At 59.7% G+C, this 55,044-nt stretch carries 55 protein-coding genes, 1 tRNA gene and 1 riboswitch (2 of these 57 cut by a window edge); of the genes, 19 read left to right on the top strand and 37 right to left on the bottom strand.

Annotated elements, in window-relative coordinates:
- Positions 1-404, top strand: partial view of a hypothetical protein gene (locus tag G5229_RS07905; protein WP_216954488.1) — the 3' portion only. Its footprint begins 298 nt before the window's first position; only the last 404 of its 702 coding nucleotides appear in the window; its start codon lies off the left edge, out of view; its stop codon occupies positions 402-404.
- A 44-nt stretch (positions 405-448) separates the two neighbouring features.
- Here the strand turns inward: G5229_RS07905 and G5229_RS07900 are convergent, their stop codons facing one another.
- The 3 genes from G5229_RS07900 to tyrS all read right to left on the bottom strand — a co-directional run bounded on the left by G5229_RS07900 (position 449) and on the right by tyrS (position 3,531).
- Positions 449-1,189: a lipase secretion chaperone gene (locus G5229_RS07900; protein WP_421208922.1), complete on the bottom strand. Its 741-nt coding sequence runs from the start codon at positions 1,187-1,189 to the stop codon at positions 449-451.
- Positions 1,186-2,097: a lipase family alpha/beta hydrolase gene (locus tag G5229_RS07895; RefSeq protein WP_216954489.1), complete on the bottom strand. Its 912-nt coding sequence runs from the start codon at positions 2,095-2,097 to the stop codon at positions 1,186-1,188. The genes G5229_RS07900 and G5229_RS07895 overlap by 4 nt, the downstream gene beginning before the upstream one ends.
- A gap of 168 nt (positions 2,098-2,265) precedes the next feature.
- Positions 2,266-3,531 (bottom strand): tyrosine--tRNA ligase, encoded by a 1,266-nt coding sequence (tyrS, locus tag G5229_RS07890; RefSeq protein ID WP_421208921.1) that lies wholly within the window; start codon positions 3,529-3,531, stop codon positions 2,266-2,268.
- A gap of 146 nt (positions 3,532-3,677) precedes the next feature.
- Here tyrS and G5229_RS07885 point away from each other — a divergent pair, with 146 nt between their 5' ends.
- On the top strand, positions 3,678-4,487 hold the full coding sequence (locus tag G5229_RS07885) for a helix-turn-helix transcriptional regulator (RefSeq protein WP_421208920.1): 810 nt from the start codon (positions 3,678-3,680) through the stop codon (positions 4,485-4,487).
- 7 nt (positions 4,488-4,494) lie between these two features.
- On the opposite strand, the gene G5229_RS07880 is transcribed toward G5229_RS07885, so the two are convergent.
- Both G5229_RS07880 and G5229_RS07875 read right to left on the bottom strand, forming a co-directional pair.
- On the bottom strand, positions 4,495-5,274 hold the full coding sequence (locus tag G5229_RS07880; RefSeq protein WP_421208919.1) for a substrate-binding periplasmic protein: 780 nt from the start codon (positions 5,272-5,274) through the stop codon (positions 4,495-4,497).
- 109 nt (positions 5,275-5,383) lie between these two features.
- Positions 5,384-6,616 carry a hypothetical protein gene (locus G5229_RS07875; RefSeq protein WP_421208918.1) on the bottom strand — a complete coding sequence of 411 codons (1,233 nt, stop codon included), beginning with the start codon at positions 6,614-6,616 and terminating at the stop codon, positions 5,384-5,386.
- A 644-nt stretch (positions 6,617-7,260) separates the two neighbouring features.
- Between G5229_RS07875 and G5229_RS07870 the strand changes: the two genes are divergently transcribed.
- Both G5229_RS07870 and G5229_RS07865 read left to right on the top strand, forming a co-directional pair.
- On the top strand, positions 7,261-7,758 hold the full coding sequence (locus G5229_RS07870; protein ID WP_421208917.1) for a GNAT family N-acetyltransferase: 498 nt from the start codon (positions 7,261-7,263) through the stop codon (positions 7,756-7,758).
- A gap of 4 nt (positions 7,759-7,762) precedes the next feature.
- A complete protein-coding gene (locus G5229_RS07865) occupies positions 7,763-8,617 on the top strand; it encodes an AraC family transcriptional regulator (RefSeq protein WP_421208916.1) in 855 nt (284 codons plus the stop codon).
- 96 nt (positions 8,618-8,713) lie between these two features.
- Here the strand turns inward: G5229_RS07865 and G5229_RS07860 are convergent, their stop codons facing one another.
- A complete protein-coding gene (locus G5229_RS07860) occupies positions 8,714-9,301 on the bottom strand; it encodes a superinfection exclusion B family protein (RefSeq protein WP_216952701.1) in 588 nt (195 codons plus the stop codon).
- A 169-nt stretch (positions 9,302-9,470) separates the two neighbouring features.
- Positions 9,471-9,577: riboswitch (yybP-ykoY riboswitch) on the top strand.
- Positions 9,578-9,665: 88 nt separating this feature from the next.
- On the opposite strand from G5229_RS07860, the gene G5229_RS07855 reads away from it, so the two are divergent.
- Positions 9,666-10,652, top strand: a complete 987-nt coding sequence (locus G5229_RS07855; protein WP_227341555.1) for a sodium:calcium antiporter — start codon at positions 9,666-9,668, stop codon at positions 10,650-10,652.
- Positions 10,653-10,719: 67 nt separating this feature from the next.
- Here G5229_RS07855 and G5229_RS07850 read toward each other — a convergent pair whose 3' ends face one another.
- From G5229_RS07850 to pepA, 3 genes are all read right to left on the bottom strand, one after another.
- The gene (locus G5229_RS07850) at positions 10,720-13,572 is read right to left on the bottom strand and encodes a valine--tRNA ligase (protein ID WP_421208915.1); all 2,853 of its coding nucleotides are present in this window, start codon (positions 13,570-13,572) and stop codon (positions 10,720-10,722) included.
- Between the two features lie 64 nt (positions 13,573-13,636).
- Positions 13,637-14,092 carry a DNA polymerase III subunit chi gene (locus tag G5229_RS07845; protein ID WP_100644885.1) on the bottom strand — a complete coding sequence of 152 codons (456 nt, stop codon included), beginning with the start codon at positions 14,090-14,092 and terminating at the stop codon, positions 13,637-13,639.
- A gap of 174 nt (positions 14,093-14,266) precedes the next feature.
- Positions 14,267-15,775 (bottom strand): leucyl aminopeptidase, encoded by a 1,509-nt coding sequence (gene pepA / locus G5229_RS07840; protein WP_005336423.1) that lies wholly within the window; start codon positions 15,773-15,775, stop codon positions 14,267-14,269.
- Positions 15,776-15,947: 172 nt separating this feature from the next.
- On the opposite strand from pepA, the gene lptF reads away from it, so the two are divergent.
- Both lptF and lptG read left to right on the top strand, forming a co-directional pair.
- The gene (gene lptF, locus G5229_RS07835) at positions 15,948-17,060 is read left to right on the top strand and encodes an LPS export ABC transporter permease LptF (RefSeq protein WP_005342794.1); all 1,113 of its coding nucleotides are present in this window, start codon (positions 15,948-15,950) and stop codon (positions 17,058-17,060) included.
- A 26-nt stretch (positions 17,061-17,086) separates the two neighbouring features.
- Positions 17,087-18,157 (top strand): LPS export ABC transporter permease LptG, encoded by a 1,071-nt coding sequence (gene lptG / locus G5229_RS07830; protein ID WP_216952705.1) that lies wholly within the window; start codon positions 17,087-17,089, stop codon positions 18,155-18,157.
- A gap of 66 nt (positions 18,158-18,223) precedes the next feature.
- Here the strand turns inward: lptG and G5229_RS07825 are convergent, their stop codons facing one another.
- Positions 18,224-18,757 (bottom strand): RDD family protein, encoded by a 534-nt coding sequence (locus G5229_RS07825; RefSeq protein WP_421172973.1) that lies wholly within the window; start codon positions 18,755-18,757, stop codon positions 18,224-18,226.
- Positions 18,758-18,900: 143 nt separating this feature from the next.
- Between G5229_RS07825 and G5229_RS07820 the strand changes: the two genes are divergently transcribed.
- A tRNA-Leu gene (locus tag G5229_RS07820) sits at positions 18,901-18,986 on the top strand.
- A 237-nt stretch (positions 18,987-19,223) separates the two neighbouring features.
- On the opposite strand, the gene G5229_RS07815 is transcribed toward G5229_RS07820, so the two are convergent.
- The 8 genes from G5229_RS07815 to G5229_RS07780 all read right to left on the bottom strand — a co-directional run bounded on the left by G5229_RS07815 (position 19,224) and on the right by G5229_RS07780 (position 29,593).
- Positions 19,224-19,847, bottom strand: coding sequence for a PepSY-associated TM helix domain-containing protein (locus G5229_RS07815; RefSeq protein WP_421208914.1), 624 nt, complete (start codon positions 19,845-19,847; stop codon positions 19,224-19,226).
- A 64-nt stretch (positions 19,848-19,911) separates the two neighbouring features.
- Complete coding sequence (locus tag G5229_RS07810) at positions 19,912-21,954, bottom strand: TonB-dependent receptor (RefSeq protein ID WP_421208913.1); 2,043 nt, start codon at positions 21,952-21,954, stop codon at positions 19,912-19,914.
- Between the two features lie 291 nt (positions 21,955-22,245).
- Positions 22,246-23,283 (bottom strand): acyltransferase, encoded by a 1,038-nt coding sequence (locus G5229_RS07805; RefSeq protein ID WP_227341551.1) that lies wholly within the window; start codon positions 23,281-23,283, stop codon positions 22,246-22,248.
- Positions 23,284-23,505: 222 nt separating this feature from the next.
- The gene (gene pbpG / locus G5229_RS07800; protein ID WP_042053464.1) at positions 23,506-24,417 is read right to left on the bottom strand and encodes a D-alanyl-D-alanine endopeptidase; all 912 of its coding nucleotides are present in this window, start codon (positions 24,415-24,417) and stop codon (positions 23,506-23,508) included.
- Between the two features lie 259 nt (positions 24,418-24,676).
- A complete protein-coding gene (yjeM, locus tag G5229_RS07795) occupies positions 24,677-26,143 on the bottom strand; it encodes a glutamate/gamma-aminobutyrate family transporter YjeM (RefSeq protein ID WP_421208912.1) in 1,467 nt (488 codons plus the stop codon).
- Between the two features lie 436 nt (positions 26,144-26,579).
- Positions 26,580-27,458 carry an EamA family transporter gene (locus G5229_RS07790; protein ID WP_421172968.1) on the bottom strand — a complete coding sequence of 293 codons (879 nt, stop codon included), beginning with the start codon at positions 27,456-27,458 and terminating at the stop codon, positions 26,580-26,582.
- A gap of 33 nt (positions 27,459-27,491) precedes the next feature.
- Positions 27,492-28,412, bottom strand: a complete 921-nt coding sequence (locus G5229_RS07785) for an ABC transporter substrate-binding protein (protein WP_216952722.1) — start codon at positions 28,410-28,412, stop codon at positions 27,492-27,494.
- 119 nt (positions 28,413-28,531) lie between these two features.
- Entirely contained in the window at positions 28,532-29,593 is a 1,062-nt protein-coding gene (locus G5229_RS07780; protein ID WP_216952723.1) for a porin, read from the bottom strand.
- A gap of 218 nt (positions 29,594-29,811) precedes the next feature.
- Between G5229_RS07780 and glpX the strand changes: the two genes are divergently transcribed.
- Positions 29,812-30,822 carry a class II fructose-bisphosphatase gene (glpX, locus tag G5229_RS07775; protein WP_005336386.1) on the top strand — a complete coding sequence of 337 codons (1,011 nt, stop codon included), beginning with the start codon at positions 29,812-29,814 and terminating at the stop codon, positions 30,820-30,822.
- Between the two features lie 134 nt (positions 30,823-30,956).
- The gene (locus tag G5229_RS07770) at positions 30,957-31,208 is read left to right on the top strand and encodes a YkgJ family cysteine cluster protein (protein WP_005336384.1); all 252 of its coding nucleotides are present in this window, start codon (positions 30,957-30,959) and stop codon (positions 31,206-31,208) included.
- Positions 31,209-31,278: 70 nt separating this feature from the next.
- Here the strand turns inward: G5229_RS07770 and G5229_RS07765 are convergent, their stop codons facing one another.
- The 4 genes from G5229_RS07765 to hemC are packed head-to-tail and all read right to left on the bottom strand — an operon-like array spanning position 31,279 to position 35,159.
- Positions 31,279-32,442, bottom strand: a complete 1,164-nt coding sequence (locus G5229_RS07765) for a heme biosynthesis HemY N-terminal domain-containing protein (protein WP_421208911.1) — start codon at positions 32,440-32,442, stop codon at positions 31,279-31,281.
- Positions 32,443-32,452: 10 nt separating this feature from the next.
- A complete protein-coding gene (locus G5229_RS07760) occupies positions 32,453-33,502 on the bottom strand; it encodes a uroporphyrinogen-III C-methyltransferase (RefSeq protein WP_236341209.1) in 1,050 nt (349 codons plus the stop codon).
- A complete protein-coding gene (locus tag G5229_RS07755; RefSeq protein WP_257725499.1) occupies positions 33,499-34,233 on the bottom strand; it encodes a uroporphyrinogen-III synthase in 735 nt (244 codons plus the stop codon). The genes G5229_RS07760 and G5229_RS07755 overlap by 4 nt, the downstream gene beginning before the upstream one ends.
- Entirely contained in the window at positions 34,230-35,159 is a 930-nt protein-coding gene (hemC, locus tag G5229_RS07750) for a hydroxymethylbilane synthase (protein ID WP_421208942.1), read from the bottom strand. The genes G5229_RS07755 and hemC overlap by 4 nt, the downstream gene beginning before the upstream one ends.
- 323 nt (positions 35,160-35,482) lie before the next feature.
- Here hemC and G5229_RS07745 point away from each other — a divergent pair, with 323 nt between their 5' ends.
- On the top strand, positions 35,483-38,002 hold the full coding sequence (locus G5229_RS07745; RefSeq protein WP_236295886.1) for a class I adenylate cyclase: 2,520 nt from the start codon (positions 35,483-35,485) through the stop codon (positions 38,000-38,002).
- Positions 38,003-38,067: 65 nt separating this feature from the next.
- On the opposite strand, the gene G5229_RS07740 is transcribed toward G5229_RS07745, so the two are convergent.
- Both G5229_RS07740 and cyaY read right to left on the bottom strand, forming a co-directional pair.
- Positions 38,068-38,721: an alpha/beta hydrolase gene (locus G5229_RS07740; RefSeq protein ID WP_421208910.1), complete on the bottom strand. Its 654-nt coding sequence runs from the start codon at positions 38,719-38,721 to the stop codon at positions 38,068-38,070.
- Positions 38,718-39,032, bottom strand: coding sequence for an iron donor protein CyaY (gene cyaY, locus G5229_RS07735; protein WP_069554181.1), 315 nt, complete (start codon positions 39,030-39,032; stop codon positions 38,718-38,720). Before cyaY ends, G5229_RS07740 begins: the two co-directional genes overlap by 4 nt.
- Positions 39,033-39,105: 73 nt before the next feature.
- Between cyaY and lptM the strand changes: the two genes are divergently transcribed.
- The 6 genes from lptM (at position 39,106) to G5229_RS07705 (ending at position 44,066) form a co-directional block, all read left to right on the top strand.
- On the top strand, positions 39,106-39,282 hold the full coding sequence (lptM, locus tag G5229_RS07730; protein WP_019444858.1) for an LPS translocon maturation chaperone LptM: 177 nt from the start codon (positions 39,106-39,108) through the stop codon (positions 39,280-39,282).
- Positions 39,283-39,314: 32 nt separating this feature from the next.
- Complete coding sequence (gene lysA, locus G5229_RS07725; RefSeq protein WP_064335261.1) at positions 39,315-40,565, top strand: diaminopimelate decarboxylase; 1,251 nt, start codon at positions 39,315-39,317, stop codon at positions 40,563-40,565.
- A 185-nt stretch (positions 40,566-40,750) separates the two neighbouring features.
- Entirely contained in the window at positions 40,751-41,581 is an 831-nt protein-coding gene (dapF, locus tag G5229_RS07720; RefSeq protein WP_005336371.1) for a diaminopimelate epimerase, read from the top strand.
- 91 nt (positions 41,582-41,672) lie between these two features.
- A complete protein-coding gene (locus G5229_RS07715; RefSeq protein ID WP_005336370.1) occupies positions 41,673-42,353 on the top strand; it encodes a DUF484 family protein in 681 nt (226 codons plus the stop codon).
- Positions 42,346-43,323, top strand: a complete 978-nt coding sequence (gene xerC, locus G5229_RS07710) for a tyrosine recombinase XerC (RefSeq protein ID WP_337073095.1) — start codon at positions 42,346-42,348, stop codon at positions 43,321-43,323. Before G5229_RS07715 ends, xerC begins: the two co-directional genes overlap by 8 nt.
- A gap of 32 nt (positions 43,324-43,355) precedes the next feature.
- Positions 43,356-44,066 carry an HAD-IA family hydrolase gene (locus G5229_RS07705; RefSeq protein ID WP_421208909.1) on the top strand — a complete coding sequence of 237 codons (711 nt, stop codon included), beginning with the start codon at positions 43,356-43,358 and terminating at the stop codon, positions 44,064-44,066.
- Positions 44,067-44,142: 76 nt separating this feature from the next.
- Here the strand turns inward: G5229_RS07705 and G5229_RS07700 are convergent, their stop codons facing one another.
- Both G5229_RS07700 and G5229_RS07695 read right to left on the bottom strand, forming a co-directional pair.
- On the bottom strand, positions 44,143-44,541 hold the full coding sequence (locus G5229_RS07700) for an STY0301 family protein (RefSeq protein ID WP_421208908.1): 399 nt from the start codon (positions 44,539-44,541) through the stop codon (positions 44,143-44,145).
- A gap of 45 nt (positions 44,542-44,586) precedes the next feature.
- Positions 44,587-46,113, bottom strand: a complete 1,527-nt coding sequence (locus G5229_RS07695) for a cyclic nucleotide-binding domain-containing protein (RefSeq protein WP_421208907.1) — start codon at positions 46,111-46,113, stop codon at positions 44,587-44,589.
- A gap of 145 nt (positions 46,114-46,258) precedes the next feature.
- On the opposite strand from G5229_RS07695, the gene G5229_RS07690 reads away from it, so the two are divergent.
- The gene (locus G5229_RS07690) at positions 46,259-46,642 is read left to right on the top strand and encodes a hypothetical protein (RefSeq protein WP_040069030.1); all 384 of its coding nucleotides are present in this window, start codon (positions 46,259-46,261) and stop codon (positions 46,640-46,642) included.
- Between the two features lie 12 nt (positions 46,643-46,654).
- Here G5229_RS07690 and G5229_RS07685 read toward each other — a convergent pair whose 3' ends face one another.
- Complete coding sequence (locus G5229_RS07685) at positions 46,655-47,437, bottom strand: gamma-glutamyl-gamma-aminobutyrate hydrolase family protein (protein ID WP_421208906.1); 783 nt, start codon at positions 47,435-47,437, stop codon at positions 46,655-46,657.
- Positions 47,438-47,838: 401 nt separating this feature from the next.
- Positions 47,839-48,363, bottom strand: a complete 525-nt coding sequence (yjgA, locus tag G5229_RS07680; RefSeq protein ID WP_005336359.1) for a ribosome biogenesis factor YjgA — start codon at positions 48,361-48,363, stop codon at positions 47,839-47,841.
- Between the two features lie 229 nt (positions 48,364-48,592).
- On the opposite strand from yjgA, the gene G5229_RS07675 reads away from it, so the two are divergent.
- Positions 48,593-49,891, top strand: coding sequence for a tyrosine-type recombinase/integrase (locus G5229_RS07675; protein ID WP_421208905.1), 1,299 nt, complete (start codon positions 48,593-48,595; stop codon positions 49,889-49,891).
- A 115-nt stretch (positions 49,892-50,006) separates the two neighbouring features.
- On the opposite strand, the gene G5229_RS07670 is transcribed toward G5229_RS07675, so the two are convergent.
- The 9 genes from G5229_RS07670 to G5229_RS07630 all read right to left on the bottom strand — a co-directional run.
- Positions 50,007-51,008, bottom strand: a complete 1,002-nt coding sequence (locus G5229_RS07670) for an XcyI family restriction endonuclease (protein WP_139411555.1) — start codon at positions 51,006-51,008, stop codon at positions 50,007-50,009.
- Positions 51,005-51,904: a DNA-methyltransferase gene (locus tag G5229_RS07665; RefSeq protein ID WP_139411651.1), complete on the bottom strand. Its 900-nt coding sequence runs from the start codon at positions 51,902-51,904 to the stop codon at positions 51,005-51,007. The genes G5229_RS07670 and G5229_RS07665 overlap by 4 nt, the downstream gene beginning before the upstream one ends.
- Before the next feature lie 385 nt (positions 51,905-52,289).
- Positions 52,290-52,760, bottom strand: a complete 471-nt coding sequence (locus tag G5229_RS07660; protein WP_421208904.1) for a ribonuclease H family protein — start codon at positions 52,758-52,760, stop codon at positions 52,290-52,292.
- Positions 52,757-52,957 carry a hypothetical protein gene (locus G5229_RS07655; RefSeq protein ID WP_335818746.1) on the bottom strand — a complete coding sequence of 67 codons (201 nt, stop codon included), beginning with the start codon at positions 52,955-52,957 and terminating at the stop codon, positions 52,757-52,759. The genes G5229_RS07660 and G5229_RS07655 overlap by 4 nt, the downstream gene beginning before the upstream one ends.
- Complete coding sequence (locus tag G5229_RS07650) at positions 52,957-53,169, bottom strand: hypothetical protein (RefSeq protein WP_042016711.1); 213 nt, start codon at positions 53,167-53,169, stop codon at positions 52,957-52,959. The genes G5229_RS07655 and G5229_RS07650 overlap by 1 nt, the downstream gene beginning before the upstream one ends.
- Positions 53,170-53,226: 57 nt before the next feature.
- Positions 53,227-53,730, bottom strand: coding sequence for a hypothetical protein (locus tag G5229_RS07645; RefSeq protein ID WP_421208903.1), 504 nt, complete (start codon positions 53,728-53,730; stop codon positions 53,227-53,229).
- Between the two features lie 110 nt (positions 53,731-53,840).
- Entirely contained in the window at positions 53,841-54,425 is a 585-nt protein-coding gene (locus tag G5229_RS07640) for a hypothetical protein (protein ID WP_421208902.1), read from the bottom strand.
- The gene (locus G5229_RS07635) at positions 54,425-54,649 is read right to left on the bottom strand and encodes a hypothetical protein (RefSeq protein WP_323949408.1); all 225 of its coding nucleotides are present in this window, start codon (positions 54,647-54,649) and stop codon (positions 54,425-54,427) included. The genes G5229_RS07640 and G5229_RS07635 overlap by 1 nt, the downstream gene beginning before the upstream one ends.
- Positions 54,650-54,855: 206 nt before the next feature.
- Positions 54,856-55,044: the final stretch of a capsid protein gene (locus G5229_RS07630; RefSeq protein WP_421208901.1), read on the bottom strand. The gene runs 897 nt beyond the window's last position; only the last 189 of its 1,086 coding nucleotides appear in the window; its start codon lies beyond the right edge, outside the window — the gene reads right to left on this strand; the stop codon is at positions 54,856-54,858.

Genomic DNA, 55,044 nt, shown 5'->3' with positions numbered 1-55,044 from the left:
GCAAGCTGACCCAATGGCTGGACGAGAAGGGCCAGCCCGCCGAGTTTGTCAGCAAGATGAGCATGCAGCAGCGTCAGGAGTGGCTCACCAAGCGGGCCGCCGAGCTGAGCAAGCTGTTCGCGCCGAGCGCGGCCGAGCAGAGGGCGGCCAAGGGTGGCGTCAAGCTGAAGGGGGCGGATCTCGCTCACTGGCTCTGCAACGGCAAACTGATGGATCTTGCCCATGGCGACAAGGTGATCTTCGAGCAGGATAAGCTGAAGATTGGCGAGCAGGGGATCGAGGGGGAGGTCTCCCTGCGTCAGGATAAGGGGTGGCAGGAGTTGAGCCTCAAGTGCGAGGTGCAGGGCACTCAGGTGACCCGCCTCACCTGGCAATCTTTACCGGCAACCAACAAGCCGCAATAAGTGCACCACAGCAAGGGGCCCATCGTGGGCCCCTTGTCATTGGCTCATTGTTCCCCCAGCTTGAGCCGGGTGAGCGCCTCGACCCGGCGCCACTGTCCGGGTTCGAACCAGCGGGCCAGCAGCTCCTGTTGCTGTTCGGCCCGGGCCTCGTTCGGCAGTTGCCTGAGTTCGGCCAGAAAGCCGCTGAGCTGCTCCTCGAACCCTTGCCGGTTCTGCTCCAGCTGGCGCATCCGATCCACTGCTTCCGGCCCCCCCGTCTCCAGCAGCAGGGCATCCCGTTTGGCTGGCTCCATCTGTGCCAGCCCTTGCAACTCTTCAAGCAGGCGGCTGTTGGCCTCCGCCTCGCGAAACCAGCCCGGTTGCTCCGCCAGCCAGAGATCCAGCTCGCTGGCCAGCTGCGACTTGTCGCTGTCTCTTGCTTCCGCCAGCGCCCTGCGGCGCAGGGTCAGCTGCTCCATCAGTCGATCCTCGGCAAACAGCTGGGCCTGCTCGGCCGGGGTAAAGCTCTGCTGGCGCAGCTGCTCCCGCTCGTCAAACAGGATCTGCAAGCTGGCGAGGGAGATTTCGGTGGGCACCGTCAGGCTGCTCTGGGCGGAGACAAAGGTGCGATAGCGCGCCTGCAGGGCATCGGCGGCCTCCTGCTCGGGATCGTGCGGGTGGCTCTGTGCATGCTGATTGGTTTGAGCCTGTGATGAGTCTGCCGTCGGTGCTGTGGGCCAGAGCAACACCCCGCCAAGCAGCAGGGTGATGGCGCAGGGCACGACGAGCAGGGTGGCTATCTTCATAGTCCCAGCTCCTTGAGACGGTTGGCATGCTGGCGATAGAGGGTGACCGGATCGGTCTCGAACAGATGGTGGATGCCGAATGACTGGTTCACTTCGTCCAGATGGTTCATCCGGTAGTCGGTGCCGATCACCTTGCCGAGGTGACTGCTGCAGACTCCGACCAGCCCGTCATTGGGCTCCTTGAAGAAGGCGCCGGTCAGCGCCAGCGCAGGATCCACCGGATCCAGCAGATTGGTCAGGTTGCCGCGCCCGCTCCAGGAGAAGTAGTAGACGCCGTTGCTGGCCTGCATCGGCCCCTCGCCGCAATAGCGGCTGGGCAGCCCCTCCGGGTAGCGCTGGTTGAACTGGCTGGCCCCCTTGCTAGTGAGGGCATCGAGGGCGGCGACCGGATCTTGCGGCAGCTGGCTCCCGCCCGAGAGCAGCGAAATCATGTCGGAGAGGGCGTGGGCTGCGGCGGCCGCCAGCTTCTCAGCGGCCGAGCCGGGCGCCGCATTGGCCCGCACCAGATCGGCAATCTCTGAGCCGTAGTTGACCCCGCCGACGCTGGTGGCGGAGGCGACCAGCTCGGGGGCGACCGAAGCGACATAGCGGATGGTCGGGCCGCCATGGGAGTGGCCGATCAGGTTGACCTTCTCGGCGCCGGTGGCGGCCAGCAGCAGTTCAATCTGGGCGAGCAACTGCTCCCCCCGCTGCTCGGAGCTGGCGGTAGCAGATACCTGAGCCACGTAGACCTTGGCGCCATCGCGGCTCAGGGCTTGCGGAATGCCGTAGAAGTAATCGACCCCGAGCAGCTTGTCGAAGCCGAACAGGCCGTGCACCAGCACTATGGGGTAGCGGGTCTGGGTGTATCCGCTGGCGTGTGCCAGCATGGGCAGGGTGCAGAGCAGCACCAGAAGCCATCTCTTCATCATCAGCATCCTTGTTGATTCGTGAGGAACAGATTGTGTGGTGTACTCCATGTTCGCCGGTGCCAGTATGGTGGCTGCTGACGGGAGAGGCTGTGAGGGGGATCGCAACTCGGGAGTCAAAAGGGATTCAGGGGGCGGGCAGGGAGGCTGTGCTCCCCGCCCTGCGGCTTATTGCCACGCCACCAAGTGATACTGCTTTTTGCCCCGGCGCAGCAGCAGGTAGCGGCCAAACAGCCGATCAGTGGCACTCAGCTGATCATCTTGCTTGAGCACACCATTGAGGCTGATAGCGCCCGCCGCCAGCAGCTCGCGGGCGATGCGTTTGGAGTTCGCCAGACCGCAGCTGACCAGCAGGCTGACCAGATCCGTCTCGCCGCTGACGGTGCTGCACGGCATGCCATCCTGCGCCAGCTGGGCCAGATCGCTCTCGCCGAGGCGGGCCACATCGCCGCTAAACAGTAACTCGCTGATGCGCTGCACCGCCGCCAGCGCCGCCTTGCCGTGTACCAGCTCGGTCAGCTCGTTCGCCAACACCTGCTGGGCCTGCTTTCGCCCCTGCCGCTTGGTATCTTCCGCCTCCAGTGCATCAATCTCGCTCAGCGACATAAAGCTGTAGTAGCGCAGGAAGCGGTAGACATCCTCATCCGCGGTGCCGAGCCAGAACTGGTAGAAAGCGTAAGGGGAGGTGAGCGCCGGATCGAGCCAGACCGCGCCCCCTTCGGTTTTGCCGAACTTGGTGCCGTCTGCCTTGGTGATAAGGGGCAGGGTCATGCCGTGTACCTGCGCCTGATGGAGGCGACGGGTCAGATCCATGCCGCTGGTGATATTGCCCCACTGGTCGTTGCCGCCAATCTGCAGGGTGCAGCCGAGCCGCTGGTGCAGCACTGCAAAATCGTAGGATTGCAGCAGAGCGTAGGAGAACTCGGTGAACGAGATGCCCTGATCCGGGCGGGCCAGCCGCTGGCGTACCGATTCCCGCGCCAGCATGGCATTGACCGAGAAGTGCTTGCCGATATCCCGCAGAAAATCGAGGGCGGACATCTGCCCCATCCAGTCGCCATTGTTGACCAGTTGCGGGGCCGACAGGCCCTCATCGGCGGGCAGCAGCGCCCTGATTTGGGCAGACAGGCTGGCGACCCAACCCTGCACGATATCGGCACTGTTGAGGCTGCGTTCGGTCGCCTTGAAGCTGGGATCGCCGATAAGGCCGGTTGCCCCGCCCACCAGTGCCACCGGGGTGTGGCCCGCCAACTGGAAGCGGCGCAGCATCAAGAGCGGCACCAGATGACCGATATGCAGGCTGCCGGCGGTGGGATCGAACCCGCAATAGACGGTGCGCAGGGTGGCAAGATGATCGGCCAGGGCCGCGGGGTCGGAATTCTGGGCCACAAGGCCGCGCTCGGTCAGCTCATCGAGCAGGTGGGGGTTGATCATGGGTTCTCCAACAGCAGGGGGAAAAGCCGTCATCCTCGCCGTTCTGGTTGGTGGCGGATATGTCCCCTGAGGGACGGTTTTGCCACTCTCGTGCTAGCATTCAGCCATAGCGGGGAATCGCTCCCCATCACCGGAAACGTGCCACCATGACCCAGCCACTCACCACAGATGCCTTGACCCGCAGCATGACCGAGGTGGTCGATGCCCTGCACAGCAGCGCCTTTGCGGCGGCGCTGGTGCGGCTGATCCAGCAACAGGTGGCGTTTGATTGCGCCCTGCTGCTCGGGGTGGGGCAGCGGCCCGTCTACCTCTACGACAACCTCAACCATCAGCGGGCCCTGCTGTTTGATCGCTACCTCACCAGCCACTTCAGTCAGGATCCCTTTATGCTGGCGCTGGAACAGGGCTTGCCTGCCGGCGTCTGGACCCTGGCACAGGTCTCCCAAGGGCGGCTCGATCCCGAATATCGCCACCACTTCTATCAGGCCACCGGCTGGCAGGAGGAGGTGGGGCTGATCCTGCCGGTGCGGGACGGACTGACGCTGATGCTGTTTCTGGGGCGACTCGACAAGCGCAGTACCCTCAGCCGTGACGAGCTGGCGAGGCTGGAGCAGCTGTTCCCGCTGGTGCATTCGCTCTGTCGTCAGCAGTGGCGGCAGAGTCAGCCGCTGTTGGCCCAGAGCACTGTGCTGCCAGACAGCGCCAGCCTCCGGAGTGCGGTGGAGCAGGCGATGGCGAGTGTCGGGGGCGATAGGCTTACCCGGCGCGAGCGGCAGGTGGCGGAGTTGCTGCTGCAGGGACTGGATACGGAGGCGATTGCCGCGGAGCTCGGGATTGGCAGCGGCACGGTGAAGAATCACCGCAAGCACCTCTACGGCAAGTTGCGGCTCGGCTCGCGGGCCGAGCTGTTTCATCTCTTCCTCAACCATCTGATCACCACAGAGGGAAGAGGATGAACCGGGGTTACTCGATCTTCGGTAGCTGCTTATCGCTTTGGGGAAGGTTACTGAGCCGCTGGTAGCGTTCCATCAACTGCCGGTATTCGCTACCGAGACGAACCTGATCGAGGGCTTGTTGCAACCGGGCGACCTGCTGCCGATCCGCCCGCGGGTTGAAAGCAAAGCAGTTGTCCTGTTCCTCCAGCACTGCGACAGAGATGAAATCTTCCGCGGCAAATCCCAGAGCTTTCAGTTGATGGAATAACATCACCTCGTTGCCTGCTACCAGATCTGTACGGGCCATGATGAGCTGGCGTACCACCTGCTCCATGCGCTCCACCGCCATCATGTTGCCCGGGCTGATGCCGCGGTTGAGCAGTAACTGCTCCCCCACGTCAGCCTGCATTACCCCTACCTGCAGTTTGGCCAGATCCCCCTTGCCGGTCACTCTGGGGGCATCCTGTTTTCGTCCGACCAGCGTCACTCGCGAGTGGCTGATGGGGCAAACCCATAGGAAATGGGGATCACGCTCTTTGGTTCTGGCGGTGGTAAAAAGAACGGCCTCCGGTTGCTGGGTCAGCAGATACCAACCGCGGGCCCATGGCAGAAATTGGATCGGTTGCTCCGGCTCCCCCAGCTCGCGCCACATCAGCCGCAGCAGCTCAACTGCCAGCCCGATGGGCTTGCCCTCCTTGTCCAGCCCGTTGAGGGGCATGTTCTGCTCCGAGTAATAGATAAAGGCGGACCGTGCGGGGAAGCTGGTCAGCAGGAGCAGGGCGATAAGGGCCGCGAGCAGGGATCGCATGGCGCACTCCTTGTGCAGTGAATTACCTATCAGTCTATGTGTCCTTGGCCAGAAGTTCATAGTCGGGTCGCGGATAACGCAACAGGCCACCTCGCGGTGACCTGTCGGTTTATTTTAGCAGGGCCTCCATCTCCGCCTCAGCCTTGGCACGCGCTTCGGCTTCTGCCTCTCTGGCGGTATCGGCGATGCTCTCTCCGGCCGTATGGGGGGCGGCACTGACAGCCTGTTTGGCAGGGGCGGCAATGGCCTTGGCCGCTTCTTGCGTTGCAGTCGCAGCGGCACTGCTGACAGCCTGTTTGGCTGGCGCAGCAACGGCCTTGGTTGTTTCTTGTGTCACGGTCTCGGCGGCACTGCTGACAGCCTGTTTGGCAGGTGCGGCAATGGCCTTGGTCGCATCTTGCGTCACGGTCGTGGCGGCACTGCTGACGGCCTGTTTGGCAGGCGTGGCAACGGCCTTGGTGGCTTCTTGCGTCGCGGTCGCAGCTGCGCTGCTGACGGCTTGTTTGGCAGGAACGGCAACGGCCTTGGTGGCTTCTTGCGTCACGGTTGCGGCGGCGGTGCTGACGGCTTGTTTGGCAGGAGTGGCAACGGCCTTGGTGGCTTCTTGCGTTGCGGTCGCAGCGGTGCTGCTCACCGCCTGTTTGGCGGGTGCAGTGACTGCGGTGGTTGCACTACGGGTCAGATCGGTCGCGCTTTGGCTTACCGCTTGGGTGGCCTGCCCTGTGGCGTTGGCGGCTGCGCCGCTGATGGCCTGGCTGGCGCTGTTGGTCAGCGAGCCGGTGACGCCGCGAGTCACTGTGCCCAGCGCGCTGCCAAGGGAGAAGGGGGAGGCGCCACTCTGACTGGTTGCCGTACCGGTCAGGGCATTGGCCGCCGGGGTGAGCTGGCTGGTGGGGGTCTGCCAGCCCTGCATGGCGGTTGGCCAGGTCGGTGCCGTGCCCGCCAGATTTTCGCCGAAGGTCAGGGTGGTGCCATCCCCTTTTTGCAGCAATACAGACATCTGGTTGGTTTGCGAGTTCCACACCATCCCCGCCTGCTTGGCGATATCCGGCACGGGCGCATACTCGGAGACCACATAGAAAAGCGGCCCCTCCTGCTGTAACTTGTCGGCCGTCTTGAGCAACTGCATGGTGCTGTCGTAATTGGGGCCAAGGATGGCGGTCATCCGATCCTTGATCAGGGGTTGTTCGAACAGATTGACCTCGTTCGGGTCAAAGCCGACCAGCGGCTTGAGCAGGGCCCACATCAGCTGGCTGGTGGGGCTCATCATCAGCAATGGAGCAACGCAGGCGGACAACATCAGGCTCAGGCAGGCAGCCTTGAGCAACGGCATGATACGCATTGGGATAAGATCCAAATAACGATTTGATAAATAAGGTTATATTTTGTCAGGACGTGACAAATTCACCGGGAGTTTGCGCGTGGCAGCGAGAGACTGCCCGCAGGCGCTGGCAGGCTACCATATTGGTTCCACAATGCCAGCAGGCTGTATGATTATCCGTCAAGTAAACTCGGGGCCGGGTTGATTGCTGGAGTGGGCCTGAGAGTCTGGCGTTCCCCTGCGATGGTGCTGCCAGTGGCCACATGGCAGCAAAACCAGAAGAGGATTTCAGGGGGCCAGTGAGGCTTTTCTTGATCCAGCTAAAGACATGGACGTGATCCCTGTCGCATAATGCAGCTCCTTTCTACTCTTGGCTGGAACCTAAGAAATGGCTCGTCGCTCTTCCAATGCACAACGTCGTCGCAGTAGCTGGTGGTACAAACGCCTGTTGGCAAGGGAGCGGCAAGAGCGCGAAGCGCGTTCCGTCCGGGATTGATAAAGCATTGAAAAACGGAGCGTTTGCTCCGTTTTTTTTCACCTATGAAACTGGCTGAATGGCTCAGTGTGCAGCCCTGTCTGCCGACAATAAATCACTCTGACCGTGCCGGTTGTATGGACTGATGCGATGGATGATGCATGATGGACGTTTCGAGAAGGAGCCTCATATGCAGATTACCATCCGTCATGCCGAATCCGCCGATGCCCCCGCCTTGCGGGATCTCTATGCCATGCCCAATGCCCAGGCGGGCACTTTGCACTTGCCTATGTCTCCCCTTAGCCAGTGGCAGAAGCGGTTGGAGAGTGACAGCGTGGTGGCACTGGTCGCCGATGTTGACGGCTTGCTGGTAGGCCAGCTCTCGCTGCTGGTTGAGCCCAATCCGAGACGCAAGCATGTGGCCTGTATCGGTATGGGGGTACGGGATGACTGGGCAGGCAAGGGGGTGGGCTCTGCCCTGATGGCTGCGGCGCTGGATCTGGCCGATAACTGGCTCAACCTGCACCGGATTGAGCTGACGGTTTTTGTCGATAACGAAGCGGCGCGGGCGCTCTATCACAAGTTCGGCTTTGTGGAGGAGGGTCGGGCCCGCGACTATGCCTTCCGGCAAGGGCGCTATGTGGATGTGTTCTATATGGCCAGAGTTACGGGGGGCGTCAGTCGCTAATGGCATGGTCGATTATCAGGCCAGATTGCGCCCGGTGATCCGGGCGCTGGAGCAGAATCCCGAGCTCTGCCTCAGTGAGGCGGCCAGTCTTGCGGCGCTCTCCAGCTATCACTTTCATCGGGTCTTTACCGCCGTCACCGGTGAAACCCCGGCCGAGATGCAGCGTCGCCTGCGGTTGGAGCGGGCTGCTCGCTCTCTCTGCTACAGTCGCGACCCGATCTCCGAGATTGCCTTCTCGGCCGGTTTTGCCAGCTCACAGGCCTTTGCCAAGGCGTTTCGCAAGCAGTTTGCCATGGCACCGGGGATGTTGCGCCGCCAGCCGTCACTCTTGCAACTGAGCAAGAATGGACACGCGGCTGCCCGGGTCTCTGATTATGCTGAAGGCCGTTCCAGTGAAAGGAGGCTACAGATGAAAACCGAACAGATGGCTGCGCGCACTCTGGCCTATATCCGGGTCACCGGCCCTTACGGCATAGGCTATGAGCCGGTGTGTGACCAGCTCTATCAATGGGCTGTCGGGTTGGGCTTGGCCGAAGGGGAGTGGATCTTCATCTACCACGACAACCCCGAAGTGACGGCTCCCCAGCAGTGCCGCACCGATATTTGCGTCACCGTGCCGGCGGGGACCAAAGGCCGCGGCAATGTGGAGATCCAGCAGCTGGCGGGCGGCCGCTATGGCCAGTCACGTTTTACCGTGACCGACCCGGCCCAGTACCCCGCACTCTGGCAGCAACATATCGGTGAGGTGGTAGCGGCCGGTTTCGAATTTGATGATCGACCCTGTTTCGAGCTCTATCACAGCTTCGATCCGGTGACCAAGGTTGCGGATGTGAGCTTTTGCTCCAGCCTAAAGGGTTAGGGCACAACAAGACGTAAGGGATGGTACAGAGCATCGCGCAGAAATTAGAGAGCCGGACAGTGTCCGGCTCTTTTGCATCTGGCGGTTGGGGGGCGGTTAGCGCTGGAACCCCTTCTGGGCGAACTTGGGGCGGGCGTTCATGATCTGCTCCACCTGTTCGTCGCTCATCTTGCCACGCGACAGCCCCAGCACCTTGTAGGTGAGCAGCGGTCGGGCGGGCAGGGCGATCATCAGGGCGCGGATCTGGTTCTCGTCATCCTTATCTCGGGTCGGCTTGCCGTAGGCATAGGTGAGGACGCCGGCATCCATCAGGTTTTTGACGGCGGGCTCGGTGATCGGCAAGTTTATGACGCTTTTACGCTGTAGCACGAACTCGCGCAGCACCGCCTTTTCGTTGAAGTCGAGGAAGCCGATCATCTGGGCCAGCTGGTCCTGCTGACGGCGCGCCTGCCACTCTTCGCAAGCCCACTCCCAGGCGATCAGGAAGCCCTGACTGCAGAAGTAGGAGATGGCGATCAGCATGCCGACCCCCAGCCAGGCCGCATGATCCGCAGCCCACTGGCTGACGGCCCCTTTCATCAGCCCGGCCGGAAACAGCAAAATGATGCTGCAACAGAGCAACAACCAGACCATTAGCCAATTGAGGCGGCTGAGTTGATAGAAATGTTGGATCCACCGTTTCATTGTTCATCCTTCCCAAACTGTTGTGGATAGTGAACTACCTACAGCAATCGGTGTGCCAACAGCGTAATGGCGCCGGGGAGGGGAGGCTGGCGATACATTTCCTTACAACTTATTGAATGAGTTGTCAGTAATTTGCCTTGTGAGGTGACGGTCGAGTTGGTAAAACGTCCCCTCAGTCATTGGGGAGTAGCAACCCGCCCGTATTCCGGGCCGGGCCCATGTCAACACTCTTGGATCCTCGCATCCATGGCATGGGCGGCGATAGGCACTATCGCTCTGCAAGACCTTTGGCCTCGATATGCACGCCAGCCGGGCGAGCCATGTTGGGTCCATCGGTTATTCTGCTCGCCTGGCGGTATCTATTATGTTGATTACCCTGCTGTTATTTCTCGTCTCTGCGGTCACCATCTACCTTGCCTGCGAATACTTCGTTAACGGCATCGAATGGACCGGACACCACTTCAAACTCTCGCAAAGTGCCACTGGTTCGCTGCTGGCTGCACTGGGTACGGCGCTGCCCGAATGCATCGTCACCCTGACCGCCCTGCTGATAGGCAATACAACCGCCCAGCAGGAGATCGGCATCGGCGCCGCCCTCGGCGGGCCGCTGGTGCTGGCCACCATCGGCTATGGTGCGGTCGGTCTCACTCTGCTGCTTTGCATGGGGCGTACCGAGCGCGCCATCAATGGGGAGGTACAGCGCGAGATTGGCCGGGATCAGCGCTGGTTTATGGGAATCTTTCTGGTGGCCACTGTACTGGGTCTGGTCGCCTTTACCGGCAAGAGCTGGCTGGCCCCGCTCTTCCTGCTGGTCTACCTCGTCTATGTAAGGCGCGAGCTGAAGCAGAGCGACAGCCATGAGGTCGAGTTGCCTGAGCCCCTCAAGCTGGCTCCAAATGCCGGGATCCCGCCTCTTGGCAAGGTGCTGCTGCAGACGCTGGCTGCGTTAGTGGTGGTGGCGCTGGCGGCACAGCTGTTTGTCCATCAGCTGGAGAGCATGGGCGAACTGTTTGGCCTCTCGCCGGTGCTGGCGGCCCTGCTGTTGAGTCCGGTGGCGACCGAGATGCCGGAGCTGATGAACGTGCTGATCTGGGTGCGACAGGGCAAGAATCGGCTGGCGCTGGCCAATATCTCCGGGGCCATGATGATCCAGGGCACTATCCCCAAGGCCTTCTGCTTGATCTTCACCCCCTGGTTGCTGGATGGTGCCATGATGGCCTCCTCGCTGGTGACGCTGCTGGCGGTGGGGTTGCTCTGGTGGGGGTTCAGAAAGGGAGTGATGACCGCCGGGCGGTTGGCGCTGGTGGGCTTGCTCTATCTCGGTTTTTGCGGCTGGCTGCTGGTGAGCTGAAGCGGGAAGCGCGGATATGAAAAAGCCCCCTTGGCAGGGGGCTTTGTTGTATCGGTTGGGGCGGTGCTTACAGCGCGGCGATTTCAGCCTGCTGGGCTTCCAGCTTGGTCAGCTGGAGACGGTAATCTTCCAGCTTCTCGCGCTCTTTGGCGATGACCGCTTCCGGCGCCTTGGCGACGAAGGCTTCGTTGCCGAGTTTGCCTTCGATACGGCCGCACTCGCCCACCAGACGGGCAACCTCTTTAGCCAGACGGGCCAGTTCGGCATCCTTGTCGATGAGACCGGCCATCGGGATCATCAGCTCGGTAGCGCCGATCAGCTTCTTCACTGACAGCGGGGCGGTTTCACCGTCCGCCAGAACGCGGATGGACTCCAGACGGGCCAGCGACTTGAGGAAGGCCTCGTTGTCAGCGGCGCGCTGGGCATCCTTGGCATCGCACTGGAGCAGCACGTTGAGGGGCACGCTCGGGGCCACGTTCATCTCGGCGCGGATGTTGCGGATGCTGACGATGAACTCCTTCACCCACTCCTGATCCGCCATCGCGGCTTCGTCCACCTTGGCGGCGTCGAACTCCGGGAAGGCCTGCATCATGATGGTGTCGGCGTGTACGCCGGCCAGCGGGGCGACCGATTTCCAGATGGTCTCGGTGATGAACGGGATGATCGGGTGCGCCAGACGCAGCAGGGTTTCCAGCACGGTCACCAGGGTGTGGCGGGCAGCGCGCTGCTCGGCCTCAGAGCCCTTGGTCAGTACCGGCTTGGTCAGCTCCAGATACCAGTCACAGAACTGGTTCCAGATAAACTCGTACAGCACGCCAGCCGCGATGTCGAAGCGGTAGGTATCGAGGGCGGTGCGGAAGTCACGGATGGCCACTTGCAGCTGGGACTGGATCCAGCGATCCGCCAGGCTGAACTGCATCTCGCCGCCGTTGAAGCCGCAATCCTGATCTTCGGTGTTCATCAGCACATAGCGGGAGGCGTTCCACAACTTGTTGCAGAAGTTGTTGTAGCCATCCAGGCGCTTCATGTCCCAGTTGATGTCACGACCGGTAGAGGCCAGCGCCGCCAGCGTGAAGCGCAGGGCGTCGGTGCCGTGGGCATCGATCCCTTCCGGGAATTGCTTGGCGGTACGCTTGGCGATCTTCTCGGCCATCTGCGGCTGCATCATGTTGCCGGTGCGCTTCTCCAGCAGATCTTCCAGCGAGATGCCATCGATCATGTCGAGGGGGTCCAGCACGTTGCCCTTGGACTTGGACATCTTCTGGCCCTCTTCGTCACGGATTAGGCCGGTGATGTAGACGGTCTTGAACGGGACTTGTGGCTGGCCGTTTTCGTCCTTGATGAAGTGCATGGTCATCATGATCATCCGGGCAATCCAGAAGAAGATGATGTCGAAGCCGCTCATCAGCACGTCGGTCGGGTGGAAGGTCTTGAGCGCCTCTGTGTTGTTCGGCCAGCCCAGGGTGGAGAAGGTCCACAGGGCGGAGCTGAACCAGGTGTCGAGCACATCTTCGTCCTGACGCAGGGTAGTCACGGACGGGATGCTGTGCTTTGCGCGCACTTCATCTTCGCTGCGGCCCACGTAGACGTTGCCGGCGTCGTCATACCATGCAGGGATGCGGTGACCCCACCACAGCTGACGGGAGACGCACCAGTCCTGAATGTCGCGCATCCAGGAGAAGTACATGTTTTCGTACTGCTTTGGCACGAACTGGATGCGGCCATCTTCCACCGCCTCGATGGCGGTCTTGGCCATCGGTGCCACGCGTACGTACCACTGGTCGGTCAGCATCGGCTCGATGGGCACGCCACCGCGATCGCCGTACGGCTGTTGCAGCACGTGATCCTTGATCTCGTCCAGCAGACCCAGCTCTTCCAGCTTGGCCAGAATCGCTTTACGGGCGGCGAAGCGCTCCAGACCGGCGAACTCGGCCGGCAGGGCGGCATCGTAGGCGGTGCTCGGGTTGCCGTTGGTATCGACCACTTCGGCCTCGGCACGCACGTGAGCGTCCAGGGTGAAGATGTTGATCATCGGCAGGCTGTGGCGCTTGCCCACTTCGTTATCGTTGAAGTCGTGGGCCGGGGTGATCTTCACGCAACCGGTGCCCTTCTCCATGTCGGCGTGTTCGTCGGCGACGATGGGGATCAGACGGTTCACCAGTGGCAGCAGGATGTGCTGGCCGATCAGCGCCTTGTAGCGCGGGTCTTCCGGGTTCACGGCCACGGCGGTATCGCCCAGCATGGTCTCCGGACGGGTGGTGGCGACAATCAGGTAATCCTTGCCTTCGGCAGTCTTGGCGCCGTTGGCCAGCGGATAGCGCAGGTGCCACATGTGGCCCTTGATCTCGCGGTTCTCCACTTCCAGATCGGAGATGGCGGTGTTGAGTTTCGGATCCCAGTTCACCAGACGCTTGCCGCGGTACATCAGGCCATCTTCGTAGAGACGAACGAACACTTCCTGCACGGCGGCGGAGAGCCCCTCATCCATGGTGAAGCGCTCGCGCTCCCAATCCACGGAGTCGCCCAGACGGCGCATCTGGCGGGTGATGGTGCCACCGGACTCTTCTTTCCACTGCCAAATCTTGTCGATGAAGGCATCACGGCCGTAATCGTGGCGAGTCTTGCCCTCTTCTGCCGCGATCTTGCGCTCAACCACCATCTGGGTGGCGATACCGGCATGGTCGGTACCTGCCTGCCACAGGGTGTTTTTGCCCTGCATGCGGTTGTAGCGGATCAGGGTATCCATCAGGGTTTGCTGGAAGGCGTGACCCATGTGCAGGCTGCCGGTGACGTTCGGCGGCGGGATCATGATGCAGAAGGAGTCTTTGCTGGTGTCGCCGTGGGGCTTGAAGTAACCCTGTGCTTCCCAATGCTGATAGAGCGCCTGTTCGATGGCGTTGTGATTAAAAGTCTTTTCCATGGTCTCGCCGTAATCTGGATGGATGGAGTCTGGTGTTGATTCTTTATGGATCAATTGGTTGCAGTCAGGGCTGCGCCGGATCCGGTGCGGCAAGGACGGGCTGATCCCTCATTTCGAGGGCATGGCCTGCCTGGCGATAGTGCTTGTAGCGCTCGCGAGCTTGCTGCTTTTGTGTTTCGTCAGTGGGGACAAAATCTACCACTTGAGCGAAGTGTCCTGCAAACAAAGGTGTCGCAGTGGCCAGATTGATGAGGCGGGCGTAGCGCCGTTTCGGTGGCTGATAGCCGATCTCCACCGGGGCCATGCCACTTTCGCCTTGCAGCTGGTGCGGCACGAAGCGCTCCGGTGGCAGTTGCCACAACAGCTCGTCCAGACGCAGGGCCTGGGCCTCATCGTTGCAGAACAGGTAGATATGGCCCGTGCCCCACGACTCGGCCGCAAGAGTACAGGCCAGTCGCTCGACCGCAGAGGCCTGCGTGTCATCCTGTTCGCTCATCAGGTAAAAGGTCACTTGGCTCATCAGGTTGATCCCGTTTTGCGGTGACGGACTGTTGACCGCCTCATGAGGCTGACGGGGCGTTTCCCGTCCGCAACTCACTGATTCAAGAATGAAACAAGGAAGAGGCGGGCCTCTTCCTTGTGGTTCAGGGTAACGCCAACCCTTCCGATGCAGCCATCGGCAGGGGCCGGAGAGTTACTCTTTCTCTTCGATATCCACGCCAGCCCGGTTCAGCAGGAACTGGGTCAGCAGGGGCACCGGACGACCGGTGGAGCCTTTGTCTTTGCCACTCTTCCAGGCAGTCCCGGCGATATCCAGGTGGGCCCAGTTGTACTTCTTGGTGAAGCGTGACAGGAAGGCGGCTGCGGTGATGGTGCCGGCCGGACGACCGCCGATGTTGGCCATGTCGGCGAACGGGCTGTCGATCTGCTCCTGATACTCGTCAAATAGCGGCAGACGCCAGGCGCGATCACCCGCCTGCTCGGAGGCGTTGAGCAGCTCGTGGGCCAGCGGGTTGTGGTTGGCCAGCAGACCCGAGGTGTGGTGGCCCAGCGCGATGACGCAGGCACCGGTCAGGGTCGCCACGTCGATGACGGTTTCCGGATCGAAGCGGTCCACATAGGTCAGCGCATCACACAGCACCAGACGACCTTCCGCATCGGTGTTGAGCACTTCGATGGTCTGGCCGGACATGGAGGTGAGGATGTCACCCGGACGATAGGCGTTGCCACCCGGCATGTTCTCGCAGCCTGCCAGCACGCCGATGACGTTGATCGGCAGTTGCAGCTGGGCCAGCGCATGCATGGTACCGAGCACGGAGGCGGCACCACCCATGTCGTACTTCATCTCGTCCATGCCGTCGGCCGGCTTGATGGAGATGCCGCCGGAGTCGAAGGTCAGACCCTTGCCAACCAGCACGATGGGCTTGGCATCCGGATGACCCTTGTATTCGATGATGGCCATCATGGCTTCGTTGTCGGAGCCGCGAGCCACGGCCAGATAGGAGTTCATGCCGAGTTCGGCCATCTCCTGCTCGCCCACCACCTTGGTGGTGATGTTGTCGTAGGCATCGGCCAGACGACGGGCCTGGGAGGCCAGATAGGCCGGGTTGCAGACGTTGGGCGGCATGTTCGCCACGTCGCGGCAGACCCGCACACCCTTGGCCACGGCCAGACCGTGAGCGATGGCTTTTTCACCAATGGTCAGTTCCCGACGCGTCGGCACGTTGAATACCAGCTTGCGCAGCGGGCGACGTGGCTCGGCCTTGTTGGTCTTGAACTGATCAAAGCTGTAGAGGCCCGCCTTGGTGGTTTCTACCGCCTGGCGCACCTTCCAATAGGTATCCCGACCCTTGACGTGCAGCTCGGTGAGGAAACAGACCGCTTCCATGGAGCCGGTTTCGTTCAGGGTGGTGATGGTCTTGTTGATGATCTGCTTGTACTGGCGTTCGTCGAGTTCCCGCTCCTTGCCGCATCCGACCAGCAGTACGCGCTCGCTGAGCACGCCCGGTACTTGATGCAGCAGCAGCATCTGGCCTGGTTTCCCTTCCAGGTCGCCACGGCGCAGCAGCGAACTGATATAGCCATCGCTGATCTTGTCCAGTTGTTCGGCAACCGGAGAGAGGCGACGCGGCTCAAATACGCCGACTACGACGCAGGCGCTCCGTTGCTTCTCTGGACTGCCACTCTTTACACTGAACTCCATGGAATCTCCTACATCCTAAAGACAAAAGGCACCTTTTATTGAATAATGCGGTGCTTGTTGGGGTATCAGAGGCGGAGCGAACAGCCACAGGCTCCGCAGTTCAAACTGGTAAAAATCCAATATACGGCCCTATTTTTCAGGCATTCGACTAAAAACACAAGTTTACTTGGGAATGACTGTGATCGTTTTCCGATATTTGTTCAGGGAAACCCTGAAAACCCAGCTGGCAGTGTTATTCGTATTGCTGCTTATCTTTGTCAGCCAACAATTTATCAAGATCATCGGTGATGCCGCCGATGGCGAGGTGCCGACACGTCTGGTCTCCACCCTGCTGCTGCTCAACTTGCCCAATATGGCGCTGTTGATGCTGCCTATCAGTCTCTTTTTAGCCATTTTGTTTGCCCATGGTCGCCTCTACGCCGAAAGCGAGATGACGGTGATGCATGCGGTGGGTTTCAGCCACCGTTTCGTAATGCGCAGCGCCATGTTGCTGGCCTTGCTGACCGCTGCAGTCGCAGCGTTCAACACCGGCTGGATCGCCCCGCAGGCCAAGGAGCGAGAGTATCAGGTGATCGACGAGTTCAAGTCGGATCCGGGGATCTCTTTCCTGCAGGCGGGCCGCTTTATGGAGCTCGATAAGGGGCGCCTGGTTGCCTATATCCAGGATTTGAACGACAACGGCTCGAAGCTGCAGAAGATCTTCATCTTGCAGCGGGCTGAAGGCAGCAACCCCCCTTCGGTGGTGGTGGCCAGCGAAGGGGTGGTGACGATCGATGAGAATGGTCTGCAGTGGCTGACTCTGAAGGATGGTTCCCGCTATGAAGGCAACTTCTCCGGCAAGCAGTTCCAGATCTCCGATTTTCGCGAGTATGGTCTGGTGATCCGTCAGCAGGAGATGGAGCGCTCCAACCGCAAGGCGGCGGCCAAACCCACCATGGAGCTGCTGGGTACCCAGGAAAACGACATGATGGGTGAATTGCAATGGCGTATCTCGCTGCCCCTCTCCATTCCGGTGCTCACCCTGCTGGTAGTTCCGCTGGCTCGGGTCAACCCCCGTCAGGGGCGCTACGCCAAGCTGTTGCCGGCCATCATGCTCTATCTCTCCTACTTCCTGCTGCTCAGTGCTGCCCGCTCGGCTATCGACAGTGGCCGGTTGCCCTACTGGCCGGGGATGTTCCTGGTTCCGCTCGGTTATCTGCTGTTTATTGGCCTGCCCCTCAATTTGCAGGGCACCAGCTGGTGGAACGGGGTAAAGAGCAAATATTTCATAAACAAATCAAAATGATGAAGCCCACATAGGAACTACCGCTGATGTTTGGCATTCTCGATAGATATATCGGCAGGGTCATTTTTATGTCGATCCTGCTGTGTGAGCTCACGCTCGTTGGTCTTGCTGCGCTCATCAAGTATGTGGAACAGCTCAAGTCTGTCGGAGAGGGCAACTACGACATGCTCAATGCTCTCTACTATGTGTTGCTCTCCATGCCCAAGGAGGCGGTGCTCTTCTTCCCGCTGGCGGCACTGCTGGGCGGTCTGATCGGTCTGGGCCAGCTGGCGACCAGCTCCGAGCTGGTGGTGATGCAGGCGGCGGGCCGCTCCAAGATCAGTATTGTAATGGCGGCGCTCAAAACCGCGATCCCGCTGATGATCCTGGTAGGACTGATGGGGGAGTATGTGGCCCCTGTCGCCAAACGGATGGCGGATGATATCCGTGCCGGTGCCATGTCGGAAGGGCGGCTTACCGTCTCGGCCTACGGGGTGTGGGCACGGGATGGCAACAACTTCGTTAATATCAACGGGGTGCGCAACGATGGTGCCCTGACCGGCATCACCCTCTATCGTTTCACCCCCGAGCGCAAGCTGATCGACGTGGTGCAGGCACGGGAGGGGGTATTTGAAAGGCATCACTGGCTGCTCAAGCAGACGCAGGTTACCCGCTTCGACGACCCGGCTCAGATCCGCAGTGAAGAGCACGACAAGATGGAGTGGAGCTCGGAGCTGACGCCCAAGCAGCTGGGGGTGGTGAGTATCGACCCCGAGAATCTCTCGGTCTCCGGTCTGCTCGACTACATCGGTTACCTGGACGCCAACAAGCAGGATGCCGGTCGCTACAAGCTGGAGATGTGGCGCAAACTGCTGTCACCGCTCTCGGTGGTGGCGATGATCCTGCTGGCCTCCTCCTTCATCTTCGGCCCACTACGCTCGGTGAGCATGGGCGCGCGGATGCTGATGGGGATCATGACCGGCTTTGCCGTCTATGTGAGTGATCGGGTGTTTGGCCCCATCAGTCTGGTCTATGCGGTACCGCCCATTCTGGCGGCTGTCGCGCCCAGCCTGCTGTTTGGCGGCATCTCCTTCTACATCCTCAGCCGCAAGCAGTAATTCACACGTGGTAATACAAAGAGGGCACCTGCTGGTGCCCTCTTTCGTTATTGCATTGATCCGGTATTACTTGTTCAACAATTCCAGATTTGCCTCTTTGCTCAGCACAATCACTTCGCATTCGGCCCAGATATCCTGGAACGCCCGTGGGCGCTTGCGGTTGAACAGGCACATCAGGTTGCCCAGACCAAAGGCGGCAGTGGCGAGACGGATCAGCGCCTGGGTAATACGGATATGGCTGCCATCTTCGTTCTGAATGCGCAGCCGCCAGGCGCGCATGCCGACGGTCTGGCCAGCGCGGGTCCAGAACCAGGTGTAGAAACCGCAGATGACGAAGGCGAGCCACAGGGTGTAGATCAGGCTCAGGGGGTGGCGGGTCAGCAACCAGACGGTATCTTCACCCGCCGGTACGCTGGCCATGCCGGTGACCAGCAGCAGCTTGGCGACCCCCATGCCGATAAAGCCGGCGATGATCAGCAGCGAAGTCACCACCAGCGCATCATAGATCAGGGCGCCGAGGCGACGCAGCAGACCTGCTGACGGGTATGGCTGAGTGGCGGGAGAGGGGGATTTTTGTTGGACTTTTTTAGGCTTGGCCATCGTTTTTATTCCATTAAGATGATGGCGGCATTCTATGTAACTGGCCCCGCATCGGCAAGGCGTTGAATAAATGAACAAACGGGAGTGTTCAATCGAAAAACACCTTGCATGGCATCGCGCCATTCGTATAATCCCTCGCAGTTGCCCGGGTGGCGAAATCGGTAGACGCAGCGGATTCAAAATCCGCCGGTGAATAACCGTGTCGGTTCGAGTCCGACCCCGGGCACCATAAAATTCATGACAAAAGGCCATCAGCAATGATGGCCTTTTGTTTTTTGGCGTTTCTACGCTTTTGGGGCGTTACTGTTGAGCTGGCAGTACTTCCCGTTACCTCTTGGTATCCCTTCTCTTTTCCCGCTCTCCGTTATTTCCTTTTCTTGATGTGGCCGCCGACATCACCGCCAGCGGCTTGTTTCTATCGCTGTTTTCTTTCCAAACCTTGCTGCATCAGATCATGGTTGCTGCGTTATCCCAGCAGGGCAAACAGCAGGGTACCGAGGCTGCCTGCGAGCGTCAGCGCGATGATGGCTCTGGGTGTGCCGTGCAGCTTGGTCCACATAAACAGGCTGGTGAGGGCGAGCAGCAGCAGGGCCAGGGCGGCGATATCGCCAAACAGCTGCCAGCCGAGGCCGGTGCCCATGCCGCGGTGCAGCCGGTTGAGGCTGGCGGCAAAGTTGGCTTGCTGCAGGTCGGTACGTACCAGCAGGGTACCCTCGACATAGCTGGCGGCCACGCTCTGGCTGAGGGTGACGCCGCGCATCTCCCACTTGGCGGGCAGGGTGAGCGGGCCGTTCGGGGTGGGCAGGGTCTGGGCCGGGGTGATCATGGTTCGCCCGTCGGCAAAGGTATCGGGATAGCGCTGTTGCAGCAGGCTTTTCAGCTGCTCCGGGCTGGCGAGTGGCGCCTCCAGCATTATCTCTTCACTCGATTTATCGGTGTGGGGGCCGGGGATGGGCAACACGGCACGGTGTTGCAGCCAGAGACCGGTGATGCCGTACATCAGCATCAGGGCGAGGGTAAAAAAACCGGCCCAGGCATGGAGGCGGCGTACCCATTTGTTGTTGTGAAGGGGAACTCTTCTGCGTTTCATCGTGGTTGCTTCATAAAAAAACTGGCCAGCAAGGGCTGGCCAGTCGGGGTGGTTGTCACAGAGATCAGAAGCGGTAGGTTCCGGTCAGACTCAGCTGACGGGGCGTACCCGGCATGATCTGGGTGGCACTGGTGGCGCTGACAAAGTACTCGTGATCGGTCAGGTTTTCGGCGCTCAGCTCGGCTTCCCACTGTTGCCAGCGATAACCGGCGCGCGCATCGAAGCGGGCGTAACCGGGCAGTGTGGTGGTGTTGGCGTTGTCGGCAAAGCGATCGCCCACTGCCGTCACGCCGGTTTCGCCGAACCAGCCCTGCTCGCCACTCTTGTAGCCGAGATAGAGCTGGCCATTCTGACGGGAGACGTTCATCGGGCGCTTGCCCTGCAGATCCGCATCCGCCTTGACCTGCTCCGCATCCTGAATGGCGAAGCCGCCACGCAGATAGATCTCGTCGGTCAGCTCGGCACGGGCGCTCAGCTCGATCCCTTCGGTACGTTGCAGGCCGGTAAGGATCACCTTGGTGGGATCCAGCGGGTCCTTGGTGCGCTTGTTGTACATCTCCAGTCGATAGAGGGAGAGAGTGGTCGCCAGCTTGCCGTTCAGCCAGTCACTCTTCACCCCCCCCTCGTAGAGGCGGGTGTGCTGGGGTTCCAGCCCGTTGTTCTTGTCACCCGGGGTGATGCCGATCAGCTCGCCACCCACCGGAGTGAAGGTCTTGCTGTAGGAGGTGTAGAAGGCGTGATCCTCGAGGGGATTCCACACCAGACCGAGGCGCGGGCTCAGGCTGTTGACCGAGACGCTCTCCTCCTTGTTGAGGTCGTAGCGGCGACTGGTGACGGTGAAGTCGTCACGGCGCAGCCCGCCAACCAGATGCCAGTCACCCAGGCTGAGCTGATCCTGCAGATAGAGGCCATTGCCGCGCACCTTGTGTTTGGCGTCGCTGGAGAGCTTCATGGCGCCATTGTAGGTAGGCAGTGAGCCCGGGTCGTAGAGGTTGCCGGACGGGATGGCGGTGGCGTTCTGGTAGAGCTTGGGTGTGCGCTCCTGCCAGTTCTGCTCGAAGCCGGCCAGCAGGCGATGTTCCACCGGGCCGGTCTGGAACAGACCTTCTGCCTCGGTGTTGCTGATCAGGTTCTTCGCTTTGAGATCCTGCTGCCAGCGGGAGCGGGTCACCTGATCCCCTTTGACGCTGGTGACATAGGTGTTGTCAAACTGGCTGTCGAGGGTGGAGTAACCGAGCTGCTGGCGCAACTGCCACTGATCGTTGATATCCCAGGAGAGGCGTGAGCGGGTGGATTGTGCCACGTCATCGATGAAGTCGCGGCTGGTATCGCTGTAGACATACTCTCGCGGCACATCGGCCGGACGGCCATTGACCCCGGGAATGCCGCGATCCGGGGTGCGGTCATGTTCGTTGCGCTCGTACTGCACCAGCCAGTTGAGGTTGTCGCTGATCTCCCAGTTGGCGGAGGGGGCCAGCAGGGTGCGCTTGCTCTTCACGCCGTTGCGGAAGCTATCTTTGTCCTCTTGCGCCATGTTGAGGCGCAGTTGCACCTGCTCACTCGCCTCGCCATTGAGGTCGGCGGCCAGTCGCTGACTGTCAAAGCCGCCGACCCGGGCGGTGACGCTGGACTCCTGCCCTTTTTGCGGCTTCTTGCTGACCCGGTTGACGATGCCCCCCGTGCTACCGCGGCCGTAGAGCACGGCAGCCGGGCCCTTGAGCACTTCCACCCGCTCGATGTTGCCGAGATCCCGGGTGTACTGCATGTCGTCGCGGAATCCGTCGAGATAGAAGTCGTTGCTGGCGCTGAAGCCGCGGATATTGACCCCGTCGAAGCGGGTATCACCGCTTGCGTTGACCCCGGGAATGCCGCTCAGGGCTTCACTCAGCGTAGGTTGGCCGAAGGCGGTCAGCTCGCTGACCTTGACGCTGTCGATGGTCTGGGGAACCAGCTTGGCTGGCGTATTGGTACGGGTTGCGGTGGCAACTTCCTGATGCTGGGAGCGTTTGCCAACCACAGTCATGGTTTCATCGGTGGCCTGGGCAGTGAAGCCGGTGCCCAGCAGTGCCAGCGAGACCAGCGTTCTGCGAAAGTGAGGGTGCTGCATATTCAATATTGACTCTTTGGATGTCGACCTGACGGCTCGAACATATTGATTTAATTATAATTAGCCTGACCCGCTTAAGCGGGATGCCAATGATATTGATTTTCATTTGTCTGGCAAGGTGAAAATGGAGGGGGCTTTGGGTGCGTGTTGTGTGGTCGGCAGAGCTCGGCTGAAAAGCAGAGCCATTACAGCAAACCGCGAGAACGAAGCGAGGGAAAAGGGCGTAGCGGAAGAAAAAGGTGCGAAATGTGAAGCGATATCCGGCCCGATAGGACGGGCCGGATATCGGACTCAGCGAGTGCTCAGCAGTCGGCGGGTGAGGGGGATAGTCGCCAGCAGGCGATAGACCAGCAGAGACGATCCCAGCAGCAGCGGCACCTTGGCGATCTCCCACAGGATGGATGCGGCCTGCGGGCCAAACACGAAGAGCCAGACCACCAGCATCATGTGCAGGCAGTAGATCCCGAGCACTTTGGGGGCCTGACGTTCAAGCCAGCTGCCCTTGCCCCACTCGGGGTTGGCCAGCAGCAGTCCAAACAGGCCGAGAGCCCAGGGAAGGGAGCCGAGCAGGAAGTCGTGGCGGGTGAGCGGCACTGCGGCAAAGTGCTGCAGCGCCCAGGCTTCACAGCCATAGAGCGTCACGCCCGCCAGCAGCAGTTGCCAGCCGGTGCGGGCATCGGGCTGCCACTGACGCTGGCGCAACAGGGCCCCGAGCGCCACAAACAGCAGGGAGAAGAAGGGGCCGTTACGGGTGAGCAGTGGCCACTCGGCGCCCAGCAGCGGCTTGGCATAGGAGCCCCCCAGCAGCGCCAGCAGGTAGAGGCCAAGACCCAGCCAGATGGCGAGCGATGGTCTGCCAAGCCGGTAACAGAGTGCCAGCAGGGCTACCGCCATGACCAGGGCTGGCAGGAACCAGAGGTGGATCATGCCGCCCACCAGCCAGCCATTGAGGGGGTCGCCGAGCTGGAATTGCCACTGCCCGCGCAGGGAGGCCAGATAGCCTTGCTGTACGGCATCCAGCGGATTGAACGGCACCAGCAGGTAGACCAGACTCCATACCAGCCAGAGCAGCAGCAAGGGGTGGCAGTAGCGCCAGGCCACGGTCAGCGGCGCTTCGCGGCTCAGTCTCGGCTGCAGAAAGTAACCGGCACAGAGGAAAAACAGCGGCACGGCAAAGCGGCATAACTGGTTGATGGTGCCGCTCAGCCAGAGCCAGGATCCACTTCCCCACAGGGCGGGATTGAACGGATTGGCGAAGGGGGATACGTGAATGGTCATCACGGCCAGAATGGCCAGTACCCGCCCGCACTCGATACTGGAAATACGCATGGTGGCTCGTCGTTACAGGGGTTGTGATGGCACGCTAAAATTCTCGCTGCTAGGTTACAACCAATTGATTCTATTAGTGTGAATTACGCTGTTGAGTAGTTACATTTTGTAACGGGATGGTGGAAGGTGTTACCTGTAACGGGAGCGGGCTCCCGTTTTTTGGGCGCGCTCATGCAGATAAAAAAGCGAGGCGGGCGCCTCGCTTGGTTGGGGATCTCGAGCTTACTGGTGAGTCAGCATGCTGCTCTGGTTGGCGGCCAGGGTGGTTCTGCCCGAGCTCTCCAGCCAGGTTTTGATCCGCTTGGCGTCGGCGACCCGATCGTTGGTGGTCTCGGCATTGAGCAACACCATGATCACCGGCTCACGATTGACCTTGGTGCCCAGCACCAGACAGCGGCCCGCTTCACGGATATAGCCGGTCTTGGAGAGGGTGAACTCCCATTGCCCTTCGCGGATCAGCCGGTTGGAGTTGAGGTAGTGCAGCTGACGCTTGTTGGTGCGCACATAACTCTGCTCGTCGGTGGAGTACTGGCGGATCAGCGGATAGGAGGCCGCTGCGGCGGCGAGCTTGGCGAGATCCTGCGCGGTGGAGACATTGCGCGGGTTGAGCCCGGTGCTGTCTGCATAGTGGGTATTCCACATCCCCAGCATGCGGGCTTTGGCGTTCATCGCCTCGACAAAGGCGCGCTGACCGCCGGGATAGTGGCGGGCCAGTGCCGAGGCGGCACGGTTTTCAGAGGACATCAGGGCGATATGGAGCATTTCGGCGCGGCTGAGCCTGGAACCTATGGCCAGGCGCGAGCCGGTTCCCTTGATGCGGTCGATGTCGGCATTGGTCACGGTGAGCATTTCGTTGAGGCGCAGGTTGGCATCCAGCACTACCAGCGCCGTCATCAGCTTGGTGAGTGAGGCGATGGGCATTACCCGGTTGCCGTTGCGCTCGGAGATCACCTCGCCGGTTCTGTGGTTGGCCACCACGAAGGCAGCCGAGCTGAGGTTGGGCACATCCCGTCGCTCGAGAAAGCCGCTGCTGCTTTTGCTGCTGGCGGAAAAGGGGTTGGCATGGGCACTGTCCATAGTGGCCGGCAGCATTACTGCGCCAAGCAACAGGGGAAGGAGGGAACGCATCATCATGATCAGCTCTACCGGACGAAATACAGGGATATCTCGCTAAGTTATATGTCGTGAACTGGCGCTTCACAATCATTCTCACCTTGATATTGATAATTTACGGCGTTGAGCGCGCTCTGGCGGCGAGGAGAACGTAAAAAGGGTCTCCATGGAGTCTTTTCTGCATTAACAATATGGGCTGGTCGTGATGGCGAGCGGAAGCCGGCGCTAAAAAAAATCGGGACCAGAACAGTCCCGATTGGCATGGAGCATTGCTTACCGTTTAGTGGGCATCTTCCTGCTTGATCTTGAAGCGCATGGCGATCACCACGAACAGCAGCGGGCCAATGATGGTCCAGACGCCGGTGGAGATATCGCCGGAGATAAAGGGGGCGACCACGGTAAAGACGTTGCCGAAGGCGACCAGGATCAGGCTGATGATGGTGGCAAACAGTACCGAGCCCGCGCTCTTGAAGAAGATCAGGTCCTTGCCCAGCGCCGGGTTGTTGCGATAGCGATACCAGGCGTAGATGAGGAACATGTAGGGCAGGGTCATGCCGACGTTGGTCATGGTGATGATCAGCTCATAGAGGGCGGCGGCCCCTTCCGGGTTGATCAGGGTAAAGATGGACTTGGCGGCAATGAACAGACAGACCACCCAGGCTTGCACCTTGAGGGCTTCAATCCGCACGCCATTCTCGTTCTCGCGCTGGAAACGCTCCGGCCAGAAGTAGCTCGGGGTGCCGGTGATGAACTGGCGCAGCGGCGCGTAGGAGAGGGCGATAAAGGCACCCAGATAGCTCAGGAACATACCAAGGCCAGCAAAGCGCATGAACACCTGTCCCAGCCACTCGCCACCCAGATGGCGCCCCAGCTCCAGCATGATGATGAAAAGGGCGGAGAGTGAGGTGATCCCCTCGGCCGGGAAGTCGCTCCAGCGCATGATGGAGCCGACCGCCAGAAAGCCGATGATGTAGCAGAGCACGATGAAGGCGCCGGAGAGGAAGATGCCGCGCTTGAGGTCGCGCTCCGGATCTTCCAGCTCGTCAGCCACCCCGGCCATCGCCTCGACCCCGCCGTAGGCGAAGATGGCGAACACCATAAAGCCGAGGAAGGGGATGATGTCGTTGAAAGCGGCATTGGGAGAAGCCGTCAGCGATGCCTGGGTGAAGGGCTCCTGCAGAGTCATGCCGCTCACCGCGAAGGTGAAGACGCCACCGACCAGCAGCAACACGTTGAGTGCCACCACGGAGAGACCGCCGATGGCCGCCACTTTGGCGAAGCGGGCGCTACCCAGGGTGATGAGCTTGGTGACGGTGGCAACCAGCGCGATGGCGACCACTCCCAGAATAAAGGGGCCGAAGTCGATGCTGGTGCCCAGGGTGACCGGGATGACGGTGATGTCGCGGCCAAACAGCATGAAGGAGAGGGGCACCCACATAGAGAGCGCCTTGCCAAACATCCAGATGACGTAGGAGGCGAACCACATGGTCAGACCGATAAAGGCGAATCGGGTCGAGACCGAGTGGCGCATCCAGGTAAAGATGCCGCCCGCCTCTTTGCGAAAGCCGGTACCAAACTCAATCATCATCAAAATGAACGGGATGAAGAAAAACAGACCGCCGATCACGAACATCGGAATGGCGGCATATCCCATTCGGTAAAAACCGATCCCGATATTAGTGACGCCAAATACCGATGTTAATATCATCAATATAAAGGCGCCCAACTTCAGCTTTTTTGCCGACATATTAAAAACTCCCTGATGGTGCTGGATTTAAAATAATCAAAAATTAAACAGACGAAACCGGACCCATTAATAACGCGGTAGCGCCATGCCATCCTGCTGTGGCGGGCGCGATCGGGTCATCTCTGACCGGGCTGGCTTACCCGTCAGGCGGTCAATGAATGTATGGGCGGAGCGGCATGGTCTGTGCCATGCGCAGTATTGGTCAGCGTTGCCGAAAATTAACTGTGAACGATTTTATCATTAATGCTGTTTGGCAGGTAAGTTTCCCGAATGAAGCTGTGGTTGAAATAAACAGACCTGCCAGTTAATTGATACGTTGCGGATGTAAACATTTACGCCCGGGCCGACACTTATTTCCATTAGTTGGTATTCGGCATATTTGGCGGAGTGAATTACGCCATCCTGTCAGATAAATCTGCACCAATGGCGACAGCGCTTATCCTCCCAGCCGGGTCAGCAGCACGCCGCCGGTTATAATGGCCGCCGCCGTCAGCCGCATGCGCCCGAGCGGCTCTTTCAGCAGCCAGACCGAGAGCAGCATGGCAAACAGCACACTGCTTTCGCGCAGAGCCGCGACCACGCCAATGGGTGCTTGGGTCATGGCCCAGATAACAATCCCGTAGGCGAGCAGTGACATGGCACCTCCTGCCATTCCCGCCATCGCATGGCGACGGATCTGGCGCCATGCGTTGCGTTTCTGGTGGACGATCAGCACCAGCAGCATCGCCAGCCCGGTGCAGGCAAAGAGCCAGAGGGTGTAGCGTACCGGTTCACCCCCTGCGCGGGCGCCGGCTCCATCCGAGAGGGTATAGGTCGCCGTGAACATGGCCGTGATCAGTGCTGCCCGAACCGCTTTGCTGTCAAGGCGCTGCTGCCCACCTCGCCAGGCCATCAGCAAGACCCCCATGATCAGCACGCAGGCGCCGATGATGCCGCCGTAACCGGGGTAGTCCCCCAGCAGCAGGGCACTTAACGCCATGGCGAGCAGCGGGGCACTGCCACGGGCCAGCGGATAGATCTGGCCAAAATCGCCCTGATTGTAGGCATGGCTGAGAAACAGGCAGTAACCGATATGGAGCAGGACTGAGAGGCCGAGCCAGGGCAGCTCGGCAGCAGAGGGAAGCCCCATGGGCAGCAGCGCCACGGCGGCGATAAGCCCTGAAAAGATCGCCACCAGTGACACCCCCACCAGCCGCTCTTCGCCAATTTTGACCAGCGCATTCCAGCTGGCGTGAAGCAGGGCTGCCAGCAGAACGGCAAAAAAGACGGTGGTGCTCATGGGAAAAGGCTCTCGGGCGATGGGGGCCAACAGCATACCCGCCTGGAGCCTGATTGGCCGAGATCTTTATCAAAGCTTCGGTTTCTCGGGGTTCTTCTCCTGCTTGGTGGTGCTGCCCAGTTGCCCCAGCACCAGTTTGGGGTGGGGATCTGTCTGCAGCGGAATATCCTGCAACTGCGTTCCCTGCTGGTGGCGATGGATGATTACTGCGGCCATCTTGCCCAGCGCCTCGTAGCTGCTGATGGTGCCCACGCTGCAGCCGTGCTCGACGAACAGCTCTGCACTGCAGATGGTAGGGATGGCAGCTGCGTTGAGTGCATTCAGCAAACGGGGGGCGATGGAGAGCAGATAGCTGTCTGCGGCCAGAAAGACGATGTCGTTTTTGGCATCCTGTTGCAGCCGCTTCAACTCGTTCTCCAGTCGCTTTGGATCCGGTGCTATACGCCAGGTTGCGACTTGCCATTGGTAGCCTTTGGCCGCGTTGATCAGCATGTCGGCCACCAGCAGGGTGTTTTGCTCCCGCGGGTTGAAGGGTAGCAGCAGCCGCTTATCCGATGGGAGGTACTTGCTGGCATTGGCCAGTTGCAGCGCCATCGGCACCATATTGCTTACCCCGGCCACCATGCTGTTCTGGGCTTTGTCTTCCGAGAGAAAACCTGCCCCGACAGGATCTGAAACCACATTGAATATCATGGGCTTGCGATTGGCGACCAAACTCTTTGCCATGGTGGTGGCTGTGGTACCGAAGGTGTAGATGTAGTCGTATTCGGCCAGTTTCGGCAGCATCTGCTGACGTAGCATGGTCGCCAGCGCCGTGCGATCCTGATTGGCATTGTAGACGGTGATGGTGGTCTGATAGCCAAGTCGGGTCAGTTCGGCCCGAAAGCCCGCCTCGGCGGCGGTTTCGCCACGCCACAGTACCATGGCGATATTGAGGGCGTGAGCGGGAAGAGCCAGCAGCAAGAGCAGGACGAAAAGCAGCCTGACCATGATCATCTCTCCGGCGATACATCTACTGTTGAGCCTAGGCCAGTTTGTGGTTTTCTGAGCAACAGCGACGAAAAAGCGCGATGGCAAGCCATCGCGCTTTGGGTATCAGAAAACCTCGATTAGAAGTCGTAGCGAGCAGCCAGCTGGAAGTCATCCTTGTTGGCGGTCGCTTTGCCGGCAACGCTGTCCAGATTGTTGATGCGGTACTCGCCGATCACCCGCAGGTTCTTGTTGAACTTGTACTGGGCTCCCAGGGTGTAGTAATCCACATTGTCTTTCTTGGTGCCAGCCTTGTCCTGCTCCTGTTTGTTCCACAGCGCCATCAGACCGAAGCCATTCTCGAAGTTGTAGCCCAGCGCGGCTTCCCAACCGGTGTGATCGGTGCCGGTCGCCAGGAAGTCGCTGCCATCGGCATAACTGAGGGCGGCGTAGGCGGCCTTGTTGTCAAACTTGGCGGAGATCAGCCACAGTTTTGCATCTTCTTCACCGCTCTTGTCGCGCAGGCCGACGTTATAGGCAGTACCCAGCGACAGGTTGAAAGGGAAGGTATAGGCCACGGCTGCTCCGTAGGCCGCGTCGCTATCCTTGCTGGTAGTCTCTTCGGTGTCACCACCGTCGAACTTGTAGCTGGTGTCGAGCTGGAAGCCATTGAACAGGCCGGAGTATTTCAGTACGGAACCGGCGCGGTTGGTGGCGAAGGTGTCGGTCTTTGCACCCAGCGCTTCGTTACCGTAGCCGTCGGAGAGGGAGACATCAGTCCAGTCCGCCAGGAAACCCGGGGCACCTTTCTGGCGACCGAAGGTCACTGTACCCCAGTCAGCGCCCACACCGGCAAAGGCCAGACGGGTACGCAGGTTGTCGGAGCTCTCGCTGATGGTCTTCTCGCTGTCGTTGATGTACATCTGAACTTCGTACTGGGCCAGCGCCTTCAGACCGCTCTGGATCTGGGTTTCAGCCTTGGCACCGAAGCGGACAAACTGGTTAGCCCCTTGCTTGGCGCTGTAATCCTTGGTGCCATTCGGGTTGGCGGTATCGACGTTTTCTTTCTTGTCGCCGAAGAATTGACCGGCGTAGATGCGGCCATACAGGTCCAGCATGGCGGTATCATTTTTATACACCTCAACGGCTTGCGCCTGGAAGGCGGCGGTCAGAGCCAGTGCCACTACAGTCAGCTTTTTCATCTTAATCCCTTGTGTTGCAAGCTTTTGTTTTGAAGACGGGGCCATCCTAGGGAGGATGCATGACAGCGGGGTGACAACTGGATGAAGAGTCGATGGCAATTGGGTTGCAATTGGATGAATTGGCTACATTCTTGCTCGCAGCGGCTACTTTTGTGCGCAAAGGTTTGCCCTTGTGGTAGAATGCCGCCCGTTTTCGAGCTCCATAGGTTGGATATGCGATGAGACGTGAACTGGCAATCGAGTTTTCCCGAGTGACGGAAGCGGCTGCACTGGCTGGCTACAAGTGGCTCGGACGTGGTGACAAGAATATCGCTGATGGGGCGGCCGTAGCGGCCATGCGCCACATTCTCAACCAGATCGAGATCGATGGTGAGATTGTGATCGGCGAAGGTGAAATTGATGAAGCGCCGATGCTCTATATCGGCGAGAAGGTCGGTACCGGACACGGCGACGCGGTGGATATCGCGGTCGATCCCATCGAGGGTACCCGCATGACCGCCATGGGTCAGGCCAACGCGCTGGCCGTGCTGGCGGTGGGCGACAAGGGTTCTTTCCTGAAAGCACCTGACATGTACATGGAAAAGCTGATCGTCGGGCCCAAGGCCAAAGGCGCCATCGACCTGGATCAGGCTCTCGAGCTGAACCTGAAGTCCGTGGCCAAGGCGCTGGGCAAGCCGCTCTCCCGTTTGACTGTCATTACCCTGGCCAAGCCGCGTCATGACAAGGCAATCAAGGAGATGCAGGGTCTGGGCGTGCGGGTGTTCGCCATTCCTGATGGTGACGTTGCCGCCTCCATCCTCACCTGTCTGCCGGACAGCGAAGTCGACATGCTGTATGGCATCGGCGGCGCACCGGAAGGGGTGATCTCCGCGGCGGTGATCCGCGCGCTGGATGGCGACATGCAGGCCCGTCTGGTGCCGCGTCACCGCGTCAAGGGTGACAGCCCGGAAGTGCGTGCGCTGGGCGAGCAGGAAATTGCCCGCTGCGAAGCGCTGGGCATCGATGTCAACAAGGTGCTCAAGCTGGAAGACATGGCGAAGAATGACAACGTCATCTTCTCCGCTACCGGCATCACCAAGGGTGATCTGCTGGATGGCATCACCAGCGATGGCGTGATGGCGACCACCGAGACTCTGTTGATCCGTGGCAAGTCGCGCACCATTCGTCGTATCAAGTCGATCCATTATCTTGAGCGCAAAGACAGCGTGGTACGCGATATCATCCTGTGATGATGGCTCGCTGAACCGGCTGTGTTGTCTGAAGCCCGATCGCCCGTGCGGTCGGGCTTTTTCTTGTGCGCCAGCTACGTTTGTGCCGCCGCTTCGGCTATGGTGGCTCAGACCGTCCCAAAGGAGTGGAGTCTATGGAGTGCCGTAGCGGCTGCGCTGCCTGTTGCATCGCCCCCAGTATCAGCAGTGCCATTCCCGGTATGCCAGATGGCAAACCGGCTGGCGTCCCCTGTATCCAGCTCGATAGCGCCCTTGGCTGCAAGATCTTCGGTCAACCGGAGCGGCCAGCGGTGTGCGGCGGTTTCCGCCCCATGATGGATGTGTGCGGCAGCCACCGTGCCGAGGCCATCTGGCTGATCGGCGAGCTGGAGCGGCTCACCACCTGACGAGGGCAGGGCGAAGAGATAAAAAAAGAGGCCGCATCATGCGGCCTCTCGCGTTTCTGTTCGCCGGGGATCAGATCCCCGCCAGTTCCAGTGCCTGACGATAGTACTCGTTGGCCTTGTTGGTGAGGCGGCGTTTGTCCATCAGCTGGCCGAGAGCGTGATAGGCGGCGGCGCTCGGCGCCCGCTCCACCTCCTGTTCCAGCAGCTTCTGGGCATCGTCCAGTTGACCTGCCAGCAGATAGAGCTGGGCCAGTGCGGTGTCCACTTCCGGTTGTCCCTGCTGTTTTTGCAGCAGCGCCAGCAGCGGCTGGTAACTGTCGAGTTTCAGCTTGGGCAGGCGAGCCAGCAACTGGGGCATCGGCTGTTTGCGCAGCGCCTCCTGCCACAGGGTGGCAGCCTCGCTGTCAGCACCCAGCTGGCGCAGCAGATCGCCGTAGCAGGCCAGCAGTTCTGGCTCGAGGCGCAGCTTGCGCGGCAGATCCTGCCATACCGCTTTGAGGGTCTCGAGGCTGCCGGCAGCCTGTTGCAGGCGGCCAGACCAAGCCTGTTGCAGCAGATCTTCTTCCTGTTTCGGGGTCAGCTTGCCCACCTTGTGCAGCGCCGGTATCAGGTCGCACAGGGCGCTCCAGTCCTGACGGGCCAGATGTACCTGACGCAGCTGATCCAGCACCATGGGGTGGCGCGGGTTGAGGGCGTAGACCGACTCCAGCATCGCCAGCGCGGTATCGTACTGGCCCTGCTCGATCTGCAACTGGGTCTGGGTCAGGGTGAGCGCCAGCTCGGCTTTGGGATTCTCCTCCTGCGCTTTTTGCAGGTATTGATCCCGGCGGGCGTCGTCACCACGGGCCTGTGCCGCCTTGGCGGCGCTCAGGTAGTTGAGCAGCGGGGTGTCGCTGTTGCTGGCCCCCTTGATCATCAGCTTTTCAGCCTGACTGTAGTGCCCTTCGGCCATTGCCAGGGTGGCGGCGACGGTCTGTTGATTGGCCTTGCGGCGGCGGCGCGAGCCGTACCAGCCGAGGGTCTTGCGGCGCAGGCCGAATACCCGACCCAGCAGCCACTCGACGATCAGCAGGGCGCCGTAGAACAGCACGGCCAGGATCACCGCGCTGGTTACGGAAGATTCGATGGTGTAATTGCCAAGGGCAATCAGCACATAGCCCTTGTTGCCGGAGGCTTGCGGGCCAAAGATCAGCCCTGCGACCATCACGGCGACCAGAATGATTATACGGATCATGGTGCCCTCCTCAGCTGCTGGCCAGAATGCGTTGCAGGCGTTCGGTCAGTACCTGCTCCAGCATGGCCTGGGTCTTGAACTGGGCCGGATAGTCGATCTGGATCTGCTCACCCTTGAGCTTGTCGATCTCGCCCTGCATGTAGCGGGTGGCGCTGTTGTCGGTGTCGAAATACTGGGTCAGCCAGCGCTGGGCCTTGTCCAGGCTGTCTTCGTAGAGCGCCTGCTGCTCGCGATAGACGGAGAGCTGGGCCTGCAACAGCTTGGTTTTGAGGTTTTCACGCAGGAAGATCTCCTGCTGCGGCGAGAGCAGCGCCTCGACCGCGCCATCGCGGCGACGGATGGTGACGAAGTTCTCGGTGAACTTGACCCAGTTCTTCTTCAGGTTGCTCTCCCACTCGTCGGGATTGGCGCTGACCGCCTGATCCGGCTCGGCCTTGGCTTCCGGCATGCTGACGGTGGAGAGGGGCAGCAGCTCGATCTGGTCTGAGAGCGCGGCCAGCTTGAGGGTCAGCCCCTCGCGGTCGATGCGCGGCATCCCCTTGAGCTTGGCGATATCCTCGGCCAGCGCCTTGCGGATCGGCATCAGGCTGGGGTCGTTGAGGGCGGCGATCCGCTCGTCGGCATTGCCGAGCAGGGTGATGGCGGAGACGAGGTCATGCTCCAGCCACAGTTTACGGCCCGCCATCCGTACCAGATACTCGGATTCGGCCAGCATCCAGTCGTTGGGGCGCTTGTCATTCAGGTCCAGTACCCGGTTCTGCAGACCCTGCATCTCCCCCTGCAGCCGCTGCTGGGTTTGATCCAGCGCGGCCAGCTGCTCGGCATCCTTGCTGCTGGTCTGGTCGATCTTGCTAAGGGCGCTCGCCAGCTGTTGCTTGAGCTGGGCCAGTTCGGCCTGCTGGGCTACCGCATTCTTGTGACCGTGCAGATAGAGACCGCCGGTCAGGCCAAGGGCCAGCAGGATGGCGACCCCTCCCAGTACGGCACCGGAGCGGCTCTTGTTGCCATTGACCGCAGCGGTCGGCTGGGGTTTGACCTGGGATTCTTGTTGTTCTGTCATTCCATCTTCCTCAGTTCCAGTGCGGCCGTCAGGGCCTGGTTGGATGCACCTTGGGCAATCGTGATATGGATAAAGCCCGCGGAGTGGGCCATCTCGGCCACGCGCGGGCTGGGGACCACCAGCAGGCGGTCAAAAAGCCAGGGCCGCTGGTGGTCGGGAACCAGCTCCAGCAGCCGTTGCAGCAGTTCACCACTGGTAATGAGCAGGCTGTCCAGCCCAGCTGCCTGCCAGTGGCGGGTTAATGTCTCCCCGTCCAGCTCGGGGTAGTGGCGCTCATAGGCCGCACAATAGTGCACCAGAGCACCGCGTGAGGCCAGTGTGCTGGCGATGAGATCCCGCCCGCCATTGCCGCGCAGGATCAGTACCCGTTTGCCTGCTACCTGCTGCAGGGCGGGCAGGGCCAGCAGCCCTTCGCTGCGCGGGTCATCTGGGCAACTTGCCGTGATGCCTATGGCGGCAAACGCATCTGCGCTGGCCTGACCTACCGCAAAGTACTCAATATGTGGCCAGGTCTGACCAGTTTGCAACAGAAAATCGTGTGCAAAATGAACGGCATGGATGCTGACGGCGATAACAGCGTCAGCACTGCGCAACAGGTCGGGCAGGAGAGGGAGTTCGCTGCCCGCCACGGTTTCCAGCAGCGGGCAGCAGAGTGGTGCATGGCCGTGCTGGCGCAGCAACTGCACCAGCTCGGCGGCCTGAGTGGCCGGACGCACCACCAACGGGATCATGCGCGGTAGACCTCGGCCAGGATCTCGTCGGCTCCGGCGGCCAGCAGGCGCTGGGCCAGCTGCTCGCCGAGGGCCTCACCATCGGCCAGCGGACCGCGGATCTCGTCGCGGATTACCTGGGTGCCATCAGGGCTACCCACCAGACCGCGCAGCCAGATCTGCTCGCCCTCGACCAGTGCGTAGGCTCCGATAGGCACCTGACACCCCCCTTGCAGGGCGCGATTCATGGCGCGTTCGGTCAGCACCCGGGCGCGGGTCTCGGCGTGCTCCAGCGGCGCCAGCAGAGCGTGCAGCTCAGTATCGTCGAGGCGGCATTCGATGCCGACAGCCCCCTGACCGTTGGCCGGCAGGCTCTGCTCCGGCTCGATAAAGGCGGTGATGCGGTGCGCCATCTCCAGTCGTTTCAGACCGGCGGCGGCGAGGATGATGGCGTCATACTCACCGGCATCCAGCTTGGCGAGGCGGGTGTTGACGTTGCCACGCAGGTCGCGGATCACCAGATCCGGGCGGGCGGCGCGCAGCTGGCACTGGCGGCGCAGGCTGGAGGTGCCGACAACGGCCCCTTGCGGAAGTTCGGCAATGGCCTTGAAACGGTTGGAAACGAAGGCATCGCGGGGATCTTCCCGTTTGCAGATGGTGTGCAGGCCTAGCCCCTCGGGGAACTCCACCGGAACGTCTTTCATGGAGTGAACGGCGATATCGGCCCGTCCTTCCAGCATGGCGGTCTCCAGCTCCTTGACGAACAATCCCTTGCCACCGACCTTGGCCAGCGGGGTATCGAGGATCTTGTCACCCTGAGTGCTCATGGGCACCAGTTCAACCTGCAACTGCGGGTGCAGGGCTTCGAGCCGGTCTTTGACAAAGTTGGCCTGCCACAGGGCCAGCGGGCTCTTGCGAGTGGCAATTTTCAGGGTTCGGGCTGCCATATCAATCAGTTGTTTCATTTTTAGAAGGAAATCGATATTACCACCCTTTGCCCGGGCTTTCATGGCGGAGCCGGCAAAAGCGGGGCCAAGCTCAAAAATGCATGCTGAAAATGATTTTCATTAAGCAAGCGGTGTTGATTAATTCATTGAATGTATTGGGATTTAATGATTTCCCCTGATACTTGATGTGGTCATACCAGAAATAATCTGGCGTTTAGCTGAAGGCTTGTTTACCACCGCTGTTTGCATTGTTAACATGATCACACTTTTTTGACGTATCCCCCTTTTGGTGCGTCATTTTCACTTAGGTGATAGGCAGGGCATTGCAGGAACACATCGATACGCTGGTTGCGCGTTATGACGATATTACCCGTCTCAAGACGCAACGGGCGTTAGGCCTCATGAGTCGCTATGGGCAGCAGGTATTCCAACTGCTGCCTGTCATGCTGCACTTCAATCATCCCCTGCTGCCCGGTTATGTCTCCGGTGATGTCCCTCATGGCATCTGGAGCTTCAGCGCCACCGCCGAGCAGCAAGCCTTTATCGATGACCTCTGCCGCAACGCCAACTGTCAGAGCGGTCTGGCAACCCATGATCGAGCCATTCAGGGACTCTACTCCATGGGCAGCACCTCCTCCATCGGTCAATGCTGTCACTCCGATCTCGATATCTGGGTATGCCACGTGGCCGGTTTGTCGCAGGAACGGCTCGATCTGCTGGAGCTGAAATGCCAGCAACTCTCCAAGTGGGCCGAACAGCGCGGGGTCGATCTCAACTTCTTCCTTATCCCGGAAGACAAGTTCCGCCAGACCAACGATGCCCAGATGCAGGGGGAGAGCTGCGGCAGTGCCCAGCACCTGCTGCTGCTCGACGAGTTCTACCGCAGTGCCATGCGTATCGCGGGCAAACGCTTGATCTGGTATCTGGTGCCCACCGAGTGTGATGATCACTACGATGAGTATGTGAACGAGCTGTTCGAGAGCGGCAAGCTCAAGCAGGACGACTGGCTCGATCTCGGCAGTTTTGACCGTATTCCGGCCGAAGAGTATTTCGGCTCCGCCCTGTGGCAGCTCTACAAGGGGATCGACTCCCCCTACAAGGCGGTGCTCAAGTCGGTGTTGATGGAGGCCTACTCGCACGAGTATCCCAACACCCGCCTGCTGTCGATGATTGGTCGCGACTGGTTCCAGCACAACGAGGGGATGCACTACCGGCTCGACAACTACTGTCTGATGCTGGACAAGGTGACCAACTACCTCAAGTCCATCGGCGATATGGCGCGGCTCGATCTGGTGCGCCGCTGCTTCTACCTCAAGGTGTGTGACGGTCTCAGCAATCCCAAGGATGATCACTCCCCCGAGTGGCGCCGCGAGCAGATGAGCCAGCTGGTCTCCTACTGGGGCTGGAGTCAGGACAAACTCTATCAACTCGATCATCGCCATGAGTGGAAGATCGAAGAGGTGAAGATCGCTCACGCCGAGCTGCTGGAAGCCCTGATGCAGAGCTACCGCAATCTGATCCAGTTCGCCCGCCGCAACAACATCAGCGAGTCGATCAACCCGGAAGATATCGGCATTCTGTCGCGCAAACTCTACGCCGCGTTCGAGAGCCTGCCGGGCAAGGTGCAGCGGGTGAACCTCAAGATAGCGCCAGATCTGAGCGAGCCGGATCTCAGCTTCGTGCAGGTGCCTCACGGTCGCCTCAACCGCGCCGGCTGGTATCTCTACAAACATTCGCTGGAGCCGGTGGACATCATTGGCCGCGCGCCGCTGGAGTTCAACGGTTACATCAGCAAGCTGGTCTCCTGGGCCTACTTCAACGATCTGCTGACCCCCCAGTCGCGGGTGCACCTGTTCAATCAGGGCTCGGATCTGCACATCGACAATCTGCACCAGTTCTGCCGCGATCTCTCCGGCTGCTTCCCCGAGAAGTACCCGCTGGCCACCAACCTGGCCCTCAGCCGGCCGTGCGAGATCCGCCAGCTCTCCATCTTCCTCAATCTGGAGATGGACCCGACCAGCCACTGGGTCGGTCAGGTGATCGAATTTGACGCCAACACCGTGGATGTATTCTCGTTCGGCCGCAATCAGGAGTGTCTGGTCGGCTCGGTGGATCTGGTTTATCGCAACTCCTGGAGCGAGATCCGCACCCTCCATTTTCAGGGGGACGAGGCGGTGGTCGATGCCCTCACCACCATCCTCGGCAAGATGCATCAGGATGCCGCCGCCCCCGAGATGATCGAGGTGTTCTGCTACAGCCAGCACTTCCGTTCTCTGGTGCGCTCCCGCTTCCAGACTTTGGTGGCGGAGTGTATCGATCTGCGCCTTGCCCGCGACAAGCAGCAGCTGGTCAAGACCATGGCCCTTGGCCGCGAGAAGTACGGCATCTTCTTCGAGCGGCGCGGGGTGTCGGTGAAGAAGCTGGAAAACGCCATCGATTTTTACCGTCACATCTCCCACAACAAGCTGGATCACCTGCCGCTGCGGCTCGACAAGACCCACAGCCAGCATCTGCCGAGCATCGTCGATGCCTACGCCAGCGAAGGATTGGTGCAGTTCTTCTTCGATACCCGGGATGCGGGCACCAATATCTATATCCTCGATGAGGCGAACCGGGTGGAGATCTACCAGCACTTCGCCGGCAACAAGGATGAGCTGGTGGCGGGTGTCAACCGCTTCTATACCTCCAATCACGAGCGGTTCAGCGATGACGGTCAGTTCATCAACTTCAACCTGCCCCAGTACTACGAGATAGTACAAGTGAACGGCGAGCTGGATGTGATCCCCTATCGCAGTCAGGGCACTCTGCGCGAGCAGGTGCCGCCCACCCGGGAAGTGGGCTGACCCGCGAGGGTAAGTCGCCATAAAAAACGGCCTGCAGATGCAGGCCGTTTGCTTTATCGGGTAGCTCAGGCCCCGAGGCGAGCCAGCAGCCAGCTGCGAATGTCGCCCAGCTGCGGACGACAGATCTCGTGACGCATCGGGTACTCGTGCCACTCGGGGGCGAGCCCGGCGCTTTCCAGCCGGTTCTTGGCATCCCAACCCAGCGACAGGCTCACCACATCGTCGTAGATGCCGTGCATGTAGCAGATGGGCAGGGTGCGAGCAGCCTCGCTTATTTCTCCGAGCAGCTTGTCGGGGGCGGCCAGATAGGTGGACATGCAGAGCAGGCCCGCCAGCTGTGCCTGATAGCGCAGCGCGGTGAAGGAGGCAATCACCCCGCCCTGAGAGAAGCCTGCCAGCACGATATGCTCGGGGGCAAACCCGTCGGCCACCAGCTGATCGAGCAATGCGGCAATCTGGTCGGCTGATTCACGGACATGGGACTCCACGGCCCGCTCGGCGGGATCCTCGAAGCTCTTTATGTCGTACCAGCCGCGCATCTTGTAGCCCATGTTGATGGTGATGGGGCGCTCGGGGGCATCCGGCAGCAGGTGACGCACCGGTAGCTCGGCGGGCAGGTCCAGCGCGTCCACCAGCGGGGCGAGACCGGCGCCGGAATCACCCAGCCCGTGCAGCCAGATCACCGCGTGACGGGCGCCCTGCGGGTGCAGGTCGGTCATGGGAACACCACCTCTTCGCCCGCCTGGGCGGTGCAGGATTGGCTCAGCAGCGCCTTGAGCTCGTGGCCGAAACGGTTGTCGATCCAGGTGTCACCCTGCAGTTCGAAGTGGAAGCCGTTCTCGCGGGTGGCGACCCAAATCTGATGCAGTGGCTCCTGCTTGTTGATGATGACCTTGGTCTTGTTCTCGAAAGAGAGGGTCAATACGCCACCGTTGCGTTCGCAGTCGATATCCGGATACCCCTCGTCGAGCGTGTCTTCCACATATTGGAAAAAGGCGTCGGTCAGGGCGTGATACTCGTGATCCTTCATCGGTTTATCCTGTTGCTTTTAACAATGTGAGTGCGATTATAGAGGGCCAAAAATTTTTTCGCAGCGAACCATTATGATCACCCAGTTCACCAAGTGTCTGCTTGCCACTCTTCTGTCCCTCGGGTTGGCCGCGTGCGGTCTGAAGGGGCCGCTCTATATGCCGCCCCCCGAGCAGCCACAGAGCCAGAGTACACCGCAAGCAGCGCCGCCTGCGACCACTGAGGCTGCCACCGAGGCCGCGCCGCACTAATGCCGCACCCATTCTAGGAAGGAACCGCCCCCTTGGATCACTTTAACTACGACGCCGACGGCCAGCTTCAGGCCGAGCAAACCTCGCTGCAACAGCTTGCCGAGCAGTACGGTACCCCGCTTTACGTCTACTCCCGTGCGACCCTCGAGCGCCACTGGCACGCCTTCGACAAGGCCGCTGGCGATATTCCCCATCTGATCTGCTATGCGGTGAAGGCCAACTCCAATCTGGCGCTGCTCAACCTGCTGGCCCGTCTGGGCTCGGGGTTTGACATCGTCTCCGGTGGCGAGCTGTCGCGGGTACTGGCGGCGGGCGGTGATCCGGCCAAGGTGGTTTTCTCCGGGGTCGCCAAGAGCGAAGCGGAGATGCGCCTTGCGCTGGATAAAGAGATCCTCTGCTTCAATCTGGAGTCGGAAGCCGAGCTGGAGCGCCTCAATCGGGTGGCGGGCAGCATGGGCAAGAAGGCCCGCGTCTCGGTGCGGGTCAATCCGGATATCGATGCCGGTACTCACCCCTATATCTCCACTGGCCTCAAGCAGAACAAGTTCGGCATTCCCATCGAGCTGGCGCCCGCCATCTATCGCAAGGCGGCCGCGATGGCGAACATCGAAATCGTCGGGGTGGATTGCCATATCGGCTCGCAACTCACTGAATTGAATCCCTTTATGGAAGCGGCTGACAAGTTGCTGCGGCTGATCGACGGTCTGGCAGCGGAAGGCATTCATATCCATCATCTGGACGTGGGGGGCGGCCTTGGGGTCAACTACGGTTCCGAGCAGCCGCCCCATCCGACCGAGTACGCCGAAGCGCTGAAGCAGAAGCTGGCGGGCCGGGATCTGACCCTGCTGTTCGAGCCGGGCCGCGCCATCGTCGCCAATGCCGGCGTGCTGCTGACCCGGGTGGAGTACCTCAAGCCGGGCGAGACCCGCAACTTCGCGCTGATCGATGCCGGTATGAACGACATGCTGCGCCCCTCGCTCTACGGCGCCTGGATGAACATCATCGAGGTGGATAGCCGCGCCGGTCATGCTCCCGCGCTCTATGACGTGGTGGGCCCGGTGTGCGAGACCGGCGACTTCCTCGGCAAGGAGCGCACCCTGGCCATTGCCGAAGGCTCCCTGCTGGCGGTGCGTTCGGCCGGAGCCTACGGCTTTACCATGTCATCCAACTACAACACCCGTCCGCGCGCAGCCGAAGTGCTGGTGGATGGTGCCGAAGCACATCTGATCCGCGAGCGTGAGCAGTTGGCCGATCTCTGGCGTGGTGAGCACCTGCTGCCCTGATGGCGCAGGCTGGGACAATGATTTCATAACGGTTGACGGTGAGTTTTTACAGCCCTAACAGCACAGGAATGCACGATGTTGACAGATTGTTCCAGGATGCATGGGGCTTTGGACAACGACTTCATGGCGTTTAGCGACCCTTGGTTCGGTGAATTTTTACAGCCCTAACAGCACAGGAATGCACGATGTTGATAGATTTTTCCAAGATGCATGGCTTGGGCAACGACTTCATGGTGGTCGATGGCGTCACCCAGAAGGTATTTTTCAGCAATGACGTCATCAAGAAGCTGGCAGATCGCCACTTCGGGATCGGCTTTGACCAGCTGCTGCTGGTGGAGCCGCCCTATGACCCTGAACTCGACTTTCACTATCGCATTTTCAATGCCGATGGCAGCGAGGTGGAGCAGTGCGGCAACGGCGCCCGCTGTTTTGCCCGTTTCGTGCGTCTCAAGGGGCTGATCAACCGGGATCGCATCGCGGTCAGTACCGCCCGGGGTCGCATCGTGTTGCAGCTGGAGGGGGAGAATCAGGTCACGGTCAACATGGGTGTTCCCCAGTTTGAGCCGGGCAAGATCCCGTTCCGGGCCCAGAAGGCAGAGAAAACCTATCTGTTGCGGGCGCAGGAGCATACCGTGATGTGTGGCGTGGTCTCCATGGGTAATCCCCACTGCGTCATCGAGGTGCCTTCGGTCGCCGATGCGCCCGTCGAGACGCTCGGTGCCATCATGGAGCGCCACGAGCGTTTCCCTGAGCGGGTCAACGTCGGCTTCATGGAGATGGTCAACGCCACCGAGATCAAGCTGCGTGTATTCGAGCGGGGCTGTGGCGAGACCCTGGCCTGCGGCACCGGTGCCTGTGCGGCGGCGGTGATTGGCATCAGTCAGGGCAAGCTCAAGGAGCGGGTCACCGTCAGTCTGCCGGGCGGCAAGCTGACCATCGCCTGGAAGGGGCCGGGCCAGCCGGTCTACATGACAGGCCCCGCCGAGCATGTGTTTGACGGCCAGATAGAGGTTTAGCCGATAAAGGTTCAGGTACGGGGGGCGCTGGCCCCCTTTGCCCATGATGTCGGGGCAGCGAGCCCCATTTCTCTGATGGATCAACCAATTTATGAGCGAACTCAAACGGCAGGAGCAATCGGTGGATGAAGCCACTGTGCTGGAGTACCTGGCCCGTTATCCCGAGTTTTTCCAACGCCATGCCGCCGTGCTGGACCGGATCCGCATTCCCCATGAACGCAAAGGGTCGGTCTCGCTGGTCGAGCGCCAGCTGGAGCGTCAGCGCGAGCGGATCGAACAGCTGGAGCAGGAGATCACCGAATTGATGGGGATCGCCAGCGAAAACGAGCGGATCTTCCGGGTCTATGCCGATCTCTACGGCGAGCTGTACGGCTGCCAGACCCTGTTCGAGGTAAGTGCCGTGATGGGCAAGGCCTTTGTCCAGCGGCTGCGCCTGACCGGGCTGCGGCTCTGGCTCAATCCCAAGAAGTTTGCCCTGAGCGGGCCCGAGCAGCGCTTTCTGGCGCAGGGCAAGCAGCTCGAATCCCTGCTGGGTCAGCGTCTGCCGGGGCAGGATTACTACTTTGGCCGCCTGAGCCAGAGCGAGAAGCAGGCGCTGTTTGGCCATGATGTGCTGGTCAACTCGGTGGCCCTGATGCGGCTCGGCGATCTCGGTGTGCTGGCCTTCGCCAGCTCGGATCCCGGCCACTTTACTCCCCACAACGACACCCTGCTGCTGGGCCAACTGGGGCGCCTGCTGCAACTGCGTCTGCCCGAGTTGACTCATGGCTAGAACACCGGCCAAGGCGCCTGCCAAAGCACCCGTCATCGCACCGCCACTGCCTGCGGCACTGGCGGACGAGCTGGCGGCCTTTATCGAATACCTGAGGGTCGAGCGTCAGCTCAGCCCTCATACCCGCAATAACTATCAAGCCCATCTGGAGGCGATGACCGCCGAGCTGGTGGCCCTCGGGCTCACTGATTGGGGTCGGCTCGAGGCGAGTCAGGTGCGCACTCTGGTGACCCGGATGCACAAGGGGGGCCTTGCTCCTCGTTCCCTTTCCACCAAGGTCTCGGCCCTGCGCAGCTTTTGCGACTGGCAGGTGCGGCAGGGGCGGCTCACCGCCAATCCGGCTCGCGGTATCGTCACCCCCAAACAGGGGCGGCCGCTGCCGAAAAACCTCGATGTGGACGAGATGCACCAGCTGCTCAACATTACCGACGAGCAGGATCCGCTGGCGGTGCGGGATCGCGCCATCATGGAGCTGATGTACTCTTCAGGGCTGCGTCTGGCCGAGCTGGTGGGGATCAATCTGGTGGATCTGAAGCTCGACGACCGCCAGCTCAAGGTGACCGGCAAGGGCTCGCGGGAGCGGGTGCTGCCCATCGGCCGGATGGCGGTGGAGTGGCTGCAGAAGTGGCTCAAGGTGCGCCCGCTGCTGGCCGGGGATGAGAGCGAGGCGCTGTTTGTCTCCAACCGCAAGCAGCGGCTGTCGGCGCGCTCGGTGCAGGCCCGCCTCGATGGCTGGGGCAACAAGCAGGCGCTTAACGCCCACGTCCATCCCCACAAGCTGCGCCACAGCTTCGCCACCCATATGCTGGAGTCTTCCGGCGATCTCCGGGCGGTTCAGGAGCTGCTGGGACATGCCGACCTCTCCACCACCCAGATCTATACCCACCTCGACTTCCAGCATCTGGCCAAGGTTTACGACAGCGCCCACCCCAGGGCCAAGCGTGACCCGGATGCGCAGGACGATGAATAACGGGCCCTGAGCCCCGTTGCAGAGGATAGTCCATGCACTTCTATCGCCGCTGGCAGCCGGTTGCTGCCATCTCGTTTGACCTCGATGACACCCTCTATGACAACGGCCCCGCCATCGTGCGGGCCGAGCAGTGGATGTTGAGCCATCTGCGCAGCGAATATCTGGCGACAGCCATGCTCGACAAGCCACGCTGGCTGGAGCTAAAACGCGCTGTGTTGCTGGCCAACCCCGGGCTGCGCCACGATGTCAGCCTGGCGCGCCAGCAGACCATCCGCGCCGCCATGGTCGAGGGGGGGATGGCCGACCAGCAGGCCAGTCGCGAGGCGGAGCAGGTCTTTGCTGCGTTTCTGGCAGAGCGCTCGAAGATCGATGTGAGCGAGTCCACTCATCAGCTGCTGGCCAGATTGGCCGAACGCTACCCGCTGGTGGTCATCACCAACGGCAATCTGGATCTGCTTCAGGCCGGGCTGGATCGCTACTTCACGCTGGTCTGCAAGGCGGGGGCGGGCGCCAGGATGAAACCGGCGCCGGATATGTTTGAGCAGACCCGCAGTGCCCTCAAGCTGCCTGCGCAGCGGATCCTCCATGTGGGGGATCATCCCGAGACCGATGTACTGGGTGCCCGTCTGCATGGCTTTCGCGCCGCCTGGCTCAACGAGCGGCAGCAACGGTGGCAACAGCTGCAACTGTTGCCGGACGTGGAGCTGACGGCACTGGAGGAGCTGGCCGAGCTGCTGCTCTGATGGCGCTGGCGGGTGGCCACGCTCAGGCGGTAATGGCTGTCAGCGAATAGCAATATATGGCAAGGGGTTACGCCCGCTATTTGCGACAAACCAACCCGAGCAGGGTGTAGCGGTCGCGCTGGTTGACGCGGCAGTAACTGATACCGGCGGGCAGCGCTTGTTGCAGGGTGATGGCGCTGTTCTGATAGCGGCAAACCAGATAGAGGGGGCGCAGGCTGCTATCGAGCTGGCTCCAGTAGTGGATCTCGTCGCTGTCGCCATTATCCGGTTTGAGTTGGGCCAGTTCAGCAGGATCTCCGTCGAACAGGGCCAGATTATCGAGCCGGTGACTGAGGGTTTCGTCCGGTTTGCCATCGTCATTGCGGGTGAACGCCTGCCAGCCCTGCTGCGGGGTCAGCAGCTGCTGGCGACTCTCGATGGTGGCGGGACAATCAAATTGCAGGCTGGCGGCAAGGGCCAGGGTTGTCAGTAACATGGCTGCTGTTCTCTCTTCACGTCCTCAATACGATGCCATGTTACGTCATCTTCCACCGAACAGCTTCATCAGTTTATCAAGCAGATCAAGCTGTTGTGGTGGCTGTTTCATGGCTTCCGCCTCCCGCTCCAGCAGCGCCCGCTGCTCCTGCTGACGATCGCTCAGCACCCGGTAGAGGGGCTCGACCAGCGCCTCACGCTGCATCACCAGCTCCTGAAACATTGCCTGATTGATGCGATAGGTTTCGACGGTGGCCACCGCCCGTACCGTGAAGGAGCTGGGCTCGCCGGTGAGCAGGCTCAGTTCGCCAAAAAAGTCTCCCGCGTTGAGCGTACCAAGCTTCAGCTCTCGCCCCTCGACATTGACCACCATCTCGGCTTCCCCTTTGACCAGCACGAACAGCCAGCTGGAGACATCTCCCTGCTCCAGCATGATGTCGCCGCTGACGAAGGGGGCAAACTTCACCTGGTCCGCCAGTCTGATCAGCTCATCCTCCTGCAACATGGCAAACAGCGGCAGCTTGCGCAGGGTATCGGTTCGTTCGGCGGTGTGGCGCTTGTGGCGGGCATCCAGATGCTGCTTCTCCTTGGCCATAAAGACGTTGAAGATCGGCGGGGTGAGGCGGCGATCGTTGCGGCGCAGGGCGGCATCGATCAGGCTGCGCACCATGGAGTCGGTCGGATCGTCGCGAGCCAGATCGGTCAGCCAGTAGCGCACTGCATAGCGGGCAATCCCACCCTCGACATTCATCAACAGGCAGTCCGGTTGCGGATACTTGGCGACGCAGGGGAGCTTGGTCTCCCGCAGGGATTTCTCGATCAGCGCGATGATCTGGGTCGGCAGGGTATCCAGGGTCAGATCGAACCAGACCCAGCGCCGCCACTGCAAGGGTTCGCCACGGCGACGCCCGAGCACGGTGAAGCGCTGTTTGAGCAGGTGGCTGTTGGGGATGACGACTGTCTCCCAGTTGCGGGTCTCGATGGTGGTGGCACGCCAGTTGATCTCCACCACCCGGCCCTGGGTGGTATCCACTTGCAGCCAGTCACCGATGGCGATGGAGTTGTCGAGCTGAATGGAGACCCCGGCCAGCAGGTTGCCCAGGGTGTCCTGCATGGCGAAGGCGATGACCGCGGTGATCACCGCGGAGGTGGTGACTATCTCCCCGAGCGCCATGCCGGAGGCGTAGAGGCGAAACAGACCCCAGCCGATATAGCCGATGGTGATGACGATATCGGCGATGATCCGCGGGATCCGCACATGGCAGAGGGGGAGCAGAAATTCGAACAGCAGGATCCCCCATATCTTGACCAGTATCAGGCCGGCCAGCAGGGTTGAAATCTCGATCAGCAATTGATGGGGCAGCGGCAGTTTGAACCAGCCCCCCTCCAGCTGGATCAGCAGGATCACCACCGCGCTTATCATCACGAAACTGAGCTCGGAGAGCAGCTCCCGTCGCTGTCCCGGACGGCGCCAGAAGTGGATCAGCATCAGGGAGAGGGTGAGCAGGGTCCAGAACGGGTGTTCGCCAATCCAGATCAGCGTCGGTAGCGCGGTGAGGTTTTCGCCAGCCATAGCAGCACCTTATTGTGGTTTTATTTCCAGCATAGCTGCTGCGGCGCTGGGAAATGGTGCGTTGGGGCGGCAATTTATTTATCCTGTGCAGAACCGGGCAAAGGAGTGCGATTGAGTGAAATTTTCAAAGAAAATCATCTGTTTGATGGCCCTGTTGCCATTGGCTGGCTGCGACCTGCTGGCCGAGAAGTATCGGGTCGAATTCCGGGATGGCTCCTGGCGTGAAATAGCCATTACCCCCTTCTCCAGCGAGGCGCGCTGGCGTGAGGGGTGTGCCACCGGTGAGGTGCTGAGCGACATGAAGGTGCCCATCAAGCGGGGTGACACGGTCAATGGCCGCGAGCAGTTGCTGATCGGTGGCGAGAAGTTCGAGCTGGATGACAACAACCTCTACCGCAGCAACGGCATGGTGTTTGGCCATTCGCCTGACCATATCCAGCGCGGGCTCAAGGGGATGGATATCTGCCGTACCCTGCGCCCCGAGCGGGGTGGACTGCCCAAGCTCAAGGCGCGCGGGTTTGGCGACTGAATCGATGAGGGATTAACTCGCTGCCATCAATGCACAGCGCTGGCGGCAGGCATCGCCAAAGGCTTGAAATATCTTGATGGAGTGGGGGTTTTCATTGGCCTTCCACTCCGGATGCCACTGCACTGCCAGCAAAAAGGGCGACAGTGCGGGAGCATGAAGTGCCTCTATCAGCCCATCTTCGGCGTGGGCCAACGGCTCCAGACCCTTCCCCAACCGGTTGATGCCCTGCCCATGCAGGGAGTTGACCGGAATCTGTTCTTCCCCCATCAGTTCGGCAAACCAGCTGCCGGGCAGCAGTTTGATCTGATGGCTCGGCCCATACTGCTCGTCGACCGGATCGTCGGCATCCTCCCGGTGATCGTCATATCCCGGCTCGTTATAGACCTTCTGATGGATGTCTCCCCCCAGCGCCACGTTGATCTCCTGCATGCCGCGGCAGATACCGAGGATCGGCAAGCCACGGGCGAGCGCCCCCTTGATGAGGGGCAGGTCGAACAAATCGCGATCCCTGTCTTGCTGTTTTTCCGGCGTGAGGTTCTCCTGACCGTAGAGGGCCGGATCGATATTGGAACCTGCACCACTCAGATAGACCCCATCGGCGAGATCCAGATACTGCTCCAGATCGGCGGTGCCGCAGCAGGTGGGTACCAGCAGCGGGACACAGCCACTGATCTCGACCAGCGGCATGATGTATTTGTGGGTCATCACCTGATAGGCGTGGCCGTTGCGGGGCTGGGCGCCCATGGTCATCAGTACGACAGGTTTACGGGGAGCGGGAGGCAGGGGATTTGGCATAGGGCACCTTGATTATCCTTGGCGTTGAAGTCTCATCCTGCACCTTGGGCAGACCCTTGCACATCGGCTGGGCAAGGGCATGCCTCAAGGTATGGTCATGGGATCCCGCGTCTTACCGGGTGGCAGAATCGAATCGTCGGTCAGCCTCGGCAGCGACAGCCTGGATCCTCTCCCCAGTCTGCCAAGGCTGTTCAATATGTCAAACAAAATGATGCAAAGTTGTTAACAGATTTGTCTTGGACGGCTCTTAAGCGGCGATTTAACGGGGCTGTTGAGATGAGCCGTTATGGCTGGGGTAGTAAAATGGTGGATATATTAAACGCGCAGGGCTGGCGGGGGATGATGAGAGGAAAAGGCATCAATAGAAACACGCCTCCCCGAGGGGAGGCGTGTGTCGGGGATCACAGCAGGTCTTCGATCTCGCCGCGCAGATACTGGTACATCTCGCGGTAGGCGACCGGCGGCTTGTTCAGCTCCCGCTCCTTGTTGGCGGAGCGGATCAGCTGGCGCAGCTTCTGGCGATCCAGTTCGTGGAACTGGGACATCAGCTCATTGAGGGCGCTGTCACCTTCGGTGATCAGGCGCTCGCGCCACTGCTCCAGGCGATGCAGGCGCGCATTCACGGTGGAGTGACGGTTCTTGATGATGGAGAGCGCTTCGGCAATCGGCTCGATATCGCGGCTGCGCATCAGGCGGCCGATGAACTGCAGATGGCGACGGAAGGACTCATCCTTCTTCGGCTTGAGTTTGCGACCCAGCTCGACAGCTTCTGCAAGCTCTTCATCCAACGGGATTTTTTCCAGCTCGCTGTGGCTGAGGGAGACGATCTCTTCCCCCATTTTCTGCAATGCTTCGGCATCGCGCTTGAGCTGGCTCTTGCTGGGGCCCCAGTCTTCGAACTCGTTGTCGTCTTGATATTGACTCATCGGTCTCTTGATTCCTGTCATTCACGTTTGGCGGATATGTTACCAGCTTCTCCCGCTGGGCGCAGGGGTCTGATATGCTTACCCCCCTTTCCTTCTTTCATACAGATGTGAGTTATGGATCAGCAAGCTCTTTATCTTGCGCTCCAAGACCCGCATAAACTCTGCATTTCAGTAGGTTACGTGTGACCGACTCTATGTTTGATGGTATGTTTTGTAGAGGGTAAAAGCAATGAAACACCTAGTCAAGAAAGCCAATCGCTACTACATACACTGGAACATCCCCAAAGACGTCAGGCACCTGTTTGACGGTCTTGCCATCTACAGCCGAAGCCTAAAGACGGACAACCTCGGACAGGCGATCATGCGCAGGGACCAGCTCCTTGCCGAGCTTGAAGGCGTCGTCAGGAAGGCTCGGGTTAACCCTGAGCGACAGCAGTTCCTTGCACTCGTCAAAGAGATTCGCAAGGCTGCTGAAGAACCCCCGATAGAACAAGACGAAGAGAACATCGAAGAGGCATGGAACGCAGAGCTTCAATTCGCCATCGAGAAAGGCGACACGGTACGCGCTGACGCCATCAGGGCGGCTATGGGAGGGGAAGACGCGGAAGGGATAGAGGCGAAGTACGGGATCACCCTCATGGAGGCCGCCAAGCTCTACACAGAGACAACCGAAGAGTCCCTAGACCCATCGACCCTTAGCCGGTTGAACCTTGCCCCTGTGTCGTTCGCCTCGTTCCTCAAGCTCAAGGACATTCACCTTGCCGACATAGACAAGCGGGACGTCATCGCGTGGGTCATGGAGTGTGCCAAGGACAAAGCCCCTCGCACGGTCAAGGCGTATGCCACTTGTCTGTCCAAGGTGTGGGACTGGGCCTATCGAAGCAAGGAAGTCAGCGGAGAGAATCCCTTCAAGGACTTGGACATTCGGCTTACCTCTTCAGGCACCAAGCGGACAGCCTTCACGGTTGAACAAGTCGCTGCACTTCTGGAAGGCGCTGGGCCAGCCCTGTACTCCTTGATGAAGTTTGCCTTGGTGACTGGGTGTCGTCTCGGGGAACTCGTCACGATCACAGCGCCAGACTTCCACGAAACGGACGGGGTGCATTACTTCACAATCAAAGATGGTAAGACAGCGAATGCAGCACGTAATGTCCCGCTCCCCGTCGCTTTGTGGGAAGAGTTGAAGGCGGTCGTAGAGTCGGAGCTTTGGACGCGCACAGAGACGCGCACAAGGCCATCAAGCGCACAGTATTGGTCTGTCATGTTCCAGAAGCACAAAGACGCAGTGCTGGGTGATAAGTGCAGCGCGGTATTCCACAGCTTCCGCAAGATGGCAGCTACAGGATACCAGCGGGCACAGGTCTTTGAGAGGATCGCAGCGGGAATCTTGGGGCATAGCCGGAAGGGCCTCACGCTGTCCTATGGGCTTTATGCCACAGGCTTTGAACTCCAGCAGCAGCTAGAAGCAGTAGAGACCATGCTTGCGTCCGACTACATGTCCCAGTTCCTCAAGTTGTTTAATAAGTAAGTAAATCCCCCCCTAGGTCAGCTAATGGATTTCTATCGGCTAGGTGGGGGATTTGAGATCACAACTTGATTTTAGGTGTTGAGAAAAACAGTCGTTTTACTACGCACTCTCGGCTCTATTTGTTGGTTGTTGGTGCAGCAGGAATGGCTGTAAGAGATAATACGCGGCGCCGGAAATCGTCATACTCTGGGCCTGATCGCAGCGAAAGTGCAGCAAGTGAATAGAAACGGTCAGTAGATGGTGATTCGCTATGGGCTTTATCTAGATCGAGTCGAGCTACGTTCACCACCGTCCAACATTCAGTGAAAGCATTCAACCTCGCTTTCTGGTGACTTTTCTCTGCCTCGCCAATCCGATTATGTATGTTTGAAACATCAGTGCCGCTCTTTATCTCAATCGCCACAACATTCCTGTAATGCTCACTATCCATCTGCTCTTTTATGATGATGTCGGGATCTGATGCAAACGCAATCAAGAACGGTCGGCCAGTAGCACTGTTTACCTTGATTACGTTTTCTTTCACCTCGGCTGCATGAGCAACTATTTCTCTTATAATTTCAAAGACTTTAACTGTTCCATCAGAACCTCTTTTGTTATTGGCACCACCACGAAGTTGGGGACCAACAGTAAGAAGGGTCAGATCATCCAGTAGTTCTCGGCTGACACGTAATGGGCCTATAGCAGTTAACAAGAGCGAAGCAACCTCACAAAACGCAGAGCATAGCGCAGGCAGATCGTTTATTGCTGTCTTATTGGCCTTCCCCTTCTCTTCCATACTTTTAAAACGACCAGCACCAAATCCTTTGTCACTACCGTAAAATTCTTTCTGGCTGTATCCCATTAGAAGGCGGTAATAACCCAGTAGATAGGGATTTCTCTCAAGAATGGCCGGTACTGGAAACAGCAGTTCTGCTCTTAAACCGTAGGTGGCGAGTGTTGCCAAGTCTTCCCGTGGAACATAGTGAGCAAGTTGTTGGTCCAAGGCGACAATGTCCATTTCCCGCACTGTTTCCAACAATGCGTTTTGTAGGTAGACCCCACGAAATCGCTTGAGTGCAAACGCAAAGTCTATTTGTAGGTTAGGAGGTGGAAACTTGATTGTGTTGTCAGTTTTCATGCGGCAGAAATCCTTATGATGTTGCTTTCCTTACCATGGAGACGATCAGCCGCTAACGCTACGTATTCTGGGTTCAGTTCGATACCTACGTACTGGCGGTTCTCTTCTTGGCATACCAGTCCAACGGTTCCTGAACCAAAGAACGGATCAAGGACATAATCACCTGGCTGAGTGGATGCCTGAATGCAAGGACGGATAAGGTCAGGAGGAAATGTTGCAAAGTGCGCACCAGCGAAGGGCTTAGTGTTGACATGCCAAACTGTACGGCGGTTTCTTAGACCACCATTGTCTGCCGGTTCGCGTACTGCTTGCCAGTCGTAGTAATACTTATCCGATTTGGTAAGCATAAAGAGGAACTCATGAGAGCGGGTTGGTCGATCCTTCACACTTTCAGGCATGGCGTTTGGTTTATGCCACACGATGTCACTGCGTAGATACCACCCATCCTCTTGCAAAGCAAAAGCGAGGCGCCATGGAATACCGATTAAGTCTTTCGGTTTCAATCCTTCAGGTGTTCCGGGTCTGGTATCCATTGCGCGCGCAGGGTTCTTTTTGTCTGGCGCGCGATACCCGCGATTACCACTTGTGTAGTTATCACCGATGTTGAGCCATAGGGTTCCGTCATCAGTCAAGACACGTTTCACCTCAGCGAAAATCGCAACTAGCCGATGTAAGAACTGGGGCATGGAGCCTTCAAGCCCAATCTGTTCTTCTATGCCGTAGTCACGCAGTCCCCAATAGGGGGGGGATGTGACTACACAGCGTACAGAGCAGGAAGGTAGACGACGTAGTACCGTAAGGGCATCACCTTCAAAAAGCGTCGGGCCGCTCAGATCGAGTAGCTGGCGTTCGACTCGTTCTACGTTAGACAGCGGGACAGTTTTTTCATTTGGCATGTGTTTGCTTTCTCTCAATCGTGGCACTCATGTACCACACTGCAATGCTTCATAATCATGGTTTGGTCTACACCACACATACGTTCTAGTCAGTGTGGGTGAGTGGGGGAAGTCGGCCCGATGTGATTCACACCCCGATTTTGGGCTCGTGTGATTCTTGGGAGATGCGCAACGTGGGACATCATTGGATGGCGACTTCCGCCGCGTTAGATACTGCATGAAATTAGGCAGACACTTTACAACATCTGGACAATGCGTGATAGACAGAGTCCTAGGCAATCTTTCACCATTGCTGATTTAGATTCGTGAGATTTTGGTAACCCTCGCAGTGTCTCTTCAGGATTTCACGTAGGCTCGCCAGTAGTTGACTTGTTCACTTGGTTTTTCACTGCCCGTAGCGATTCATTCCGGCTACTGCCAGTTGATCCGCTCGTTCGTTCATCGGGTGGCCACTGTGCCCCTTCACTTTCTTGAAGGTCACTTGGCGGGTGCTCAGTAGGTCATCCAACTGTTCCCAGCGGTCCTTGTTCTGGACTGGCTTGTTGTCGGCCTTCTTCCATCCTTTCGCCTTCCATCCGGCTAACCACTGGGTCGCCCCATTGATCACATAGGCGGAGTCAGTCAGGACCTCGACGACAGAGCTAGGTTTAAGGAGTGACAGCCCTTGAATGACTGCTTCCAGTTCTCCGGTCTGGTTGGACTCCCCAGCGCCCACGCAGTAGCCGCAGCGTTCAACTTTGCGGCCATCGCTACGGACGGCAAGGAAGCCCCAGCCAGCCACACGGACTGACGCTTTGGTGTGGTTGGTGTTGCAAGCGCCATCAGTGGCGAGTGTGTAGGTGTACTGTTGGGTCATTTGGTGTTGTCTCCGGTGAGCTTGATGTAATGCCTTGCGAGAAGACGCAGACGGCCTTCATTGCAGTTCAGACGCTTTGCTGTAATCCGGCAGGCTGCCGCGAAGCTGTACCCTTGGAGCCTCCGATAGGCCACGCAGAAGAGGGCATGACGGACTTTGGCTTTGCGTATGTGGCTCCAGTCCTCAATGGTGATCATCAGGCGGCCTCCTGTTCGGCTGTTGGGAATAGCTCACGGACAAGCGCAAGCATCGACTCTTGGTCTGTCCCGTGGGATTGCATGACGTACCGGTTGATTGCGTTCTGCACCTGACCAGTAGACGGACGGCGGCCAAGGCTCAGAGTGGCGAAGGCTTGAAGGCGCTTCACGAAGTCGCTGGGATGGACAAGAAAGGTTTCATTAGCGGTCATGTTGATAGGTTCCTTCGGTAGAGCAGGGGAGACGCTGGGCCTCCCCGTGGGCTGCAATTAGGCGGTTAGCAGGGCGGCCAGCTTGGCCTTGACCTTCGGAAGGGTCCGCTCGGCATGTTCGCGGCGGCCCTTGTTGTGTTCTTCAGTCGCACGGCTCCAGCCCTCCAGATCCTTCAGGGCTTCCAGCAGTTCGTCTTGGGTCGGCTCGTGGTACTTAAAGGAGTGATCGCGGCCATGCTCGGAGCCGTTGCGCTCGCAGATAACCAGCCATTCGGTCGCTGCTGCTTTGCCCCACTCCTTCGCATTGTTGAAATCGAAGCGGGTGGCGTAGACCCAAGCGGCCATCTGGTGGGAGTCTTCTTCGTAGGCTTCACGGTTGGCCTTGACCTTCGCTTCAACAGCCTTGGCCCGTTGGTGACGCTGGGAGGCTTCCATCTGGAGCACTCGGACTTGACCAGAAGACAGGCCAGCCAGTTCAGCCAGTTTGTTGATAACAGCGTGTTGGCCGTTGATTACGTCCAGCAGTTCTTCGGACAGGTCAGCAATGGTGATTTTGTTCATGTCGGTTTCCTTGTGTGTGTGTTGAGACGGGCACAGTGGCCCCTCCAGAAGGCCGCAGAGGCTTTCCGGATGGTTGTGGTATGGGGTAACTAGGGGTTAGAGAAAGTGGGTTATTTGACGGATTGCAGGGCGCGACGCAGGCGATCCCATTTGGTCATCGCGGAGTCGTATTCCCCAGCGATACCGTCAGCGATAGCCTCTCGCAGGAGCTTCAAGCCAGACTGGGAGTTAAGCGAACGGACGCGGTTGATGTCGTTCTGAAGTTCGGTCATCAGGTAGTCGCTGGGCATTCCTACCTGTGCGGCCATGTCGATCATTACCGCTGTTGCATGGGATTGGATTTCCTCCCGACTCATGCCGGAAGAAGAGACCATGGAGTCCATTCGGCTTTCGCCTAGACCCAGTAGCTCGTCAGCGTAGAACTCAGCGACTCCACCGCCTCCCAGCGCGTCATTCAAAGCGTTCAAGCCTGAAAGAATGGCGTCCGGTAGGGACTCGGTGTCGTTGTCCTGGGAAAGCGAGTGATCGTCCTCGTCGTCGAAGAAGTAGTCCTTAAAGTCCTCGGCCTGTGCCTTGGTCATTTCGATCCCATCCAGTTCATAGAGGGCTTCCCCTTGGTCGTTCACGCCGCTGGAGTAGGAGGGCAGGTCGCAGGTCTCCACACTGAAGCCGTAGTCGGCGGTCTGGTAGTCCATCACTGCACCTCCCCAGCCAGTTCACCTTGAGATCGCAGCTTGTCGAACTCGCGGTTAACCAGTGCGTTGAGCATCTGGGTGCGGGTCAGGGCAAAGCCTGCCTGTTTGGAGAAGTGGAGGGTCAGAGCGTCAGCCTTGGGGATAACGTCTTCCCACAGGATTGCAGTGGTACGGGCTTGGGGTTTCTTTCGTTGCAAGCTCGGGTGTTGAGTTTGGGTAGACATAAAATCTCCTTGTAGTTGGGAAGTAATAGGTCAGAGCAAAGTTATTCAAAGAAGAACCCCCAAGGGCAGCCCCCGTGTTAACCACAGGAACTACGCAAGGGGGTCCAAGGAATCGCAACCATGACCATCGGTTTCGAGAAAGGCAGCAGAGGAAGAGAGGACCCTGACAGAAACCTCTCTTCATCCTTTGGTCAGGGAAATCCCTGTTACGCTTCCAGCAGAGCGACCGCACAGGCCGGACGCAGGATGTTGTGACCGACGCACATCTTAGCCAGCGCGGTGTTACCGACACGCAGAGGCTCAGGGACCCACTGGGTCACAATGTCTCGCACCTTCACGGTAGCCGCGCAGTCCTTCGTGTAGACCAAGCCAAGCAGCTTGGAGAAGTTCCCACG

Origin of the sequence: Aeromonas sp. 602396 (genome assembly GCF_049173735.1) — a bacterium.
GTDB lineage: Bacteria > Pseudomonadota > Gammaproteobacteria > Enterobacterales > Aeromonadaceae > Aeromonas > Aeromonas veronii_A.
The sequence above is the reverse complement of the archived record's forward strand: the minus strand, read 5'-3'. Positions and strand labels throughout refer to the sequence as shown.

What these genes read in the sequence shown, in the direction of transcription:
- G5229_RS07875 (WP_421208918.1), bottom strand. Translation starts at nt 6,616, where the DNA reads ATGCGTATCATGCCGTTGCTCAAGGCTGCCTGCCTGAGCCTGATGTTG.
- hemC (WP_421208942.1), bottom strand. Translation starts at nt 35,159, where the DNA reads ATGGCAGCCCGAACCCTGAAAATTGCCACTCGCAAGAGCCCGCTGGCC.
- cyaY (WP_069554181.1), bottom strand. Translation starts at nt 39,032, where the DNA reads ATGAAGGATCACGAGTATCACGCCCTGACCGACGCCTTTTTCCAATAT.
- G5229_RS07690 (WP_040069030.1), top strand. Translation starts at nt 46,259, where the DNA reads ATGGCCCTGTTGCCATTGGCTGGCTGCGACCTGCTGGCCGAGAAGTAT.
- glpX (WP_005336386.1), top strand. Translation starts at nt 29,812, where the DNA reads ATGAGACGTGAACTGGCAATCGAGTTTTCCCGAGTGACGGAAGCGGCT.
- G5229_RS07805 (WP_227341551.1), bottom strand. Translation starts at nt 23,283, where the DNA reads ATGCGTATTTCCAGTATCGAGTGCGGGCGGGTACTGGCCATTCTGGCC.
- G5229_RS07780 (WP_216952723.1), bottom strand. Translation starts at nt 29,593, where the DNA reads ATGAAAAAGCTGACTGTAGTGGCACTGGCTCTGACCGCCGCCTTCCAG.
- pbpG (WP_042053464.1), bottom strand. Translation starts at nt 24,417, where the DNA reads ATGATGATGCGTTCCCTCCTTCCCCTGTTGCTTGGCGCAGTAATGCTG.
- G5229_RS07755 (WP_257725499.1), bottom strand. Translation starts at nt 34,233, where the DNA reads ATGATCCCGTTGGTGGTGCGTCCGGCCACTCAGGCCGCCGAGCTGGTG.
- G5229_RS07670 (WP_139411555.1), bottom strand. Translation starts at nt 51,008, where the DNA reads ATGAAAACTGACAACACAATCAAGTTTCCACCTCCTAACCTACAAATA.
- G5229_RS07865 (WP_421208916.1), top strand. Translation starts at nt 7,763, where the DNA reads ATGGTCGATTATCAGGCCAGATTGCGCCCGGTGATCCGGGCGCTGGAG.
- G5229_RS07900 (WP_421208922.1), bottom strand. Translation starts at nt 1,189, where the DNA reads ATGAAGATAGCCACCCTGCTCGTCGTGCCCTGCGCCATCACCCTGCTG.
- G5229_RS07640 (WP_421208902.1), bottom strand. Translation starts at nt 54,425, where the DNA reads ATGGACTACCAGACCGCCGACTACGGCTTCAGTGTGGAGACCTGCGAC.
- G5229_RS07770 (WP_005336384.1), top strand. Translation starts at nt 30,957, where the DNA reads ATGGAGTGCCGTAGCGGCTGCGCTGCCTGTTGCATCGCCCCCAGTATC.
- G5229_RS07855 (WP_227341555.1), top strand. Translation starts at nt 9,666, where the DNA reads ATGTTGATTACCCTGCTGTTATTTCTCGTCTCTGCGGTCACCATCTAC.
- G5229_RS07740 (WP_421208910.1), bottom strand. Translation starts at nt 38,721, where the DNA reads ATGACCGACCTGCACCCGCAGGGCGCCCGTCACGCGGTGATCTGGCTG.
- G5229_RS07695 (WP_421208907.1), bottom strand. Translation starts at nt 46,113, where the DNA reads ATGGCTGGCGAAAACCTCACCGCGCTACCGACGCTGATCTGGATTGGC.
- G5229_RS07700 (WP_421208908.1), bottom strand. Translation starts at nt 44,541, where the DNA reads ATGTTACTGACAACCCTGGCCCTTGCCGCCAGCCTGCAATTTGATTGT.
- G5229_RS07655 (WP_335818746.1), bottom strand. Translation starts at nt 52,957, where the DNA reads ATGATCACCATTGAGGACTGGAGCCACATACGCAAAGCCAAAGTCCGT.
- G5229_RS07635 (WP_323949408.1), bottom strand. Translation starts at nt 54,649, where the DNA reads ATGTCTACCCAAACTCAACACCCGAGCTTGCAACGAAAGAAACCCCAA.
- G5229_RS07760 (WP_236341209.1), bottom strand. Translation starts at nt 33,502, where the DNA reads ATGACAGAACAACAAGAATCCCAGGTCAAACCCCAGCCGACCGCTGCG.
- lptM (WP_019444858.1), top strand. Translation starts at nt 39,106, where the DNA reads ATGATCACCCAGTTCACCAAGTGTCTGCTTGCCACTCTTCTGTCCCTC.
- G5229_RS07790 (WP_421172968.1), bottom strand. Translation starts at nt 27,458, where the DNA reads ATGCTGTTGGCCCCCATCGCCCGAGAGCCTTTTCCCATGAGCACCACC.
- G5229_RS07850 (WP_421208915.1), bottom strand. Translation starts at nt 13,572, where the DNA reads ATGGAAAAGACTTTTAATCACAACGCCATCGAACAGGCGCTCTATCAG.
- dapF (WP_005336371.1), top strand. Translation starts at nt 40,751, where the DNA reads ATGTTGATAGATTTTTCCAAGATGCATGGCTTGGGCAACGACTTCATG.
- G5229_RS07645 (WP_421208903.1), bottom strand. Translation starts at nt 53,730, where the DNA reads ATGAACAAAATCACCATTGCTGACCTGTCCGAAGAACTGCTGGACGTA.
- xerC (WP_337073095.1), top strand. Translation starts at nt 42,346, where the DNA reads ATGGCTAGAACACCGGCCAAGGCGCCTGCCAAAGCACCCGTCATCGCA.
- G5229_RS07880 (WP_421208919.1), bottom strand. Translation starts at nt 5,274, where the DNA reads ATGCGATCCCTGCTCGCGGCCCTTATCGCCCTGCTCCTGCTGACCAGC.
- G5229_RS07705 (WP_421208909.1), top strand. Translation starts at nt 43,356, where the DNA reads ATGCACTTCTATCGCCGCTGGCAGCCGGTTGCTGCCATCTCGTTTGAC.
- G5229_RS07810 (WP_421208913.1), bottom strand. Translation starts at nt 21,954, where the DNA reads ATGCAGCACCCTCACTTTCGCAGAACGCTGGTCTCGCTGGCACTGCTG.
- G5229_RS07845 (WP_100644885.1), bottom strand. Translation starts at nt 14,092, where the DNA reads ATGAGCCAAGTGACCTTTTACCTGATGAGCGAACAGGATGACACGCAG.
- G5229_RS07815 (WP_421208914.1), bottom strand. Translation starts at nt 19,847, where the DNA reads ATGAAACGCAGAAGAGTTCCCCTTCACAACAACAAATGGGTACGCCGC.
- G5229_RS07825 (WP_421172973.1), bottom strand. Translation starts at nt 18,757, where the DNA reads ATGGCCAAGCCTAAAAAAGTCCAACAAAAATCCCCCTCTCCCGCCACT.
- G5229_RS07675 (WP_421208905.1), top strand. Translation starts at nt 48,593, where the DNA reads ATGAAACACCTAGTCAAGAAAGCCAATCGCTACTACATACACTGGAAC.
- lptG (WP_216952705.1), top strand. Translation starts at nt 17,087, where the DNA reads ATGTTTGGCATTCTCGATAGATATATCGGCAGGGTCATTTTTATGTCG.
- yjeM (WP_421208912.1), bottom strand. Translation starts at nt 26,143, where the DNA reads ATGTCGGCAAAAAAGCTGAAGTTGGGCGCCTTTATATTGATGATATTA.
- G5229_RS07785 (WP_216952722.1), bottom strand. Translation starts at nt 28,412, where the DNA reads ATGGTCAGGCTGCTTTTCGTCCTGCTCTTGCTGCTGGCTCTTCCCGCT.
- G5229_RS07895 (WP_216954489.1), bottom strand. Translation starts at nt 2,097, where the DNA reads ATGAAGAGATGGCTTCTGGTGCTGCTCTGCACCCTGCCCATGCTGGCA.
- G5229_RS07765 (WP_421208911.1), bottom strand. Translation starts at nt 32,442, where the DNA reads ATGATCCGTATAATCATTCTGGTCGCCGTGATGGTCGCAGGGCTGATC.
- G5229_RS07885 (WP_421208920.1), top strand. Translation starts at nt 3,678, where the DNA reads ATGACCCAGCCACTCACCACAGATGCCTTGACCCGCAGCATGACCGAG.
- G5229_RS07860 (WP_216952701.1), bottom strand. Translation starts at nt 9,301, where the DNA reads ATGAAACGGTGGATCCAACATTTCTATCAACTCAGCCGCCTCAATTGG.
- G5229_RS07665 (WP_139411651.1), bottom strand. Translation starts at nt 51,904, where the DNA reads ATGCCAAATGAAAAAACTGTCCCGCTGTCTAACGTAGAACGAGTCGAA.
- G5229_RS07685 (WP_421208906.1), bottom strand. Translation starts at nt 47,437, where the DNA reads ATGCCAAATCCCCTGCCTCCCGCTCCCCGTAAACCTGTCGTACTGATG.
- yjgA (WP_005336359.1), bottom strand. Translation starts at nt 48,363, where the DNA reads ATGAGTCAATATCAAGACGACAACGAGTTCGAAGACTGGGGCCCCAGC.
- G5229_RS07660 (WP_421208904.1), bottom strand. Translation starts at nt 52,760, where the DNA reads ATGACCCAACAGTACACCTACACACTCGCCACTGATGGCGCTTGCAAC.
- lptF (WP_005342794.1), top strand. Translation starts at nt 15,948, where the DNA reads ATGACTGTGATCGTTTTCCGATATTTGTTCAGGGAAACCCTGAAAACC.
- pepA (WP_005336423.1), bottom strand. Translation starts at nt 15,775, where the DNA reads ATGGAGTTCAGTGTAAAGAGTGGCAGTCCAGAGAAGCAACGGAGCGCC.
- G5229_RS07650 (WP_042016711.1), bottom strand. Translation starts at nt 53,169, where the DNA reads ATGACCGCTAATGAAACCTTTCTTGTCCATCCCAGCGACTTCGTGAAG.
- tyrS (WP_421208921.1), bottom strand. Translation starts at nt 3,531, where the DNA reads ATGATCAACCCCCACCTGCTCGATGAGCTGACCGAGCGCGGCCTTGTG.
- G5229_RS07870 (WP_421208917.1), top strand. Translation starts at nt 7,261, where the DNA reads ATGCAGATTACCATCCGTCATGCCGAATCCGCCGATGCCCCCGCCTTG.
- G5229_RS07715 (WP_005336370.1), top strand. Translation starts at nt 41,673, where the DNA reads ATGAGCGAACTCAAACGGCAGGAGCAATCGGTGGATGAAGCCACTGTG.